Here is a 57671-nt window from a genome sequence, read left to right as displayed (position 1 = left end):
CTTCCAAATATGCCATACGCTATAAGAATACCAATCTTATAGATTTACAACAAGATGTAACCTTATTTACAAGCGACTCTGTAACATTAAATGCCCAACAATTATATTGGGACCAATCTAGTAATTGGATATTTACTGATCAGCCTTATACACTTATTACTGCAGATGGATCTCGTAATGATGGAGATTTATTTGACTCAAACAAAGACTTTACAAATTTTGTATCTTTAAACAACGTAAGTAAACAATACGTAAAAGAAACCACCGAAGACCAATGATGCGTTACGCAAAATTCACAGAATGGATATATGCTATTATAGCAATATTAGCAGGTTATGAAACCTTTTCAAAATGGAATGAAGACAGAAATAGTGCCTATCTGTTCCTGTTTTTTACAGTAGTTAGTATAGGAATGTTTTTCTTTAGAAGACACTTTAGAAAGAAATTTGAAAAAAGGAACCAGCCTTAGATGGAGTCACTTGAAAGTAGCATAGCGGTCATTTGTGTTTCGCTCATTCTTTCTGCTTTTTTCTCAGGTATGGAAATTGCTTACATATCGGCAAATAAAATTCATATCGAATTAGAAAAAAAGCAAAATGACTTTCTTTCTAAAATTCTCGCACGTCTTACTCAAAAACCCTCAAAGTTTATAGCAACCATGCTTCTAGGCAATAATATAGCCTTAGTTGTATATGGGTATTATATGGGAGATGTGCTACAACATTGGTTAGAAAGTGTGCCTTTCGGCGAAAACTTACAATGGCTTTCTACTTTTGTTTCAGAGTTTAGTTTGCTTAGTCAAACGATCATCTCTACCATTGTGATTCTTCTCACAGCAGAATTTTTACCAAAAGTATTTTTTCAAATTTATGCCAATAGACTATTAAAGGTTTTCGCAATCCCTGCATATTTCTTTTATGTTTTATTTAGTTTTTTAAGCTCCTTTGTGATTTGGATTTCTGATATGGTTCTTAAATATCTATTTAAAACGGATGGTGATGAGGTGCAGCTTGCCTTTTCCAAAGTAGAATTAGGGAATTATATTTCAGAACAAATGGAATCTGTATCTAATCATGAAGAAGTAGATACAGAAATTCAGATTTTTCAAAATGCATTAGAGTTTTCAGAAGTAAAATCGAGAGAAGTAATGATTCCGCGTACAGAAATTATTGCTGTTGAGGAAAATATGAGCCCTACAGCTCTTACCTCTCTTTTTATAGAATCGGGACTCTCAAAAATACTAGTCTATAAAAATACTATAGACGATATAATAGGGTATGTACACTCTTTCGCACTGTTTAAAAAGCCTAAAACAATCAGTAGTATCTTAATGCCTGTTGTGTATGTTCCTGAAACAATGCTCGCAAAAGATGTGCTCAATGTACTCACTAAAAAAAGGAAAAGTATTGCTGTGGTTATAGATGAATATGGCGGTACTAGTGGGATGATGACCGTAGAAGATATAATCGAAGAACTTTTTGGAGAGATTCAAGATGAACATGACTCTATAGATTTAAAGGAAGAAATCACTCAAGATGGATTTTATCATTTGTCTGCTCGTTTGGAAGTAGATTATCTAAACGAAACCTATAAATTAAACCTTCCTGAAAGTGAAAACTATGAAACTTTAGGAGGACTTGTGGTGAGTCATACAGAAGAGATTCCTGAAGTAGGAGAGACAATATTGATAGATAACTTACAACTCCATATACTAGAGACTTCCAATACAAAAATCGAGCTTATTGAGATACGACCTCAAGAAGGTTAAATCCTATCACTTTTTTGTTTTTTATTTTATAAGAAAATGGTATTTTCGCCCACTATTGTAGAATAAATTATTGACAGATGGCAATTTTAAATAAGATAAGACAACGATCACTCTTTTTAATCCTAATCATTGCATTAGCACTTTTCTCTTTTGTGCTTGCAGATTTGATTAAAAATGCAGGATCTGATTCATCAAAGCAAAACCGTGTTGCGACAATTAATGGAGAGGATATAGACAGAAAAGAATTTGATCTTAAAGTAGAGCAACAAGTACGTCGTTTAGGCCCGTCGGGTACAACGACAAGAGCGGTGAATGCAGTATGGGACCAAGAAGTAAACCGTATGGTTTTAGAAGGTCAGTATGAAGAGTTAGGTATTCGTGTCGGGAAAGAACGTGTTACGGAGCTTCTTAAAAACGCATTACAGAATGATGCTAGATTTCAAGATGCTGATGGATTCTTTAGCGAGGCTAAAATGCAAGAATTTATAGCGACATTAAGAGATAGTGGAAACCCTGACGATTACAGAGGTTGGGTTAATTATGAAGAGTCACTTGCAAATTCAGAAAAGCAAAGTGTCTATTATAATTTAGTGAAGGCTGGATTAGGCGCTACTCTTAAAGATGGAGAAGTTGCTTACAGATTAGATGGGAATGCTGTAGATATTCAATTTGTACAAATTCCTTACGCAAGTATCTCTGATGATGATATTACAGTATCTGAATCTGAAATTACAAGCTATATAAATGCGCATAAAGACGAGTATCAAACAGATCCTACTCGTAATATTCGTTTTGTGAAATTTGAAGAGAAGGCAACCTTAGATGATGAGAATGTTCTTAAAGAATCTATGATGACGTATCTTAATGATGAGCTTATATCTTATAACAGATCTACACAAATTAATGATACACTTCCAGGATTTAGAGTTGCAGAAGATTTAGCTGAATTCCTTTCAGAAAACTCTGATTTACCATATGTAGATCGTTTCAGATTCAAAAAAGATCTTGCAGGTATTGTAAGAGATACCATTGCTCAATTAGATAAAGGAGCCATTTACGGTCCATATAAAGATGGTCGTTATATGAAACTAGATCGTATTGTTGAGACAAAACAATTACCAGATTCTGTTAAGTCACGTCATATCTTAATAGGATATCAAGGTAGATCTGCTCAAGTAACCCGTACTAAAGAAGAAGCAGAAGCACTTGCAGATAGCTTACTTACCGTTATTAAAGGAAATAAATCTAAATTTTCTGATTTAGCAAAAGATTTTTCTGAAGACCCAGGAAGTAAAGATAAAGGTGGAGAATATGATTTCTCTGAGTATGGAAAATTCGTTCCTGAGTTTAATGATTTCTTATTTGAAGGAGATAAAGGTGATTTAGATGTAGTAGAAACTCAATTTGGATATCACATCATAGAAGTATTAGATCAGAAAGATTTCCAAAAAACATTTAAGATTGCTAGTATCGCAAAAGAAATTGCGCCTTCAGATAAAACAATATCTGATGTATATACAGAAACACAAAAATTTGAAATTGCGGCTGGAAATGGAGATTTCGATGCGATAGCTAAAGAAGGTAATTATACAGTTCGACCTGTAAATAATATCGGGAGAATGGATGAAAACCTTCCTGGGCAGGGACCACAACGTTCTATTGTACAATGGGCTTTTGAAGAAGGTACAGAGAAGGGAGATATCAAGCGTTTCCAAGTAAACGATGGATATATTGTTGCTCAAGTTACTCGTATGGTAGAAGAAGGAGTAAAACGACCTGAAGATGTATCGGCTAGTGTATTACCTATTTTACGTAAGCAAAAGAAAGCAGCTCAAATTAAAGCGAAGATTTCTGGTACTACTTTAGATGCGATTGCGCAAAGCCAAAATCAAGTAGTAAAAACTTCTGGAGCATTAAATATGAACAGCCCTAATATTGCAGGAGCAGGAGACGAGCCTAAAGTAGTTGGAGTTGCTTTTGGTCTTAATGAAGGCGATGTTTCAGAACCTATAGAAGGAGAAAGAGGTGTATATGTTATTAAAGTAACTAAGAAAACAGAAGCCCCAGCCTTAGAAAATTATGGTTCTTATGCTGCACAACAAGCACAGAAAGCTAGAGGAGCTGTTACCACAAAGGTAATTGAAGCGCTAAAAGCCGCTGCAGATATCGAAGATTATAGAGGTACATTCTATTAATAGGATACCCATTAGCATATAAAAAAAGGATCACATTAGTGATCCTTTTTTTGTGGTTTTAAATACGTGTATCTTAAAGTATCATTTCTGAAAATGATAGTATTGTAGTATATCCTTTTTCTCTGAAATAGCTCATTTCTTCGTAAGTACCTATAGCAAGTATAAAATCACCTCCCCAACCTCCTAAACTTTTTATAGCTTTAGGGTACGCTGGAAATAGTTGTTTTTTTACAGTAGGTGTTTGTACTATTTTTGATAATTCAGACTCATGGTCTATGATCAATGCTTCAAAACGAGAAAGTGAATTTTGAGAAGCAATCATTGCTTCTGTAAATAGCGTAAATGTTTTGACTTGTATGGCCCTCTCTTCAGTTTTTATATTTCTATAGTGAGAAATACTCTCCCTGCTATTTTGTTTCTTATTTAAATGTATAAAAAACAATTGATCCTTAAAACTAGGATTAAATATAATAGGTGTTACAGCTGGAGTAGCTTTTTGACGTATGTATGTAATGGGTGTATGTGATGTGGCACATGCAATATCGTAACCACTTCCACCAAAAGTTTTTTCAAGTAACTCATATGGATTTACGTGCGCCCATTGTGCAATATTTGCAATCAAGGTAGATGAAGACCCTAGTCCCCAATTTCTAGGAAATTCTAACGTGCTTATTGCTTTATATCCTTGAGAAGATTTTAAAAAGTCAGGATTTAATGATTGTGCTTCGGTAAGAACCTCATATAATTTTTGGATGATGGGATTGTCCGATTTTATATACTGGGATAGCGGTAAGCTAATTTCTGTTTCAAACCATAAAGTGCCATCGTGTAGGATACTTTGCCAAACCAATTTTGATGTATCTAAAGGTGTAATGGTAAGAGACTGTCCTTTTTTGGTAGGAATCGCAAGTGCTTTAGCCCCATCTAGTACAAGATATTCTGCAGTAAGAAGTAATTTTCCGTGACTATAAAAAGAATGCATTTACGATCGGATTTTTTCTATATAACTCACCACAGCACTATGAGAAACAGGGTTTGTTTTAAAATAAGTGACGGCCTGTTCTTTTTCAGAGATAGAAGCTTCAAACTGGTTTAAAATATTCATAAGGTGCATTTTCATATGCCCTTGTTGTATTCCTGTGGTGGTAAGTGATTTTACAGCAGCAAAATTTTGTGCAAGTCCAGCAACAGCAATAATTTGCATGAGTTGTTTTGCATTAGGATGTTGTAGTAGTTCAAAACACCATTTTACAAGAGGATGCAATTTTGTAAGACCACCTACAGTACCAACTGCTAACGGAATGTCCATCCAGAATCTAAATACGCCATCTATGACGCTTACATGCGTAAGACTTTTATAGATACCATCTTTAGAAGCATAAGCATGTATTCCAGCTTCAATAGCTCTAAAATCATTACCAGTTGCCAGAATTACCGCATCAATACCGTTCATAATCCCTTTATTGTGGGTTACTGCACGATACGGTTCTACTTCTGCAATAGCAATGGCCTGTGCAAATTTTGCAGCAAATTCTTCCCCATCAATTCCTTTTTCGGTAAGATCAGTTACTGGGCAGCTCACTTCAGCTCTAACGATACAATCTGGAACATAATTAGATAAAATGCTCATAATAATACTGAGTTCGCTTTCGCGAAAGCGTATATCAGCATCAAAACCGTTTTTAAAAGTCTGTGCAAATTGCTCTAAGCAACTATTAATAAAATTAGCCCCCATTGCATCTAAGGTTTCAAAAGTGCAGTGTAATTGATAGTAATTAGCTAAGGTTGCTGTTTTATCTATTAAGGTAATGCTTTTAATACCACCCCCTCTTTTCTCCATATTTGCCGTAATAGGTTTGGCATCTTCCAAAAGTGTAGGCTTTATTTCATTAAAAAAAGCTTCTAAGACGCCTACATCACCTGTATACATAAAATGTACCTGACCTATTTTTGTGGTACCTAAAACCGTTGTTTTAAAACCACCGCGAGCTTCCCAAAATTTTGCAGCTTTACTTGCTGCGGCTACAACAGAGCTTTCTTCTATAGCCATTGGGATGGTATAATAGGTGTCATTAATTAAAAAATTAGGAGCGACACCTAGTGGTAAGTAATAATTGGTAATCGTGTTTTCTATAAATTCATCATGTAACTGTTGTAGTTTTTCATCTGAATTCCAATAGGTTTTAAGTAGTTGGCTTGCGGCTTCTTTTCCAGAAAAGTAGGTCTCTGTTAACCAATGAATCTTTTCTTTTTTAGATAGTTTTGAAAAACCTGATATTTTTTTGGTCATTCTATATGGTTTGTAGTCATCACAAAGATAGGTAGAAAGTTGTTAAAGCAGTTTTAGGTATTATTTTTGATGATGATTATTTCTTAACATTTTGATAGTATTTAACACCAAATAGCGGGTTTTCTGGTCTTTTTTTAGTAAAATTGGAAAACCTTTACTAAAATCTTACGATTTTTATGCGAATCACTACCTTTATGATTGCCTTTTTTCTTCTGGCAACCCCCATCATTACGGCTCAAAATAAGTCTATTACCATTGCAGATATATGGAAACCCAATGTCAATACATTTAGAACAGAGCGTTTACAAGCATTACATTCCATGGCAAATGGAAAAGAATATGCAGTACAAAACTTTGATAATAATACTCGTGTAGCATCGGTAGATATCTATAATTATGAAAGTGGAGAAAAAGTACGTACAGCAGTAAGTACAGCCGAAATAGAAGGCCTTGATTATTTTATTGCCTATGAGTTTAGTGCTGATGAGCAAAAAGTGCTGCTTTCTACACAGATTAAGTCCATTTTTAGACGCTCGACATTAGGAGAGTATTATGTCTATGATTTGCTTTCGCGAAAGCTTACAAAAGTATCTGATGATCTTATTCAAGAGCCTACATTTTCTCCAGACGGAACTAAAATTGCGTACGGAAAAAATAATAACCTCTATGTTTTTGATATTGATAGAAATGAAACGAATCAATTTACTTTCGACGGGAAGAAAAATAGCATTATAAACGGAATTACAGACTGGGTGTACGAAGAAGAATTTGGCTTTGTACGTGCTTTTGATTGGAGTGCAGATGGAAAACGTATTGCTTATATACGTTTTGACGAAACCAATGTACCCGAATTCTCTATGGATGTATATGGTGATAAACTCTATCAAACACAAACCGTATTTAAATATCCTAAAGCGGGAGAAGAAAATGCTAAGGTAAGTTTGCATGTTTACAGTTTGGGAGAAGCCTTGACAGGAACCAATGTCGTGCAAACAAAGCAGATCAGTTTTGGAAATATAGATCCCTATTATATTCCGAGAATAGCGTGGTCTAAAGACCCAAACATCCTTTCTATACAAACCCTTAATAGGAATCAAAATGATTTGGTTCTTGTGTTTTATAATGCAAGTACCAATAAAGTCTCACAACCTCTTCGAGATAGAGACCAAGCTTATGTAGATGTAACAGATAATCTTACGTTTTTAGAAGATAATAGCTTTATCTGGACCAGTGAAAAAGATGGCTGGAATCATATTTACCATTACAATAAAGATGGTTCTCTTAAAAAGCAAGTAACCTCTGGTAAATGGGAAGTAACAGAATATTATGGATATGATGCAGCATCCAATCGTATCTTTTATCAAAGTACCGAAAATGGCTCTATAAACAGAGGCATATATGCTATTGATATTAGTGGGAAGAACAAAACACCTTTAGCTGTAGATGCAGGTTCTAATAATGCTGATTTTAGTGCTGATTTTACGTATTTCATAAATACGTTTAGTGATACCACAACACCATGGCGTTATACATTACACAATGCAAAAGATGGTAAACTCATTAAGACGTTAAAAGATAATGAGACCTTAAAAACTTTATATAACAGTTATAAAGTATCTCCTAAAGAATTTTTTACATTGCCTATTAATGGCGAAGATTTAAATGGATATATGATCAAGCCTCTTGATTTTGATCCTACTAAAAAGTATCCACTTTTTATGTATCAATATTCTGGACCAGGATCACAATCGGTAAAAAATTCTTGGAATAGTTCTAATGATATGTGGTTTCAAATGCTAGCGCAAGAAGGATATATTGTAGTATGTATAGATCCAAGAGGAACAGGTCTGAAAGGACGAGATTTTAAAAAAATCACTCAAAAAGAATTAGGAAAGTATGAAGTAATCGATCAGATTGCTGCTGCAGAAAAATTAGGAAAAAGAGAATATATAGATGCTGATAGAATAGGGATATTTGGCTGGAGTTATGGAGGATTTATGGCATCCAATTGTCTTTTTCAAGGAGCCGACACCTTTAAAATGGCCATTGCCGTTGCTCCAGTAACTTCTTGGCGTTTTTATGATACTATCTATACAGAACGGTATATGTTAACTCCTCAGGTAAATCCAGGCGGATATGATCGTAACTCTCCCTTAAGTCATGTAGAAAAATTAAAAGGAGACTTATTACTCGTGCATGGAAGTGCTGATGATAATGTACACGTGCAAAACTCTACACGACTGGTAGAAGCATTGGTGCAGGCAAATAAGCAGTTTACCTATTTTAATTACCCTGATAAGAATCATGGAATTTACGGAGGGAATACCCGTTATCATTTATACACCATGATGACCAATTATATCAAAGAGAAATTATAATCAACTATTATACAACCTAATTATTAATTAATATTAAAATTTATGTCTTCAATTACTAAAGAAGCTCACGAGAAGGAATTATTTGGACATCCAGTAGGGCTTTATGTTTTATTTTTTACAGAGATGTGGGAACGATTCTCATATTATGGGATGAGAGCAATATTAGTACTTTATTTAGTAGCAGAAGCTTCTGCAGAAAATGCTGGTTTAGGGTGGTCTAATGGTGATGCTTTATCCTTATATGGAACATATACAATGCTTGTTTATGTGGCTTCAATTCCTGGAGGTGTAATAGCAGATAAATTATTAGGCCAACGAAAATCTGTCTTACTAGGAGGAGTCTTGTTAGTCGCAGGTCATAGTATATTAGCAATCGAACAAATGTGGGCTTTTTATACAGGATTAGGGCTTATTATATCTGGAGTAGGAATGCTTAAACCTAATATTTCGACTATGGTAGGAGGATTATATAAGCAAGGAGATATACGAAGAGATAAAGGATTTACGATTTTTTACATTGGGATTAATGTAGGAGCATTTCTTTCAAGTTTAATTGTAGGATATGTAGGTGAAGTTTATGGATGGCATTATGGCTTCGGATTAGCAGGTATAGGAATGGCTTTAGGGTTAATTCAATATGTTGCAGGTCAAAAACACTTAAAACATGTAGGTAATTATTTAGGTGCTTCTAAAAATGAAGAAGAGAAAGCCGCTATGAAAAAACCATTAACAAAAATAGAAAAAGATCGAATTGTCGTTCTATTTATATCATTTTTATTAGTTATTGTTTTCTGGGGAGCTTTTGAACAAGCAGGTGGTCTTATGAATATTTATGCAAAAGATAATACTAATAGAATGCTTATGGGATTTGAGGTTCCTGCTTCTTGGTTCCAATCTTTAAATGCAATGTTTATTATTTTCTTAGGAACAACAGTGGCTGCATATTGGGCAAGTAGGAAATTGAAAGGAAAAATTTCTACATCATTATTTAAAATGATAATGGGACTTATCATAATGGGTACAGGTTTCTTTTTTATGTCGGCAGCTTCATCTCAGTATGAAAGTACTGGTTCTTCCGCAATGTTTTGGTTAGTTCTTGCGTACCTATTTCATACAGTAGGTGAGCTTTGTATTTCTCCGGTGGCATTGTCTTATATCACCAAATTAGCACCACTTAAATACGGGTCAATTATGATGGGTGTTTATTTTGCTATGACAGGGTTTGGGAATAAACTAGCTGGATTACTAGGAGAAGCTTCAGAAAAATTGGGTGAGTTTACTATTTTCACTGGTATTGCTGGTTTTTGTGTTGTCTTTGGAATTTTAGTTATGGTTTTCAGAAAGAAATTAGAAAGTCTTACGCACGGAGCAGAAGATAATGAGAGAGATTTAAGAAACGAAGAAGCAGAAGGATTTGAACTAGCTGATAATTAAAATAGAATAGTATGTCAACAAATTCTACAGATCAATTTTTTAAAGATAAAGTTTTAGGACATCCATCAGGTTTATTTGTACTCTTTTTTACAGAAATGTGGGAGCGGTTTTCCTATTATGGAATGCGTGCAATTCTTGTTATATTTTTAACAGGGGTGATAACTGGTGATAATCCTGGTTGGGGATGGTCTACATCGGCAGCCTTATCTTTATTAGGAACATATGCTTTATTTGTATACTTAACTCCTCTTGTGGGAGGCTGGCTTGCAGATAATAAAATAGGCTATCGAATGGCTGTTGTTATTGGTGCTCTATTAATGACTTTAGGACATGCATCTATGGCAATAGAGACACCTACGTTTCTATATATAGGAATAGCTCTTTTAATAGTTGGTAATGGTTTTTTTAAACCTAATATGACCTCTATTATTTCTAAAATGTATGAAGGTCATGATGAGAAAAAAGATGGTGCTTACAACATCTTTTACATGGGAGTGAATGCGGGAGCTTTTATTGGAATTATGCTATGCGGTTGGGTTGGTGAGAAAGTAGGATGGAGTTATGGTTTTGGTTTAGCTGGAATTTTTATGTTTCTAGGGATGTTGCAATTTTATTTTGCACAACCACTTTTTGGAAATATAGGAGATAAACCTACTATAGAGTCAAAATCTGCAGAAAGAGAGAAAGTGATTGCAGATGGAGTTAAACTCAATCATTTTAAAATTATTGATATTGTTTTATTAGCTGTCTTCTTGATATCTGCACTCATTTTTATTATAAATGACCCCTTAAGTAAAATAGGAGATATTCAGACACTTAATTTTACTGTTGCGGGTATTGGAGACTCTCTATTTTTTGCATTATTAGCCGCTATTTCATTTATAATAGTATTGATAGTTCGTATACCAAGATACACGCGTATTGAACGTGATAGGATGATTGCTTTCGCCATTTTTTGTTTGTTTACCGTATTCTTTTGGGCTGCATTTGAACAAGCAGCAGGATCATTACCCTTATATACTAGAGATTTTACAAATCGTATATTAGAAGGAGGATCAGCAACAGTGTTTAAGATTGTAGATTTGGTTGTTACCGTTGTACCATTACTTATCATAACATATGTCTTATTAAGTCTGTTTAAGAAAACTTTCAAGAAAATAGGTTTATCAAATATCATTCTAGGATGTAGTTTTGTTATTGTATGGGCGATTGTTATTTTTAAGTTATATACAGAGTTTCAGTCAAATGAAACTGAAGTTCCAGTAACTTGGTTTGCTATTTTGAATTCGTTATTCATTATTATGTTTGCGCCTCTATTTACAAAATGGTGGGATAGTAGATTTAACCCTCCTGCATCTGTAAAATACTTCCTTGGTTTGTTTCTATTAGGATTAGGTTTCGCTTTCTTAGCGTTTGGTGCTAGAGATGTTGAACCAGGAGCAAAAGGAGCAAGTTTGAGTATGGCTTGGCTTGTATTTGCCTATCTTTTTCATACGCTAGGAGAATTATGTTTATCTCCTATGGGGCTTTCTTATTTAAGTAAATTAATACCAGCTAGAATGATAGCATTAATGTTTGGAGTCTATTATTTAGCAGTAGCGATAGGTAATAAACTAGCACATTATGTAGGTGGAGATATAGAGAGTATAACACAAGAGCGAGGCCTTTCGGGATTCTTTTTAATATTTACCGTTATCCCAATAGGTTTAGGTATTATTTCTTTATTACTACACCCATTACTTAAGAAATTAATGCATGGTGTTAAATAATACACATACGATTAAATACTTTAAAAACGTTCCTTATCTTGGAACGTTTTTTGTTTGTAAGGGATAAGACAACAAATAGACATAGAAAAGTAAATAAGGGTACGCTTTCACGAAAGTGAAGTTTATACTGAGGTTATCGAAGTACGAAAGCGTATATAAGAAGTCTTATAACTCCTTAAAACCTGTTGTTGTGAGACATAAACTTTTTAGAATAAATGAAAAAACTACTATACATATGTGCACTCATTTTTGTGAGTTCGCTATCGGCACAAGAAATTAATTGGATAACTTTTGATGAAGCACTAGCAGCTCAAGCAAAGAATCCTAAGAAAATTATTGTAGATGCCTACACTACTTGGTGTGGCCCTTGTAAATTATTAGATAAAAATACCTTTGGAAATAAAGAAGTAGCCGATTTTATCAATGAGCATTACTATGCTGTAAAATTTAATGCTGAAGGTACAGAAGAGATCCATTATTTGGAAAACACCTATACCAACCCAAGGCATGATCCAAATCGCAGAGGCCGAAATAGCCAGCATGAGTTTGCACAGGCAATGAAAATAAGAGTCTATCCTAGTATTGTATTTTTTGATGAGACAGGAGCATTTATTCAACCGATTGAAGGTTACAAAACTCCACGTCAATTGGAGATATATCTAAAGATGATTGCCAATGATGATTATAAGGACTTGACTACTCAAGAAAAATGGCAAACCTACCAAGAGGAATTTAAATACACATTTAGCAAGTAGTAGGTTTATTCTTTTAGTATAAAATATCCCTTTTCATACGTACTATGAAAAGGGATGTTTCGTTTATGGCAGGTGGCTTTCCAACGTATGATATCACTACGGTAATTAGAACCATCGGCAATGATGGTCACATGAGGGTATACGTTAATGAGACGTTCTAGATGAATATCTGGAGACTGACGTAATAAGATATAATCTGGATGTAGCTTTTTAATTTTGTAAACCCCAATACTATCAATAAGAAGTAATTTTTTTTGGTTAAAATGGTAGTAATCCTGAATAGGTTCTATATGAAAAGTATCTAACCCTAAAGCATTCTGATAATCCACAATACGATTATCTGTATTGAAATTTTTATGAATGATGTTCGTATAAACGACTAAAGAGTCTGACGAATATAGACCAATAAGTGTTTCTTTATTTTTATGGAATATTGTCATATGAGAAGTTTCTTTTTCTGTTTTTTGATAGATATGCATGACAAGAGAGAATGAGAGAATTGAAAAGAAAAGTAATAATCGTTTATATTGATATCTTTTTAGAACATAAATAAGAGATGCAAGTAATAGATACATCAATATCATATAGGTAAAGGATAATGATATGTGGTCAATAACAAATGCTTCTTTAGATGCAACCCATGCAATAAAACCATTGAGAAGGTCTATTATTTTCCCATATGCTATTGCTAAATTATCGGGTAGTAAAGAGAAATAACTGAGACCTATAACGAGTATTCCAAGAGATAATATAATTCCTAGAAAAGGAAGTACGACACTATTTGATACTAAAAACAATCCTGGGAATTGGTGGAAATAAAGTATACTTAATGGTAATACTCCTACTTGAGCGGCTACAGATACGGTAATGATTCCCCATATTTTTTTGATAATATAATAACGTGGTTGATAAAAATTATATAACCAGGGTTGTATCCATAAAATAGCAATGACGGCTAAATAACTTAATTGAAACCCTACTTGATAGATTAAGGAAGGGTCTATTATTAATAAAATGAATGCCGAAAATACTAATGCATCATTAATCCTGCGCTTTCCTCCTAAGCAACTTCCCAATTCTAAAAAGCTGAACATGGTCACTGCTCTTAAAACAGAAGGAGATAGCCCTGTGATAAATGCGAAACACCACAGTAAACTAATACTAATCCCTGATCGTACCCAACGGAGTTTTCTACCTGAAATCACCCTTGTGACAAAACGGAGTAATAATAATATAATACCCACGTGTAAACCTGAGACTGCTAGAATATGCATCATTCCTGCATTTGCGTATTGATTGCTCAAATGAGCGTCAATATCTTGCCGTTTCCCTAATAATAATGCTTGAATGACGGTTAATTGTTCTTGAGTAAAAGGCTGATTTCTTAATTTTCTGATGACGCTTTCGCGAAAGCGTATAGCGAATGTATAGAAGTTTTTTGAAGTATAATTTACTTCTAGTAGTTCATCTTTCTGAATAAAAAACTGTCCATAGATATGTTTCTTTTTTAAGTAAGCACCATAATCAAATTGATATGGATTCTTTATGCTTGGAAGATCTTTTAAAGGAGTTCGTGTATAATACCAACTACCAATCTTAAGAGGTTTTTGAGTACTATCTTTTTGAATGGATAGAAGTACTTTGCCTGTGATTTTGGTACTATCCTGCTTATGTAACTGTATAATATATTTATCTTGATATTGACTTGGTTTTAATTGTTCATGAATAGAAAAAAGATATGTGTGATGAATATTATAGTTATGATGTGTGTAATGAAGTTTATTGTTTAATGGATCTTTAAGCGATCTATTTCCTATACCTAAAATTAAAAAGAACAGAAGTACGACGATTCCAAAGGGTGGTGACCATTTTTTATTTTTATTGGTTAACGCATGAAAGACATTTGCAATACCGTATAAAGTAACTATAAGTATGGCACACCAAAATATGGAAAGATTACTATAGGGATATAAGATACTGCCTACCATAAAGAATATAGTAGCTTTCGCTAGAAGTGTATTGTATGATTTCAATGAATGTTTATAAGAAGAAAGAAAATGGGACTGATAGATATTTATATTCTTTAGTATTTAGAAATGCTGCTTTCAAAACGATAACCTAAGGCATAGGAGGACTGGCGCATAGGGAGAACCGATGCCTTAGTGCGCATGTTATCGTTTATGAGAAGCAGCTCCCCTAACTAACACATAAGAGGGAGAAGAGAATACCATATTCTAGGTGTATGCGCACTTTAAGAATAAGATGTAATATCCCTTCTCCTTTGTTGTAAAGAAGTTGTAAGTATAGGACTTAGTGCCTATTAGGATTTATATTTTTTAGTCATACTCATTCAGTCCATAGAGAACCTCTTTCATTTTACTTCCATTAATCTCTACGGGTTTGTATGCGGTATTGAATTTTTCTATAGCCACTGCAATACTTTCTTTAAGCTTTTTATATTCTACAGGTATTTGACTAGCACACTGTGTTTCGTTTTCGTAACTGTTTAACATAATTCCAAACTTCTCATAAAACTTTGCTCCTTGATCTATAAAAGCATTGTATTGTGTGATAAATTGTAACAATCTATCTATAGGAAACTCTAGATTGATTTGCATTTTATGTGCTTTGTAGCGCTTGCTATCGTCTGCCAAAGCTGTATTAAGTGCTTCTAGATAGGTGTCTAAATGGTCTCGCACATTATCCCAATCATCCGAATTACGACATTCTTTTAAGGAGATTCTATACTTTATAGGTTTTGTGAAATCAATAAAAAGTTGTTGGAGTTCACCCATAATATTTTCATTGCTTTTTTGAAGAAAAACTGTTTCAAAATAGATGGTGTTTAAATCATTATGCATTCGTAGTGTAAAATCTAATATGCACTCCACATCCTTTAAGCTTTCTTCTTTTTGAGTTCTAGAAGTGGCTTCATTATTGAATAATGAGATAAATGAATGTGCTACAGAGGCATAAATATTATTCCCCAGAATATTGGTTAAGTTAAACCCTTTCTTCTTATCTGCTTTAACACCTATGGTTTCCTTAATATTTTTAAATTCAGGATAATTGTTGGGATTTGCTATTTTATTTATTTCGCGAAAGGTACTCACAGAAGCAAAATGATGATCTAAGGCAAGTGTTTTTTCATAGAGTATTTTAATAATTTGGAGTCCTTTGATATATCTGATTTTACTTAGGTCAGAAAGTTCGCTTAACTCAAGGCGTTCTCTCTCTTCTTTCAGTTGATCCTTTTCTAATAACCAATATAGTTTTTGATCAGTAGTGATACTCTCTTTGATTCCTTGGGTTGCTTCTGATAGTGCTACGGAAATCAACGTATACTTTTCTTGATACTGCGCTTTGGTATTTTCTAGTTCTATATATAGTTGTTCTATATGTGCTTCTATAGAAATTTCATTGATGTTTCCAGCGTCATTTATTGCATGGGAAATATGAATCCCGCATAGCGATAAGATAATGGTGATGTATATAATAAGTTTCATGTTTTTTTAATTTTTTCCTTATTCCTGTTTCTCCCAGAAGAAGAAAAGCTTTAGGGTATTCGTTTTTCCGTCATTCCGAATTTATTTCGGAATCTTATTTACGTTATTAATTCTCTATTTTTTTGTGATGCTGAAACAAGTTCAGCATGACGTTATTTGTTTTGCCCTCATTCCCGTTTCTCCCAGAGGGAGAAAGGCTATTTTGTCATTCATCTTTTGAGTTTACATTGGTGTCTGCTCGTACGATGGTGATGTCTATATAGTTGTCTGTAATAACAGTTGGGTAGGTCTTTGCTTCTAGAGCAGTAAGCTGTTTAGATTTTGTCTTTGATGTAAGGGCAATAATATCTTCGGGTAATGGCAAAGCTTCTTCCATGATAAACTGTAAAGAGCTTTTATTTTCTGATGTGATAGGTGTTCCTAAAATTTGATCGAGTTCTTCTTGTGAAAGTTGGTCTCTATAGACACGTAAAATCGTTGCGCCCTCTTTGATTGTGATAAAAGAGATGTTGTTATTAACAACTGTTGTTTTATTATCTGAAACTGGAGGTGATTCAATCGTGCAGATGCCTCCTGTTCGTAAACAGCCTGTATATTTCCCAAAAGTAGCTTTGTGCTCTTGAGATAAGGCAATAGTTGATGTGCACACTAGGAGTAGTGTGGTGAATATTGGTTTCATAAAATGATTTTGAAATTCCTCTTATATTGAATTATAAGAATAATTTGATCGTAAAGATTCCTTTAATCGGCTATAACGGTTGTTTTTGTAAAATGATCTTGTAACGTAAAACGGTTATTAAACAAATACAATAGAATAGCGATAGGCAAAATGAGTATGCTCACTATTTTAAGAACAGTTCTAGTCATTAAATTAATAATAGATGGTTTTCTATTATCGGGAAAAATAACTTGATTTCTAAAAAGTATTTTACCTAACGTTTTACCCTGATTTAAAAAGTCAAATACAAAAAAATAGATAAGATAAAATACTATTGAAAAACCATAGGTGGTTTTTATACTCACTCCTATAAATAGATACTCTTTAGGCTGAAATATATTGGATAGTATAGATTGTAATGCACTTGTGATGATACTTACAATAATCATGTCTATAATAAATGCTAAGATTCTTTTTGTTTGTATTTGACTCATAATAAAATTTGTTTGTTAAACTACTTTTTGGATATACGATTATTTAAAAAAGAAAGCTCCTATTATCATTGAAATTACTAAAAAAGCCAAAAGGATATACTTAGCATTACCTCCAGTAACTATATCTTTCTTTATAAGAAAAATATAATTGATTACAGATATAACTACAATCCCTATTAGAATAGATAACTTATACGTATTATTCAAGTTACTTTGATAGATTAAGAAATAATAAATTGCTAATAGTACAAAAGGTACTATTTTTAAAGGGTTTCGATTATTTTTCATATACTTATAAGTTGTCTGTGCTTGCAATAATTAAAATCAATATGTTTTATTTTTTTGATTTTAATTATTGCAAACGTAATTTTCATTATTGATTTGCACAAGTTTCTGCCTCAGCATTACAATTATCAGATGCTGCAGCTTGACCAATTGTCACAGCAGCATGGCATATTACACCTGCAATAACTGTTATATCTAGAGTTGCACAGCCTAAATGTGCTACTACAGCACCTGCTGCAGCTTGCGCTAGACAGTTTCTTCTTATTCTTTCGCAAGCACTCATTCTTTGAGCAACACTAGTTTTATTAATAACTTTTTCACTTATTTTTTTTAATTCGGTCTTATCCATGTTAACCAAATCATATTTCTTTTGTAAAGATTTAATCTGGGTATTATAGTTTTTGATATAATCCAAATATGCATTGCCATTCTCAAAACCAAAGCTTTTAGATAGAAAATCTAACTCGGATTTACTTAAATTATCTTTCTTGACCAGATTTTTTACTTGTTCAGAAAACTTAGCTCTCTGTAAAATTGAAATACTATTTTCTAGCAATTGAGAAAATTGTGTATCTGATTCTAAATTTGTAGTGTTGATTTGAGCATTACTTTTCATGCTAATCAGGAAAAAGGATAAAATTGTAAAAGTCAATAATGTTTTAATATTTTTCATACTACTAAAATTTTACTGTTATTTTAAATACTACCTACTCATTCGCTTTTCGGTAACCGCGGCTTGGTTTTGAGTGAGAGCATCCCACATTTGGTAAACCACTACCTGTTTTGTAAAACTTTAGTATATTTGTTTTATAAACAGGCATTAGCTTGTTTTTCTGACAAACGATGAGAGCTTCTACCTAGTAGAGGCTTTCTCTTTTAGAAAGCTGATCTGTAGTTTTTTAACAAAATTTAACAGATTTTACTTACTTCTGTGTATATTGCTATCCTATCATATAAAATTGCTATTACTTTTTAATTAAGTTGTTTTTTTAAAACCCAATCTGATCTATTACGCACCAAACGAAAATTTTTAAATGTCACACATTGGGTTTGTTAATTTCAACAATTCAAAAGTGTGAAGTTTTTGGAGGGTTTACAAATGGAGTAGGTCTTGATTTATCAATTAGGGGCTTATTTTTATAAATTAAATGACTTTAAATATTTAGTTTTAAGCGAACGAACGAACACCCGAATACACAGATTGTTGTAATGCTTTTAAAAATAAAACTCTTCTTATTTATTTGTTTATTGTTTACTTCGGTAGATATACATTCTCAATTTAAAAATAGCACTCAAGAAATAAGATCCTTTAGAAATATCAAAACAGATTATAAGAATCATTTCCAGGATTCATCTACAGCAATAAAGTTTGCAGATGAATATTTGCAAAAAGCAATTGTTTTAAAAGACTCGTTAAGAATAGCTAATGGTTATAGATTAAAAATAAATCTAGACCCAGAAGGTTCGAAAACATTAAACTTCTATGATTCTATAATTAAGATAACAAAAGATCTGAAGAATGAAAAGTTTCCTACTCTAGCTTTTTTTGAAAGAGGAAATTATAATTTCAAGAAACGTAAGTTTCGAAAAGCCTTAGACGATTATTTAGATGCATTAGGGTATAATAATAGCCCTAATAAAGATAATATGTCATTTTTGCTTAATCAAAATATATCAATTCTAAAATTGAGAATCGATGAAAATAAAGATGCATTAAATTTAATAAGAGAATGTTATGATTACAGTCTTAATAAAAACTATAATGAGATAAGTAAGGAAACTCATTTAGGTGTTTTGTTTAATTTATCTGAAGCTTATAGGAAAAATAATTATTTAGATTCTGCAAAGACAAAAATTAAAATGGGTAAAAAACAATCTAAAAATATTAAAAATGAATTATTTTATAATTTATTTTTAACATTAGAAGGAATAGTAAATACTCAAGATGGGAATTATAGTGAAGGTGCAAATAAATTAATTTTAACTCAAGAGTTTCTTTCTAAAAAAGGTTTGATAGATGAATTAGCTGTTAATTCATATTATTTAGGTATGGCATATCTTGGTTTAGATTTAGAAGAGAAAGCAGTTTCTTATTATAAAGTTGTTGATAGCATTTATGGAGTAACAAATTTCATACAACCAGAAACAACAGAAAGCTACTCTTATTTAATAGATTGGAGTCGGAAAAATAAGAATTTAGATAAACAATTATATTACATAAATAGATTAATGGAAATAGACAGTAGTACTTTCTTAGACTACAAGCATTTTAATGAAAAATTAAATACAGAATTTGACATCCCTTTACTCCTTAATTCTAAACAATTATTAATAGAAGATTTAAAAAAAATAAAACGGACATCATATTATTTCAATATATTCCTGACAGGACTTACTCTTTTTTTGATATTTATAGTTTTTTTTCAATTTTACAGAAGGAGAATTTTTATGAAGCGCTATGAGGAAATAATAAAAAAGGATAATAAAGTAAATAATAAGAGTGATAAAAAGAAGATTCTTAAAGATGTTTCTTCTGAAATAGAAAGCAAAATTTTAAATAGAATAAAAAAATTTGAAGAAAATGAAGAGTATACTGATAGTACTATAACACTTTCAACTTTATCAAAAAAACTGAAAACTAATAGTACATATCTTTCAGCTATCATTAATAATAATATGGATTGTAATTTTTCATCTTATTTAAAAAATATTAGAATTGAATATGCTTTTCAAAAAATAAAAACAGATCGTCGCTTTAGAGAATATACCATTAAAGCAATTGCACTTGAGTCAGGTTTTAAAAGTGGAGAATCTTTTTCTAAGGAATTTTATAAGACACATGGTATATATCCTTCTTTCTTTATTAAACAAATAAAAAAAGAACTTAAATAATTATTATACTAGTCTTATTTTATAAATCAAGACTAGTAGTTGTGTCCTACCATTATTTAGATTTTAAAGAATTCGTGTATAATTGTCTCAATGAATTTTAAAACTATTAAAAATGAAAAAAAGAAGAAAAAAATTATTTTTTGAAAAATTTGAGATTGCAAGCCTTAATAATATATCGAAAAAATATATAATAGGAGGAAATGATGGTACAAATGTAACATGGACTGTGGCTACTAACTCTTCTGATTTATGTGATCCAGATGATCCAGACGGAAATGATCCTGAAGGTAATAATTAAAAAGTTTAAATTTACAAATTCTCTCTCCATTTGCTTGAGAGAGAATTTGTTATAATTAATTATTAAATTATAGAATGAAATATTTTTTGTCTACTCTAGTTTTTATTGGATTAATTTTAGCGAAGTTTTTATCTGTTGATTTTTCTAAAAAAGAAAATTTAAATCAAGAAATTAAGATTCCTTGGTATTATTTCGATGTTAATGATGATTCTATACCAGGAATTAGTCTTAAGAAAGCTAAAAACTATGTTCAAAATAAAAACAGTAATAATGTCATTATTGCTATTATAGACACAGAAATAGACATTGAAAATGATCAGCTAAAAAAACATATTTGGTATAATTCTAGTGAGATTTTGGGTAATAATATTGACGATGATAATAATGGCTATATAGATGATATTCATGGGTGGAACTTTTTAGGTAATATTCATTCTGAGAATTTATCTAAGGTTAATTATGAATATGTGAGAATAGTTAGGTTTTATGATGAAAAATTTAAAGGAAAAGATGAGCGGGATATTTCTGCAGATGAAATAAATAATTTTAAGATTTATAAAAATTCATTAAATAAATTGAACTTAGAGTTAAAGCGTTCTAAAAGATTATCTACTAATACTTCTAACATAATAAAAAAATATACTAGAGCTCTTGTTTCGTTAGATTCTCTGTCAAATTTATCAGAAACTGAATTAACAGAAAAAAGATTAGATTGTTTGAAAAATATATATCCTTCTCTTTTAAAAAAAATAGAGCTTGTTTCTAGATGGAAAAAAAGAGGTAGAAACTTAAAGAGCTTTAATGAATTTAAAAAATTACAAGAAGATAATATTAATATATATTTAAATGTAAATTATGATGATAGATACCCTCTCAAAGATAATCCTGATGATATTTTAGATACAAAATATGGAAACAATCATATGCTTGATAATATAGATCAATTTTATCATGGAACTCAAGTAGCTGGAGTAGTAAGTGAGGTGATTAATGAAAATGAAAATATAAAGATAATGTCACTTTGTATTGCAGTAAACGGAGATGAACAAGATAAAGATATAGCATTAGCTATTCGTTATGCGGTTGATAATGGAGCAAAAGTAATTAATTATAGTTCAGGGAAATACTATTCTTTACATCAGGAATGGGTAAAAGAAGCTTTATTATATGCATTTGAAAAAGATGTTGTAGTTGTTTTCGCAGCGGGCAATTCTAATTTAAATATAGATTTAAAAAACTTTGAAGTTTATCCTAAAGATTATAATGATAAAGGTATAGAGTTTGTAAATAATGTGTTGAGAATTAGTTCTTCTAGTAACAATTTGAATGGAGGTCTAATATCTGCATTTAGTAATTATGGAAAACAAAACATAGACATATTTGCCCCAGGAGATTCTATACAAACATTACTTCCTTATAATAAAACTAAATGGGATCGAGGGACTTCTTTATCTAGTCCACTGGTATCAGGAGTAGCAGCTCTTATCCGTTCGTACTATCCATCTCTTACAGCATCAGAAGTGAAACAAATTCTTATGGATTCATCTGTAAAATATGATATTTTAGTAGATGTCCCTACAAGAGAAAATCCAGATCAACAATTGCCATTTAGTGAACTCTCAAAATCTGGTGGTATTGTGAATGCCTATAATGCTATGCTTATGGCGGAAGAATATGTGAAGAATAAAAAGTGAAGCTGCCTAATTAAAATTATATGCTTTTAGTACTCAGGTTTGAGGAGAGCTAAGATTAACAATTTGAACAATAGTTTTATATGAAAATAGGTGTAATTCTTGTGTTTTTTTTAATTGTAAGTTCTTCCCAAGCACAGCAGAAAAAATCTATTATAACATGGGATAAGATTAAAAAAGAAATATCCCTATTAGAGCAGCGAGAAAAAAAATGGTATCATCAAGATATTATTAAAGATTCAGTCCCTGGGACAAGCCTTTTTAGAACTTATGACGAATTATTAAAGCATAAAAAAAGTGAAGAAGTAATCGTCGCAGTATTAGACATGAGTGTGGATATCCATCATAAATACCTCAAATCCAATATTTGGATAAACCCCAATGAAATAGCAAATAATAATATAGATGATGATGGTAACGGATATGTAGATGATTTGAATGGGTGGAATTTTTTAGGAAATCAGAGAGGTGAAAATCTAACCTATGAACAATTTGAATTTGTACGAATTATTAAGATGTTAGATAATAGTAAAACTCCTCTTACAAAGGCCGATAGTTTATTATTAACAAAAGTAAAAACAGTATATAAATCTTATTTGAAGGAAGCCAATGATAACTTGATAAATACTAATATGGTAATTGAGAGTAGGACTAATGCAGAGATATTTTTAAAAAATATTTTTGGTAATCGAGAGTATACGATCAAAGATATAGACAGTTTAAAAAAATCATTTCCTAATGATACATTGTTACAAACGCATGCCCGTAGAATGAGTAATTTCATAACATATGGTTTTACTCCTGAAAGGAATGAAGAAAGAAAGAATGATATACTAAATTCTATAAAATTTATGCTTAATAAAGATTATCCAGAGAGAATAATTATTGGAGATTTTGAACAGACTAAACTTTATAGTAATTATGGAAATAATAATGTAGATACTCATTTTTCTTTTTTAAGTCACGGAACGTTAACTTCAGGGTTTTTAACTACAAAATATATAGACAAAGACAGTGTTAATATTTTTAAAAATATTAAGATAATGCCTTTGAGAGTTTCTGCTTATGGGAGCGAACATGATAAAGATATAGCTCTTGCTATACGTTATGCTGTTGATCATGGAGCAAGAGTAATTAATATGAGCTTTGGAAAACGGTTTTCAATGAATAAGGAATGGGTAGATGATGCAATTAAATATGCTGAGAATAAAGATGTTCTAATAGTTAAATCTGCAGGTAACGATCAATTTAATACAGATATACTTGAAAATACAAAATACCCTAATGATTATAACAATGGTATAGAATTTAGTGATAATTATATTACCGTTGGAGGAACATCATATGGTCTTAATGAAAAGCTTCTATATAATAGATCTAATTACGGAAAAGAAACAGTAGATATTTTTGCTCCAGGATATGGACTTATTGGATTGCGTCCTAATGATAATGTAGCAACAAATTTAAAAGGAACATCATTCTCTGCTTCAATAGTATCAGGAGTAGCAGCCCTTATTCGTTCGTACTATCCATCTCTTACGGCTGCAGAAGTAAAGCAAATTCTTATGGATTCATCTGTAAAATATGATATTCTAGTAGATGTCCCTACTAAAGAGAATCCAGATCAACAATTGCCATTTAGTGAACTCTCAAAATCTGGTGGTATTGTAAATGCCTATAATGCGATGCTTATGGCTGAAGAATATATAAGAAAAAAGAAGAAGTAATGGTAGAGTCGATAGCTTGCTTTAGGGTATTATATATAATAGATTAGATGTTTTATTTATTACTCAATAAGTGAGATACACTTGTACAACACTTTTTAATTCATATAATTTCCTTTCTGTTTCTTGATCTAAGTTTTCAACTATAAGAGGATGAATGTCAACCTCTCCAAGGCCTTTCGAAGTTACTCTGTGTGGAGATAAACCATTACTTATCAAGTAATCTCTTACAACATTCGCTCTTCTAGCTGATAATTGCTGATTATACGCTGCCCCTCCTTTGACATAAGAATATCCATTCACTTCTAAGTTAAAGTTCCTCTTATTAGCATTTAAAAATTTTAAAATTAGTAAAAGTTGTTCAGCTTGCTCTTGTCGTAAATTAGACCTATCATAATCAAAATAAATGGATTGTACATGAATTGCATTTTCTTTATTAAGGCCTTTAAGATAGGTAAGTTGATCATTTATAATTTCTATAGTTCTCTTCTTTTGAGAAATAATGCTTTTTTCTCTGATTTTTAACGTAGCATTATAATCTTTAATAGCATCAATTAATTTCAGATTGTTAGCTTCATGATATTCAATTTCTTCTTTTTGTTTTTCAATTTGAGATAATATGCTATTATTTCTTTTTTGAAGACTATCGATACTTTTTTCAGCAATTTGAATACTATCATTTAAAATAGAATTCATTTTTTTGTTTTCAGCGTTCTCTTTTTCTTTTTCAGCAATCTTTAATTGGCTTTTAATGATATCTTTTTTATAGGTGGGCTCAATAACATTATTGAAAACACCCAATATGGCTATCCCACCTACTAATCCAGCAATAATAGTTTTTACAAAACTTGATTTTTTATAAAACGGCCTTTCTAATTGTTCTCTATCAAACTCGATCTTTCTTGTTTCCGCTTTTGATTGTTCTATCTCAGCGATTAACTTTTCAAGTTCTGCTTGTTTTATTTTATTTTCATAATCCATGGTACCCTTAATTAGATAGTATGTTGTCTAATTTTTTGATTATATCTTGGTTTTTTAGGCGTTCTTCTAAAGAAAGAATAGCAAAGTCTGATAAATATCTTCCCAAAGGTAAAATAGGGGTGATGGTATCATTTTTAATATAAATATCTGTTTTCTTAGATGTAACTAAATATTCTTTTTCATAGGTTTTAATAAGTTCGTTAGGATGTGCAAAAGTGGCGCTGAGTATGGTATTTATAGGGGCTTGTAATTGCGAACTATACTTGATCGTATCCTTTTCCTTCTCTTTTTTCTTTTCCTTCTCCTTCATCTTTTTCTCGTCATGAGAATCCTCTTCTTTGTCTTCATGTGGATTATTTGCGATAATTAAAACCCTAACATCAAACCTATCTTTATATTCAGGATAATGAGTGCTTACTACTTTTTTAAAGGTATTGACGAGAATATGGGTTGAATAGGAACCTATATTGTCATAATAACCAGCATCAGCAAATTGCCCGATGTTAGTCACTCTCCCTGCCGGGCTTACATATGGAAACCGGGCGTTCAATAACATTGCTGTAGAGATCTTTATAGAGGTGTTGTCGTAATTTTTATTATCACTATAGGCATCTTTATAATCGGCAAGAAAATCTTTAGTGATGTCTGGAACAAATTTTCTATCATCAATAATAACATTACTAATCGTAGAATGATTTCCACTTTGTAAATGTGTAGTGTTTACCAATAATAGGGGGGGCGTGATTCCTAATTTCTTTTTATTAGTTGATAATGATAAAAAACTACTACTCAAGAGTAATTTATTTGTAGTTTTATTTTCATGAAACACTTCTTCATAGGTAGTTTCCCATTCATTTTCTAAAATCTTTGCGCGATCATCTCTCAAAGAGATACCAGAAAGACTTGATAGCATGTCTCTTCCTAAAAAAGAAGCGACAGAGGAGGATAAAAAATTCTTCTGATAGAAATCACTGGCTTTATAAGTGAATTGTTTATCATTTGAAATAAAATTAATGGTGTCTTTATTTAAAAGATTTTGATAGGCAGTTGTATAAAAAATGCTATTACCTACATTACCACCAGAAGCTCCTGTTAAAGATAAGAGGTGTTTTTCAAAATAATCTTTATCCTTTTCATATAAATAACTGTTCACTAATAATGACCATAAGCCTGCTCTTGAACCCCCTCCCTCGGCAGCTACAAAGATGACAGGGAATTTCTTAATGGAATCTGTATACTGTATGCGATCTTCAATCCATGAAGCCATATATTTTTCAAGTTGAGGTCGGTTTTTAAGATTGTAATTTGCTTGATCATATGCGACATTGCTTACCTCATAATGCTTAAAATTATCATTGCTGGCAATAATTCCTGACCAAATAAAAATGAATATTGTAAGGAGCGTAACGAGGGGTGTTTTTATTACTTTTCCTAAATATCTAATTAACGTAAGGATGCTAAAAATACCAATAAAAGAAATTAGGACAATACTTAATGGATTAAAGCCATGTGATAATTTTGGGCTAATTAGAAAAGTAATATAGGCTATAAAAGCAATCATTGTGCATAATGCAATAGCATATCCCCCCACTTTTTCTTTAAACAATAGGATAGGTTTTGAGTAAGAAACGGAGACTACAAAAAAGAATAATGCAAATAATAATAAAGCTACAAAAAGCATAACAACATCTCCATCTGAATCTCCTTTATTGAAAAAGCCAAACCCCATGATAACGACGAGGCATATGATTGCGATTGTTATGGGAGCATAGTTAGCCCATTTTTTGTCTTTAAATAAACCGGTAAACCATCGGGTAAAATGTAAATTAAGCGTTAATACTAAAAGAATACTTAAAATGATAAATAGGTACTTATAAAAACTATTTTTTGTGTCATCTCCTGATACACTAAAGCCAATATTATTAACAGAAAAAGCAGTTAATAAAATAAGGAATGTGCCTAACACTTTTGGTAATACTCTTCTGATATATAATTTTTGATCCTCCCTTTCTTTACTTCTATAGGTCTCAATACTTTCGTTTTTAATGATAGCATTCTCAATGTCATCTCTAGGTAGTAAAGAATTAGAATTACCATAGAAATAATCATTGACATTGCTTATTAAAAAAGCTAAAACGGCTAGTGATGAAAAAAATAAAATCATTTCCCCAAGATGATTTTTAGTAGGTTGATTAAGAACTAATAATAAATCTCTTGTTTGAGGGAAAAACCATAATAAGATTAATAGTAAAAATATAATAACTATAGAAATCATGTGATTACTAGATTCTCTTATGATATACGTTATCCACTGCCCTAAATCTTCAATGAACTTAGATAGTTTACCCATGACTTTGAATTTTTATGTTTATGATAAAATAATTATAATAAATATATTGATTTTCAGTAAACTAGATTGTTGTTGTTTGTAACCGAATTAATGTAAGGTAGATTAAGGATGTACTAATGTAATAAATATGAGAAAGTGTTCATTACGGGAAACCATAATACAGCATTGAAAACGTTTCATCAATCCAAAAACAGCTATAGAGGTGGAAATATAAAAGGAAGTCTTTGTGTTTTTTGAATACTATCTCGATCAAATACGATAATACTTCCAGTTCCATCAAAAAGTAAACGATCTAAAGTGTCACGAATAGTGATGGGAGATCGGCTTCTAAAAATAGTGCGATAGGAAATAGCTTCTCTAGAAAATGAGGGTTGTACTAGAAACCGTTTGGTCGTTCCATTGTTTTTAATATAATCTGTTTCAAATAAAGAAAGACTATCAATAGTTTCCTCACTAGCTTCATCATAACGGGTATTAAATAATGAAAGACTATCCCCAAAATAAAGCCTGTTTACATAAAAAAAGCCCGCATGTCCATCCTCACCCGATGCAATATAAGTAGCTGCTGCACTAGGCGCATTTTCAGTTGTAAACTGATTTTCATTTGAAAAAATAATGAGATCATATGATGAATTGTTGGTAATTGATGGCCCTTGTTCTAATGTCATCTCTTTGGGATAAGATCCAAACTGCTTATCTAATGGAACTCCTCGTTTATAAGGCGGACCTACATATTGATATTCCTTAATGTCAGAGCGATCAAAATCGGTGAGATATGCTGGAAATTTATCCGAACGCCTATGGTTTGCAGGATACTCTTTGGAGGTCATTTTTACAGGAGGTTCTATCAAAACATACTTTACAAATAGGAAAGCAAATAAAGTGAGACTAAGAAGAAACATAAAAACACAACCGCAACCTCGTAAGGTCTCTCTCTTCTTTTCTTTTTCAATAAGGTTATTAGATCGAGTGCCAATAGCATCAAAAAAATCGTCTAATGCACTAAAAAATGCAACAATCCCTGGTTCACCTGCCTTTTTTAGAGAATTGCTTAGGACCATGTTTTGAACGGTCTTTTCTTTTTGAATCAAATGTTGATCTCCCAGAAAAATAAGAATAGGCTTTATGGCTTCCAATTCTTTATACACATTCATCACTCCCCCTTTTACGCGTGTTTCAATAAGCATCAACATATCTGAAGCTTTTGATTTTAATAATAAGGTGATGGTTTCTGGAAGATACCGGTTGAATTTTGCAATGTGAGCTAATCTCGCATATTGATTTTTTGCAGTGGCTTCTCCTATCGCATTTTCAAGTTCTGTGTGTAAAATGTGATCAAAAAAGCGCTGCATATCCATTTTTTGATATGCTTCAAGTTGCATCCTTTCCGATGTATTGAAACGAGGCTTTTCTAAAAAGATAGCTTGTGCTAAATTAGGATTAGCTATCAGAAAATCAAGCCCTGAAGCATGTTCTTGTAATGCTTTTATAAAATTTAATAAGGCCTCCGACCCCGAGGTACTATCCAGTTTGTTTTCCAATCGCAACTCTTTCTCAATGCGATTCATCTCGGTCTCTGTTAGATCGGAAAAGCGTTTGGGATCACGGGTTTTGGAAGTGCGTAAAAAATCGTAAAAATTCATTCAGTAGTGTTATGATCAGAAGAAAGCTCTAAGGTGTCAGTAGCATCTAAATAAAAAGAACCCAGTGAATCACGTACAGTTAATGTTCCTTTAAAATAAAACTCTTTTCTTACCAGTTTTCTTGCGTTTCTGTTTATTTCCATAAATCTAAATTTAAGTGCAAGATTATCGCTGTTTTGCTGAATGATTAGTTTGGGCCTTTTCCCTATATATAATCGTGTCCCTAAAAATGAAGACCATCTTATAGAGTCTCCCGCACGAATATATTTGGAGGTGGGTTTTAAGATAGTCATTGATCGGTTCCAACTTGTTGAGAAAACAATCATATCACTCGTTGTTGTATTTACGATAAAAGCATTTGCCAGTACCGAAGGTATCTTTCCAGATAAAAAATCGTTTCCTAATTTATCCGAATTTGTCTCAGGACGTTTTATATCATAAATAGTGGTGAATTTATCATATCGGAACGTAGCTAATTCTTTAGGGAGATCCCAAGTTGTACTTTCAATTGCTTTTAATTCGGGCTTTTTTACCTTAGAAGACTTGTAGGTTGCCGTAAAAATCCAAATCACGATACCAAAAAAAGCAAACATCAAAACGATAAAACCCATGGCACAATTGCATCCTCTTAGTAATTCCCCTCTTTTCTCACGTTCAAATTCTGTTTTGGGAGTTGTATCAAATAAGGCATCAAAATAATTATTGATCCAGTTTAAAGTACTTCCTCCTGTCTCATCATCTGCAAGTGTTACCTGAATGCCTACCACACGCATTTTTGTCCATCTAGCCTTTAAGGGTTCATCGCCAAGATAAATGACCATAGATTTTAGGTCATGAATATCTTGACTAGCACTTTCTAATCTAGCATCTAGTTTGCTCTGTATATAATCAAGCCTTGCATGAATACGCTTTATGATATCAAGTACAACAGCATCAGGTAAAAACCTATGAAATTTTACGAGCTCAAAAAGCCGTGTAAATTTGTTTGTTTGAAATTCTGAACCTACCGTTTCTAAAAGTTCAGATAAAAGACATGATGTAAAGAATTGCTTTATGTGTGAGTGATCATAATCATACACCTGCATGCGTGCAGATGTATTTAATTTTTTAGGCTTTTTAAAAAGGACATGTGTAATGTTCGGGTTGCCCACTAAAAAATCTAAGCCCGCTGGATGGTTGTGTATCGCTTCAATAAAGTGTAAAAGTACTTCCTTTTCGGGATCTTGAGATAATTTGGATTCTAAACGCAACTGCTTCTCAACACGGTTTGCTTCTGCAGTTGTTAATGCTGTAAATGGCTTATTAGCCATTGATTTTGAAATAGATAAATAATCCTTAAAATCCACTTCACTAATCTAATCAAAATCTTAAAACCATTTCTATTTCAATAGTATAAATCAATGAAAAATTATCTTCCAGATTGTATATTAGCAGTATGAAGTATATTAATGTTGGAATCGATCTTGGCACAACAAATAGCGCTATTGCTACCTATGAAAATGGGAAGGTGATTATTCATAAAAATCCGCTTAATCTAAAAGAGACGTTACCGAGTGCTGTTGCCATGCGTAAAGACAAATATATTGTAGGTGATAAAGCCCTATCATTATTACAAACTCGACCGGGTATAGTTCAGATGAATTTTAAACGATTAATGGGGGCAAATGCAAGGAGTTTACAAAAGCAAATTGACCCTGTACGGTTATCACAAGCAGTAATAGAAGAATTATTACGCTTTCGCGAAAGCGGAACCAGTAGTGCTGTCGTCACGATTCCAGCGTCCTTTGATACGATCCAGAGTAATGCCACCAAAGAAGCTGCTCGTCGAGCAGGTTTAGAAGAAGTAGTGCTATTACAGGAACCTATTGCTGCCTGTCTTGCCTATGCAAATGCCGAAGGCACCGAATTTGCCAAAGAAGATAAATGGCTGGTATATGACTACGGAGGAGGTACTTTTGATGTTGCATTAGTGCAAATGCGTAATGGGATTCTTGACGTCATTGATCACGAAGGTGATAATTATATGGGAGGAAAAGATATAGATCAAGATATTGTACGTGATCTGATTTGTAAGCCCATTGAAAATGAAACTGGGAAAGAAAAGTTATATGAACAATTAATTCATCAAGAAGATGCTGCCGGAATGAGTTCTTTTATTTCTTATGCAGAAGAGGCCAAAAAGATATTATCCCTACAGAATGAATACACCTTTGAGGTATATAGTGAGCAACTGGATATTGATACAGATGTGACCATTACAAAAGCCGAAATTGATCAAATTATGATGATCCATTTTAATCGAAGTTATCATTTAATAGAGAAACTACTCGACAAGAATAATCTATCTTTTGAAGGCATTAATCGTATTGTATTAGTAGGAGGAACAACTTATATCCCATTAATTAGGAAACAACTCAAGGAAAAATCTCAAACTATAGTAGATACCACAATGGACCCTACAACGGCTATTGTATTAGGTGCTGCTTACTATGCAGGATCTGTAGAAACCAAATTAGAAGAAGCAACTCCAGATCAAATAGAAACGGTAAAGAAAAATGAACGTGTCGATTTACAACTCGTTTATGAAACGCAAAGTAATGACGAAGAAGAATTAATCTTAGGGAAGACCGATTCTAAAAAAGCAAAATTCTACCAAATCACTAACGTAGATGGGTTTGACTCTGGATTGAAAGAATTTTCTAATAAGTTTAGTGCGTTTGTACCCTTGGAGAAAAAGATGCAAAATCTATTTAAAGTCCAACTATTTGATAAGAGACAACAGACTATTGGAAGCATACAAGAAGTTAAAATATCACAAGGATTGTATCGTATCAATGGTCAGCCACTTCCAGCAGATATTAGTATCGAACTAGATGGAGATGGTGGAGAAACCTTGCTAGAATCCATTTTTACAAAAAATAAGATTCTACCTTTAAAACGAAGTATCTATAAAAAAGCTTCAAAAAGTATCTTAAAAAATAGTGGTGATAAATTAATCATAAACATATTAGAAGGAGCCTCTGGAAATTCTGCTGCGAGTAATCTTACGATAGGATATATCGAGATTAGAAGTGATAAAATGAGTCAGGATTTGGTGAAAGGATTAGATATTCAACTCGATTTTCAAATCTCAGAATCTCGCGATTTAACTATTAATATTAGTATTCCTTCCATTGGGTATTCGGATTTTCAAGTGTTTAACCCCTCTAAGAATCCAATTAATTACGATAAGATAATTGCTGAGATTCAATCGTATATAAACCGAATTAATCAAGAAAAATACGAGGAAGAAAATACTGATAATAGAGAGTCGGTGATACGAGAATTACATAGTATTCAAAATGAATTAGTCACTTTGTACGGCGTTGCTATAGAAAATCAAAATGATATTCAAACAGATATTCTTTACAGAATAGATGATGATAAACGCACTTTGGTACAACGGTTTGACCGCTTGTTAAATCATCGCAATATACTTGAAGAATTAGAAAATCTCAAGGCCGCAAAAACTCATTATCTTCAGAATGCTGCATTTGCAGATGAGAATCAAAAAGTACAGTTTGAAGACTTCCTTAGCAAAGAGCATGAGCTAATTAATAGTAACAATAAAAACCTTATCAAATCCAAAGCCGCCGAGTTAGAGCAGCTTGCAAATGATGCTTTTAATAATAATCCAAAACGCTATCAGGATATTTTCTTTGCCTTGCTTTTAAAAGTTAGAGGTGATAAAATTAAAGACAAGAAACGTTGGGATGAACTGTCAATGAAAGGAAGAGAAGTTTCAAAAGAGGGTAATTATATAGAATTAAAATATATTGTTTCTGAAATGGCTGCTATATGTGAACTTCCTAAGCGTTCTGCATCCGATTCCGGACCAGAAATAAGTAAAAAATCTTTGGGAATTGAATAGTTGTTTTATATCACTCTTCGTACTTCTACAAATGCACGTTTCCAGTATTTTTCATCTAGAGATGAGGTGAGTACGCCTCTGGAAGTGGTGGAATGGATGAAATAAATCTCTCCTCCTTTTACAGCAGTCACTAAGCCTACGTGGTTGATATTACGGCTGTTTTTATTGGTTCTAAAAAACACCAAATCTCCCGCTTTAGCACTGCTTTTAGAAATTGGTTTCCCCTTTTTTGCCATATCACGAGATACGCGTGGCAAGACAATATTTTCTTTTTGAAACGCAACATATACCAGTCCTGAACAATCCATTCCTTTGGATGTGGTACCTCCAAATTTATACTTAGTTCCACTAAATGCCTGAGCATGTAACACCACACGTTCGGTTTTAGGAATTGTACGGTTTTTGGAGACTGCTTTTTTAGAACCTCCGCAAGAGGTGAGTAAAGCTGCTGTAAAAAGGAAAAGGAATAGTTTTTTCATAAAGTAGGTGTTGTTAAATAATTTGGGTAAAACAAATATAGTTTTTTAAAGAGAATAGAAAAAAGAGTATAGAATATTGACTTCAAATAGCGGGTTATACTATTTAAATCTTTTTTAAGAAGAAACAGATAGTGTGATTTTCCGAAAGGATATAGTACCAAAATCCTCAACTACCGACTGCCGACTTCTTACTATTTTCCACAATCAATTTTGCAGTTTTCGAGCTTGCTCCACGACCTCCTAATTTTTGTTCCAGATCATAGTAATCTGCAAATATTTGTCCGCGTTGATAGTCATCTAATATTTGAGTTAATGCTGCTTTTAATGTTTTAGTGGTAAAGTCATTTTGGATCAATTCTGTCACGACTTCTTTATTCATAATTAAATTCACCAAAGAAATATAGTCAAGTTTAATAATTCGTTTGGCAATTTCATAAGAGATTCGACTTCCTTTATAACATACTACTTGCGGAACTTTAAACAGGGCTGCTTCTAACGTAGCCGTACCTGAAGTAACGAGGGCAGCATTGGCAAAACTTAGTACGTCATAGGTTTTGTTCATGATTAAGCGTACATGTGCGTCTTTAAGAAATGGTTCATAGAAAGAAGCCTCTTGACTTGGTGCACCAGCAATCACAAATTGGTATTCAGGATACGCATCTACGACACTTAACATCACACTGAGCATGGCATTAATTTCTTGCTTACGACTTCCAGGTAGTAAAGCAATCATCGGGCGCTCATCTAAGTCATGCTCTTTGGCAAATACTTCTGGGTCTGCTTGGGTACGTCCCGAAATAGCATCTATAAGCGGGTGCCCTACAAATTGTACAGGATATTGGTATTTGGTATAAAAACTTTCTACAAAAGGTAAGATCACATACATATGATCTATGGTTGCTTTAATTGTTTTGACACGACCAGCACGGGAGGCCCATACCTGCGGACTAATATAATAATGTGTGTTATATCCTTGAGCTTTGGCCCATTTGGCAATACGTAAGTTAAAACCAGAATTATCAATAAATACAATCACATCAGGATGAAATGCAGCAATATCTTTTTTACAAGCGCTTATAAAACCTAAAATGGTAAAGAGATTTTTTAGAATTTCTATAAATCCCATAAAAGCGCGTTCCTTATAATGTGTCACAAGTGTACCACCTGCTTCTTGCATGAGATCACCACCCCAAAAACGAATATCTGCTTCTGGATCTTCATGATATAAAGCCTTCATAAGATTTGATCCGTGCAAATCTCCACTAGCTTCTCCTACAAGTATGTAATATTTCAAATTATAAGAATTTAAGTGCCATTATTAAGATAGCAATAATTACAGTAATCGTGAGTACGCCACGTGCTTTATGATCTTGTTTCTTTTTTATAAATAGAAAAAAGACAGCTAGATTTAAAACGGCTCCAAGGGTTACAATCTTACCAAAATATCCCTCATCCAACGATTTTTTAATGGTTACATCAAAGGTGTTATCAGAAAATGCCAGGATATAAAGATATACTCCTATAACGTTGGCAATGAGTCCAATAATAGCTCCTGAGATGATGTCTTTTTTCATAGGTAAGGGTTCGATTATTTATACAAAAGTAACAATCCTTTTTGAGGTGTGGTGGTATACGCTTTCGCGAAAGCGTATAAAGTTTGTTTTTTCACATCATTTTAAGCTTAAAGATCCCAACTATTGAGTTCTTGAATAGCATGGTGTGCTGTGAGATCAAATTGTGTTGGGACAATACTTACGTATCCGTGTGCAAGTGCCCACTCATCGGTGTCTTCGCCTTTATCTTCATTAATGAACTCGCCTGAAAGCCAATAATAATCGCGACCATAAGGGTTGGTACGCTTGTCAAAATCTTCTACCCACATAGCTTTGGCTTGACGGCATATTTTTGTGCCCTTAATTTCCTCAAATGGAAGTTTAGGAATGTTTACATTAAGAACTACACCTTTGGGGAGTCCGCTTTCTAAAACTTTTTCTGTAATAGATTTTACAAAAGGCTTGCAAGCTTCAAAATTTGCATCTGCACTATAGTCTAATAAAGAAAAACCAATAGCGGGAATGCCTTCTACACCTGCTTCTACAGCAGCACTCATTGTACCACTATATATGACATTGATAGATGAGTTACTTCCATGATTGATACCGCTTACACAAATATCTGGCTTTCTATCCAGTATTTGTTGATTGGCTAGTTTTACACAATCGGCTGGGGTGCCAGAGCAGCTATATTCTTGATGCGTTGCCTCTGGATCAAAAACAAAAGGGTCACAGTATAACGTGTCATTTATAGTAATGGCATGTCCCATGGCACTTTGAGGTTTGTCTGGGGCAACAACTATAATATCTCCTATAGTACGCATGACTTCTATAAGTGTACGTATGCCTTTTGCAGTAATTCCATCATCATTTGTGATAAGAATAAGTGGTTTTTTTGCCATGAATAGGTAAAGTTGGATTCTATGCGCGAAAATACGTAAATTGCTTTTCTTTAATGCCTAAATAAGGTTTAACAAAATATTACAAGGTTTATTTATATTCTGGCACAATTTTTAATGTAAATTGGTAGTTAAAAAATGCAAATACATAATTTTATGAGAAGTAATTTAAAGTTAATAGCTCTTGCCCTGCTATTTTCGGTGGCGAGTTGTAGTTTTACTACAAAAGAAATAGATGATGATCCAGATAAAGATAAATTACTATTAGATCTAATATCTTATGTGATTGAGCGTGGTCATTTTGACCCAAAAGCAATGGATGATTCATTTTCAGAATCTGTTTTTGAAGATTATATAGATGCATTGGATCCTTATAGACGATTTTTTCACAAAAAAGATATAGAAGAGTTTGCTGCTTATAAGGACAAAATAGATGATATGGTAAAAGAAAAGGATCTCACATTCTTTGATCTTACCTATACACGTTTTGAAGAACGCTTTAAAGAAGCTGCAGAAGCACAACGTGCCATTTTAGAAAAACCATTTGACTTCTCTAAAAATGAATCTATAGATACAGAGTATGAAAAATTACCGTATCCAAAAAACAAAAAAGAAGTAAAAGAGCGTTGGAGATTACAACTAAAGTTAAGTGCTTTAAGTACGTATTACGATCTTAAAGATACTCAAGACAAGCAACTAGCTGAAGGGGAAGAACTGGAAGAAGTGCTTACAGACGTTCAATTAGAAGAAAAGGCAAGAGAAGAAGTTGCCGATGGTACGTCAAACTTTTTTGACCTTACCGAAGAGCTTGAACGTAAAGATTACTTTGCATACTTCCTGAATGCAATTGTAGAAGAGTTTGATCCACATACCAATTACTTTGCGCCTGTACAGAAAGATAGATTTGACCAACGTATGAGTGGTCAGTTTGAAGGAATTGGAGCACGTCTTCAAAAGAGAAATGGAGCAGTGCATGTAACCGATATTATTTCTGGAGGACCAGCTTGGAGACAAGAAGAATTACAAGCAGGGGATATTATCTTAAAAGTAGCTCAGGATGGTGATGAGCAAGCAACAAGTATTCAAGGAATGCGCCTTGATGATGCTATTCAACTTATTAAAGGGCCAAAAGACACTAAGGTAACGCTTAACGTAAAGCGTAAAATAGATGGTAGTATTAAAGATATTGTTATTACCAGAGATGTTGTATTGCTAGAAGAAACGTATGCACGCTCTGCTGCGGTTACAAAGGATGGTCGTAATTATGGAGTTATTAATTTACCAAGCTTCTACTTTGATACAGAAAATGCAGGCGGACGTAATGCCGCTACAGATATAAAACAAGAAATTATACGTCTTAAAAAACAAGGCATGGAAGGTCTTGTGATAGATTTACGTAATAATGGAGGTGGGTCTCTAAAGGCTGTTGTAGATATGGCAGGTCTATTTATAAAAGAAGGACCTGTAGTACAAGTAAAATCTAGCGATGATACTCCAGATATTCTTAATGATGAAGACAAAGGGATCTTATGGGATGGACCTCTTGTTATTCTTGTAAATGAAAACTCAGCTTCTGCAAGTGAAATCCTAGCAGCAGCAATGCAAGATTACAAAAGAGCTATTATAATAGGAGGGAAGCAAACCTTTGGAAAAGGAACCGTACAACGTTTCTTCCCATTAAATAGATGGTTACGATCTAATGATTATGGAGATATAGGATCTCTTAAAGTAACTATTCAGAAGTTTTACCGTGTAAATGGTGGATCAACTCAGTTGGAAGGAGTTAAAAGTGATGTTGTTGTTCCAGATGTATATAGCTATATAGATATAGGAGAGCGCGATCAAGAAAACCCACTACCTTGGGATCGAATCAGAGCGGCTACCTATGATGCATGGGACGGATACATCGATTATGAAAAAACAATACAAAATAGTGTTGCACGTATTTCAAAAAGTGAACAACTTAAACTTATAAATGAGTATGCAAAATGGCTTAAGGAACGTCGCGAAGATACAGAGTGGGACTTAAGTTATGAAGGGTATAAAAATAGAATCGTACAAAGCGAAGAATTAGGAAAACGTTTTGATGCTATAGATGATTATACGTCTAATTTGACTTATAATTCATTGCCTTATGAATTAAAGCTTTTTGAAAAAGATACCGTACTAAAAGATAAAAGAGAACGTTGGCATAAAAGTCTTGCAAGTGATGTCTATGTAGAAGAGGCACTTAATGTATTACAAGACTTAAAAATCAATAATATTAGAAAGAGTAAAATTGCTGCGATAAAAGATTAATCTATGTCGCAAACCGCAAATTCACTTACAAGCTTAGCGCTCCAAAAGTTTAAGAAAAACTTTTGGGGCGTTTTGAGTTTATGCTACATTGTACTTTGTGGGATCATTGCATTATTTGCCTATGTATTTGCACCTGATAATAGTCAAAATGCAAATCAGATGCATCTTTCTATACATTCAAGAGGACCAGGATTTACAGTTTCGATGCTTACTATTCCTTCAGCGGTAGAGGAGACTTCCTTTAACGTGTCTTCTCTATTTTTTGGAAAGCAAAATAATGATACAGAAATCCCTATCACATCCTATACGATAGAAAATGACGCGATTATTTATACACCGTATGTAGGAGATGATATAGAAGGGATTTCTAAACGCTTGCAAATGGAAGAAGGGGTAGATGTATACGCTTTCGCGAAAGCGCATATCGCCTCACAAAAATTTTTACTAGGCACCGATAAATACGGAAGAGACTTATTAAGTAGAATGTTTGTGGGGGCGCGTATTTCTTTTTCTATAGGATTTGTAGCTGTTTTTATTTCACTTCTTATAGGGGTGTTTATGGGAGCATTATCAGGGTATTTTGGAGGGAAAGTAGATGCTGCTATTATGTGGATTATTAATGTGACGTGGTCTATTCCTACTTTATTATTAGTTATTGCAATTACATTGGCCTTAGGGAAAGGGTTTTGGCAAGTATTTATAGCGGTTGGACTCACTATGTGGGTTGAGGTAGCTCGTGTAGTAAGAGGGCAGGTAATGGGTGTTAAGCAAATGCAATATGTTACAGCTGCAAAAGCGCTTGGGTATACGCATGGGCGTATTATTATAAGACATATATTACCTAATATCATGGCACCTCTTATTGTAATATCTGCGGCTAATTTTGCGGGTGCTATTCTGATAGAGAGTGGTCTTAGTTTTTTAGGTATTGGGGCGCAACCTCCTATGCCTAGTTGGGGAGCAATGATTAAAGATCATTATAGCTATATTATTTTAGGAAAACCATATCTGGCTGTTATTCCTGGGGTAGCGATTATGTTATTAGTTATGGCTTTTATGTTGGTAGGAAATGCGCTAAGAGATGCTTTAGATGTAAAGAGTTAACTTGAGATTCAAACAAAATATAATATATAAATAAAGGCAAGATTTAAATGTAAATCTTGCCTTATATACGTGCTTTTTAAAACGTATTTTAATTACCGAATCCAGTAAGGCATTCGTGTACTTCTTGAGTTCCTAAGCAACATCCATTAAAAACAGGAAAGCCTCCACAGTTTGTACATTCTGCTGGAGTGTAAACAGGACATCTTACAGCATCTTTTCCTCCTTTAACTTCTTTTTGTTCTTTACTGTTTAGTTTTTGAACTCCTTGTAAATTTGAAATTTTCTTAAGCATAATAATAAAATTAATAGTTGATGGTTATGAATATTTATAGACATTCATAGTGTGTGTCTGTATTTTAACTAATGATATAGACGAGTATTCTATATGTGTTAAATAGGTGTTCTTATGATGGGTGTTAGCATACTGTTTGTTGACAGTTGTCAAAACAATCTCCTAACTCAATTCTATTTCTAGAAACAAGAACACAATGGTCATAACAGGCTATACAGGCATTACCTCCTGTGATACTTTTTTGTGTAGAAGCCGTTAGTACTTCTCCTACTTTTTTTATGTTTTTAAGCATCTTTCTACCTATTAAGCACAACTTCTTGTGTCATATACACAAACTCCAAAGTTGATAATACATGCATATATACAAAATGGATTACCTGGAATTTGACAATCTGAATCAGAAGTACAGGTAGTAATCATACCCCCAGTTACTGATTGTTGTTCAGCTTTATTTAACTCTTTAACTCCATTTGCTTTTAAAATGTTTTTTAACATAAGATTCTTTTTTAAGATTAATGTTTTTAAGCGTAAACAATACATAAGTATCATTTATAAGCTATATTTTCATTTGTATAGGGGTGATTAATCAGTACACATTCCGTCCATACAACATCCTCTTCCATCTGGACTGTTTGGGTTATTATAGCATGGGCACCCTTCACTTTCTGGTGTACAAAGGAAGATGTTACATCCTATTGATCCTCCGTTAATAGATTTTTGTTGCTCTACATTTAGTTGCGTTCCTAGTTTTACTAATTTTTTCATGGTTAAAATAAATTTTGAATTTTAATGATAACCTTGATCCATTAAAGACACTCAAGGCATATGTCTATCCTTGCAAGAATATTTTTAAGTATTTTTTTAGTAATTTGATAGTCAGATTGTTATTGGGGTTGGGTTTTTACTTAAAAATACTTAAAAATGTATTTAAATTATTGATAATCTGAATTTTAACACTAAAAAACGCCAAGATTTAACGTATTGGTAATAAAACCATAAAAAAATAGGATAATAAAACGGCTTGTTTCAAAAAAAATAATGCCATCAATAGTATGTTGATGGCATTATTTTAAAATGATTTGAAAGCGCATGTTTATAGATACGCTCATCAATGAATTAAGAGTATTTCTTTTATTGTTTTATAATTTTTTCAGTGATATAAGTATTATCACTTGTTAAGATTTTAATAAAGTATATTCCCTTTTTGAGTTTGGAAATCGTAATGGTATTTAAGTTTCCTTCATCTTTCCATACAAGATGCCCATGGGTATTAAATATTTCTATAGTTTTTATTTCCTGTTTTTGGTCTAGTAATTCTATAAATAGATCTTCTTTTGTAGGGTTAGGATATATGAATACTTGATTCTCATCCGTGTTTTCATATCTAGATGGAATGTTTGTATCGTTTTCACCTACATTAGCAGTATCTACACAAGTAATTTTTATATCATCTATAGCGATGTAACCATCATTAACAGGATTGTTTAGGTCTGGATATAATGGAAATTGTAATGTTAAGGTTGTAGCTGTTGTTGTTGGTCCTGTTGTGAAGGTCATCGTTCTTTGATGCCAGTAATTATCTTCATTGGTATAATACGTATCAGGTCCATCCCATTCTTGACCATCAAAAGAGACTTTGGTTTTGTAGTATAAATTTGCTGTTTGTCTACCAGGGGCATGTGTACGCAATGGTAAATCATAAAATTCTATTTGATACGTTGTATTGGGTTCTAAGTTTTCTATTTGTGTATAGACACCAGAGAAGTTAGGATCTGTATGCTTAGAATTATTCCAATATGCCATCACACTTTCATGTCCAGAGGGTGGTGTTTTTATGCGATGTGGTTTCATCCATAGATTTGTATTAGTGCCTTGGTTTACTAATATGTCACAGTTATAGTCATCATAAAAGTCTTCTGTTAGTAATACATGATAGGCTGCATAATAGATAGTTGCTTTCCAAGGGAAGGGAGTGTTCCAAGCAGGATTGAAGTGTCCAAAAGGAAAGGCAGTACATAGGTCACCATCGGCATAGGTAACATCTGCTGAGTCAAAATTACCATACACATCTACTTCGCAAATTTCGATGCAAGAGACCTGTACATTTATGTTATCAATAAAGTTATTGGTGCTTGCAGGAGGTAATGTTATGGTGTCTATAAGCCCATTAGCTTCTGTATAATGTAATCCAGTTGTCTCACCCATAGTACGTCGTAACTGATATGTTTCTGTGGAGGTAATAGTGCCGATTGTTAATTCAGAACCATTACCTATTGGTGAGATAGTATCTGAAGTAATTAGGTCAGTATCATTTGATGTAAGTTGAATATCATCATTTGTATAAAAAACGCCATCTTCTCCCGCTAGCCACCAAGAGAAGTTCATACCTCTAACGGTGTATAAATTGGTGCCAATAGTGGTTAATTCATTGAGAGAACAATCTACTTCAACTTCTGTTTCTATATCTTCAATAGTATCTTCAATAAGTTCTAAGTGATCAAATAAAATAAAACCAGAGTTTCTTGCAGAAACAAAAGTACCTTCATATTCTTGATCAGCAACAAACGAATATACATGTTGCGAAATTTGATCGGAAGTTGAGGTGAAATTTGTTACTGACTGTGCTAGATAACTTGGAGAATTTTCTTGAGGAGGAGCATCTGGATAATAGGTGTCTTGATCTATATCTTCAAAAAAACCAATGCGATATCTTCTTTTTGCTTCATTATCTTCATCCAGTCCTTTACTAAAATGACTTACTATGTAACGTTTATCAGGTTGTAAATTAGAAGTTAATTTTGTCATTACCCCTTTTGTTCCTTCTAAAGCAAAAACACCATTATTGTTAACGATATCATCAGTAATAGCAGGAATGTGAGCGACTACATCTGCAAGAGTATAGATGTCAAAAAAGTATCTAGCATTATGATTTACTGGATACCATCCAGGCATGAAATCATAAGGAACTCTTATACCACTTGAAAAAGTATTATTGAAAACTAGAGGATGCGATGGTAATTCATAATCAGTAATGAATTCAGAATTACATATTAAATTGAAATCTGTGCTTTCCGGAGTACAATTAAAATTCACCAAATGATCTGAGCAAGGAAGTATTTTAAATGTGACTAAGGCTGGATTACTTAATCTACCCGTCGTATTTTCTACAAGCTGATAACGTATCTTATATTCCCTTCCAAGTAGCATTTGATCTGTATAATTTATTGTAATACTATTTGTGTTATTCTGTACTTCCATCTGAACATTATCTGCTATCGTAATATGACCAGGTTTTAATAGATTAATTACCTCAGTATTTACAATGCTATAATTAGAAGTAATGATATCATTTTGTATAATATCTATTTCATAAGAAGGACCTTCACATTCATTAAATGTAAAGTAACTATCCTCTAGACAAGGATCATCTATTGCATAAGCCATATTGATAGTACTTGCAGGAAAGTTAATATCCCTGTTTGGGTTTATTGTTGCATTGTCAGTAATTAAGAATTCAGATCCATAGGTTGTTGTTGTTTGATATCCTAATTCATTAAGTATACTTACCTCGTCATGATGTAATCGTTTATATTCTAGATGTGAATAAGAAGGAGACATGATATAACTTACACCATTTGTACAATTGTTGGTGTCATTTATGTGTGATGGTTGTACAAAATTACCATCACTATCCATACTGTGTAACGGAAATGTATGACTTGTTGTTTGAATTGTATTTGTAGGACATGGATCTTGGAATGCTACACTAGGGTTAATTCCAGCTGAAATATCCCAGTCATACGGAGTAGAAGTATCTATAAAGGGAGTCGTATTATTATAAAGTAAAGTGTCAAATGGTGATATAAAATTACTAGAGGTAGTTCCATTACCATTCTGATCTAAAAATGAGATAAATCCCATGGCATGTAGTATTTCATGCTGGATAATACCATAAAGATCATATAGCTCTCCAGATAGATTAGTTCCATCTACATCCATGATCCCATCATTATTTAGATCTTCTACAAAATGATCTACATAAAAATTATTTAGTAAATTTTGATTTATTTGAATGATACCGTCATCGGAAGTACTTGTGTTGTATGTTGTTCCTAAATTTATTTTATTCCATACATCTCCTCTAATAATAGTACCTCTTCGTGTACTGCCAGGATATAAAGCTGTACCAGTTGCTAATGGTTGATCTTCTATTGCAATCGTGCCTTCATCTGAAAAATCTACCACTTTAATTCTAAAATTTACTTGAGGAAAATTACCATCACAATTTTTTTGAAAGACCAATAGTTGTTCGAGGTCTTCAAAAACCTGATCTATAATTAATCTAAAGGAACTAGGAGTGTTGTCATAAAAAGTATTAAAATGCCCTCCAGACGAAACTCTTCTTTGAGTTGTGATATTATCTTTGGCATTAAGAATTTCAGTACAATAATAATTTCCAAAACGGTCCATAACAGACATTTCTTTACTATGATCTTTATTCTCATTATAATGTGACGAGTTTTGACAATGTAAGTAAGGCTGTCTTTTATATGTAAACTCTTTACAGGTATGGGTGTGACTATTTGTTTGAGCGAATGTGTTTCCCAAAATAAACAAACAGAAAAAAAGTAATGTAGATGCTCTTTTCATAATTAGTTGTTTTATAATTTTTTAGTAGACATAGTAACTTACCTGAGCTACAAGAAATCTAGTACAGTTATTACATAAAAGCTGATCTTGATAAAAGGTTACATGCGCTATTTGATACTCTGAATAGTTTGTATCTCCATAATCTTTAGCCACACAAGCAAAGTATTGCTTTATTTGATTGGATATTGCTGGAGTAATGTCATCAGACAAGTATTCATACGTTCCGAAAAAATTAGGACTATCTTCAATACTAAAAGTCACTGAGCATACTTCTACAGGTTGTGGGGCTCCCGTACATGTACTAAACTCATCATTACAGAAAAAAACACTTTTCAATTCATCAACAACATCATTCGTATCATCACTATAAGGTACATTTACAGTAATATCAGCCAAAGAAAAAACATCTGGACATACTATGATTTCTGCAGGTGTTACGGGCGTTGTTTCTGTATAACAAAAATTAACATGCCCAGTCGTAGTGCCTCTTCTGTTTAGAGTTTGATCTGTTGTCGTTTCTCCTAGTTCAAATACTTCAGTTTCAGTTTCTGGTGAGCAAGCCGTAAAAAATAGAATAGCTAAAATAGAAGTGACAATAAGTTTGATTATATGTTTCATAATATTATGTTTTGTATGTGTTTTTAATTGATGAGAATTAAGAGAATTCTGTAGAAGAGTATTGTTTTGAGATGGTAATTAGGTATTCTAAGTGATATAGAAACTAAGGGAATACTTTTTTTAGAATTCCCTTAGTTTAGAGTGATTAATCTCTACAACAAACGCAATGTCCCATGGTTGGGTGTGGGTGATATCCTTGAGCACATGTTTCACCAGCTGCAATTAAATACGGAGCAACGCAAATTACTTTTCCAAAACCTTGCATGCCTCCCAAAGTTTCTTTTAGTTGTTCTTGACTAAGTGTATTTCCTAAATTTGAAATGTTTTTTAACATAATTAAGTATTTATAAAATTAGAATTACTGTGAACATTTAGAGACACTCACAGAGTATGTCTATTCTTCGCGAGAAAATATTATTTAGATCGATGAGATAAAGCATCGTTCGTCCTGTAGCTTTCTGATATAGAAGAGCTGTCAAACGTTTAAAATGAAGATGTATACGCTTTCGCGAAAGCGTATAAAAGCATCCAATAAAAATTTATATTGATTTTTTGTTCATTTACTTTGAAGTAAAAAAGTTACATTTTGATTACTTTTTCAGTAAAAGAGTTCTTGTTTACGGTATGTACTTTAATGAGGTATATTCCCTTTTTAAAGGCCGAGATATTCAAACTATTATTTTCTAAAGCAGTTACTTCAGAAATTAGATGACCATGGATATTATAAATCTCAACAGAAGCTATTTTATCATTTTGACTTACTAATTGTAACTGTACTATATCTCGAGTTGGATTTGGATATAGAATTAGTTCACTTTCAAGTTCAGACGATGTATTTCTAGAGGTTTCAGAAGAGGAAGCACTAGTTGAAACATTAGATGGGACACAGATGTCATTAATAGTTGTATCTGTATTTAAAATGACATACCCATTGGCTCCTGGTTTTAAAGATGTCCCCTCTGTAAGCTCAATACTATTTCTTGCTGTAAAATCTACAGTAGTATTTTCTTCAAATTGAACATTCTCTATAAGAAGATCATTGTTGAATTTGTCAAGATTAAAATCATAACGATGAAATCTATGGTTTTTAATAACGGCTAGTCCATCATACTTTTGCATTTCATCTACAAACTCAACAGCGTTTCCTGTTTCTAACTTTCCTGAACCTATGAGTCCATAAAATGGAGCATTAAGATGTGTGTTTTCTATATCTTTAGCAGTAAGTTTTAGGATGTTTTCCACTTCCTTAGGAGTCAAACACTCATTAACCATAAACATGAGAGCAACGGTTCCTGTTACATAGGGAGCAGCTGGAGATGTTGCGTTTCCATATTTACCTTCAAGAAGATAATTAAGTTGTCCATCATTATTATGATCTACTGGGCAATTGTATATATGAGTAGCATACAAATGCACTTGGTATCCAGGCGCTAAAATATCAATTTGGTCATTTAATGTTAATATGCCACTTCCATTTGGATTCCAATAATTAGTATACACACCTTGAGGTTCGTTAATACCATCATCAAGTACTAATTGTGACACAGAATCTTCAATACGCCATAAATATGATTGATTTGTGGTTCCTGGGATTGCGGTTACCTCATGCGGATTATCCATATCATACCAGTGATTTACGCCACTTACAGATATCACATTATCAAAAGAAGCGGGATAGTTGTATAAAGGGAAATAACCGTTTGCATTAAAGTTAAGATTATTACCTCCTGAGGCTACTAGAACTACTCCATAATCTTCAACAATTTCATTTATAGATTCTTGTATGTCTTGACGGTGTTGGGAGCTCTGAATATATTGATCTGGTGGTAAAGATGAAGTGCCTCCCCAACTCATATTAATTACCTTGACACCACTTTGTGCCAAAGTCAAGAGATGTCCGTACGAAAATGCATTGGCAGCTAGTATATCACAATCATAGCATACACCCACTGTTCCATATCCATTGTCTCCTTGTGCAGCGGCTATTGCTCCTACACCTGTACCATGGGTAGAAAACCCATTATCGCAATCGGGAGTAAGATTTCCATAACTATAACCATTGGGTAAGAAAGATACTTTTCCTGCTAAATCTGGATCTTGATCGTCTACTTTGGCATCAGATAATCCAATTGTAATTGTGTTGTTTAATGAATTTGTAATTCCCCATGCTTTAGGAGCACCAATATACTCTAGTTCCTTACGATCAAAAGTACTTAGATCAAATGGTATACGTACAGGACTTACTACATAGTCATTAGGGAAGTAAGGATTATTGTTTAGTTCCATTTTTTCATCAGTAAGATCTTCTATAACTCTATATTTAGTGGGATATGCTTTCATAAGTTCGCTCACTAAATCTTGTGAAGATGTTTCTAAAAAGAATGCATTTCTTAGATTAATTCTTCTAGAGGTAGGATAGACTTGCTCAAAATTATGGATATCATATTTGGCAAAAAAAGCTTCCTCTTCTTTATCATCTCCTATATATGTAAATTTTTCACCTTCTTTTACGAATTTCGGTGCTACGTCTTCAGAGGCAAATTTCACATAATACCTTTTTACAGTATTCTCTTGTTGAGTATACCCTAAAAAGCTCATCATCATAAGTATGAAGACACTTATTTTTATTTTATCTTTTAGTAAAATCATAATACATGTTTTTTTGATTATTGAAATGCATTATTATTTACTTCGTTAAAGTAGAAACCTCTGCTTTTAAAGCTTCTATTTCTTTTTGTTGTTCAATGAGATAAAGTGTAAGCTCTTCTATTTTCTCTAATAATTTAGCATTCATAGCTCCTAATTCAATACCATTTTCAAGAACTTCTGCTTCTGATGGTACATTAGGTAAGTGACCATTTTGCTGGATGAAATTTTCAACTTCATCTAAAGATTTTAATTCGTAATCATCTTTAAAAACATAATCTGCCCAAGTTGTATATACCTTAACAGAGTGAGCTCTTACTTTTCCATTTACAGAAAGTCGATATGTATCATCTCCATCTACAAAAGAAGAGGTGCCTATTCCCATATTTCCGTTAGGGAATAAGACGTTATCTATAGCTATTCCTGTTCCTCTATTAATAACAAATGCTTCATTTACTGCAGAGAAATCATCGGCTTCACTAAAGATTTTAAAGCTTCCATTTATGGCAGATACAGCCCAAAGTCTTTTGTCAACTGGACTAGATGAGGAATTAAGAAATAATTGCGAAGAAAAACCACCTTCAAGCCATGCATTTACAAAAAATGGGATGGTATTGGTGTCTCCAACAATTAATTGATTTGTTTTTGTAATTCCGTTTACTTCCAGTTCTTGAGTTGGTGTAGTCGTGTTTATTCCTACATTTCCATTTTGAGGAATTTCATTTTGTGCTGTTGTTATACCAGCGATAAATAATACGATTAGTAATGTTAGTTTTTTCATGAGTTTAAAGATTTAATGAATTATTGTTTTATAATTTTTTCAGTGATATAGGTATTGTCACTTGTTAAGATTTTAATGAAGTATATTCCCTTTTTGAGTTTGGAAATCGTAATGGTATTTAAGTTTCCTTCATCTTTCCATACAAGATGCCCATGGGTATTAAATATTTCTATAGTTTTTATTTCCTGTTTTTGGTCTAGTAATTCTATAAATAGATTTTCTTTAGTAGGGTTAGGATATATGTACACTTGATTCTCATCCGTGTTTTCATATCTAGATGGAATGTTTGTATCGTTTTCACCTACATTAGCAGTATCTACACAAGTGATTTTTATATCATCTATAGCGATGTAACCATCATTAACAGGATTGTTTAGGTCTGGATATAATGGAAATTGTAATGTTAAGGTTGTAGCTGTTGTTGTTGGTCCTGTTGTGAAGGTCATCGTTCTTTGATGCCAGTAATTATCTTCATTGGTATAATAGGTATCAGGTCCATCCCATTCTTGACCATCAAAAGAGACTTTGGTTTTGTAGTATAAATTTGCTGTTTGTCTACCAGGGGCATGTGTACGCAATGGTAAATCATAAAATTCTATTTGATACGTTGTATTGGGTTCTAAGTTTTCTATTTGTGTGTATACACCCGATAGGTTTGTATCTGTATGCTTAGAATTATTCCAATATGCCATCACACTCTCATGTCCAGAGGGTGGTGTTTTTATGCGATGTGGTTTCATCCATAGATTTGTATTAGTGCCTTGGTTTACTAATATGTCACAGTTATAATTATCGTAAAAGTCTTCTGTTAGTAATACATGATAGGCAGCATAATAGATAGTTGCTTTCCAAGGAAAAGGTGTATTCCAAGCAGGATTGAAGTGTCCAAAAGGGAAGGCGGTACATAGATCACCATCGGCATAGGTAACATCAGCTGAGTCAAAATTACCATACACATCTACTTGGCATTCTGAAGTAGTTATGCTTGGAATCCATTCTTGAGAAATTACTTCCCAACCTTTAGTAATAGTTAAGGCTTGTGAAGCAGCTAAGTCAAAAGGAAGTTCTTGTTCAAATATGATTCGTCCAGTACGATTTTCTATATAACATAATATATGATTAGTTTCATCTTGTGATTCGAATGTCCAAAAATGTTTTATGTATTCAGGATGTACATCGGTACTTAGACCTGTTGTGGTTCTAAAAAAGCTAGTAGATGAATTTACAAACGTATGTATAGTTCCAGTATCATCGGTTAACGTGAATTCAAAATCTTCCCATGGCGTTTCTGAACGTAACTCTTGTTTTATAGAAAAGTAAATATTGGTTTCAAGTTCTGTATGACCATCAACTAATTCAGGTGAAACAGAATATGAAGTGCCTGAAATATTATTATGTGAGACTTCATGTGTCCAAAAAGTAGTATCATCACCTTCCAAATATACGATCTCTCCATCAAGTCCAGGTGTGCCCGTAGGGTCAGCATCTACATAGTATTTATCTATTGGATTCCCATCTAAAGTAGCATTTATTTCTATAACTCTATTTTGTTTAGGGTCTACTTTAAAGCTAATTACTTCTCCATTTTTTCTTTTTCCAGAGGTGTTTAATACTAAATTTGAAAGTGTCGTATTTGATCTTTTATTATTTGTATTCCCATTAGTATAATATGGGTTAAATCGAACAAGATCATCTGTAACGCGAATCGTAAATTCTCCATCTACATAAGCACCATTTGCCCAGTCTGTAGTATAGAATAGATGTCCAAAATCATTAATTGTAAATGTTGGAACAATAATGCTTGCAACCTTATTTGCTAAGGTATGCTGATTAGAGAATGAGACTCTAGCTCCAATAGCATTAATATCTGATCCATCAAATGCATATGGTAAACCACCTGTTTTATTAAGTTTATAAACGGCTAGTTCATCACCTGTTGGAATGTCTGCCATTCCATTATTTTTATGATCAGGAGCAAAGTATGGACGAATAAGTTTACCTAAACCTATAGCATTTCTGAATTTGAAATTTCTAAATTCTACCTTTGCACCATCTCTTAATACTCCATTATTAAAGCTTCTAGAAAAAAGAGAAGTACCATCTACGTGAGCAAACTCACAATCTTCAAAAATAACAGTGCTTTCTTCCGTAAATTCATTAGAGTAAGTTTCATTAATGCTATTATCAAACCTAGGAAGACGATTGGTGTTCTCTGCATTATTTAGATAATGTAAAGTTCCATTAGGGACATAAGGGAATAAATGCTCACCTCCATAATTTGTTCCAAATGTTGTGTTGTTAAATTGAACTAAAACATCATCCTTTAAAAAACGAATTAAGTTTCCGTCATAGTGGTCATTGGTACTAATAAAATCAGAATTAAAGACATCTACGACTTGAAATTCAAGACGGTTTCCGCCATGGCTTACTAAACTGTTTACGTAGATATACTCACCATCTATTTCGGTATCTGTTAGTTCTAATGCTCCAAAAATTAATCGCGCTTTTACATCGCTGTTCACAATCTTTAAAGTTCCTCGTGTAGCATTAGCAACCTCTTGATTATTATTACTTGATCCGAAGTTTTGAAATTGTAATCCAGTACCTTGAATGTTAGAATTGTAAATTTCAGAAAAAGCAGGTGTAATAGTAGAGTCCACTTCTCCTAGACTAGGATTATTTGCGTCTATTAAATATTGATTTCCAGTTGCGTAATATCTCCAGTGTCCGTACTCACTGGTAATATTTGTGATTCTAAATGCGACATCTGGATGCACATAATTTGGGTGACCAAATGTTTTTACTTGATTTGAAGAAAGATTCAAGTTAGGGTCATCATCATGAAATTGAATAGTAATCGTTGCATTTGCTGTATTTGCAAGTGGTGTGTTGGATATGTCTAAATCATGTCCATTTAGGATAGTAGCCATGGTGGCTGGGTCTAAATTAAACTGATAGAAAGTAGTACCATCTATACTCACACCCATTGTTCGAGAAGGAGCTACATAATCGTACCAAGAAAAATCTGTACTAGGATGATTAGGTTTTAGAACCCCAGCTTCAATTTTAAAGTTGTCAAACTGCCAGCGTCCTCCATCAGCTTCAGTATAGATACTTTCAGAAGTAAAACTTCTTCCATTTTCACCTACATAATGTCCACTATAGTTTACTTTAAGATTTGTGATCGTAATTTGAGAGCCTCCTCCAAATTGATAAATACCTCCATTTTTAGTTCTAATCTCTGCATTTGGATCGTCATTAAGAATAAAGATTTCTTGGTAATTAGAAGTGCCTTCAATACCACCAAGCAATCCGTTAAAATAAAAATTCCAGAAAGGATCTGTACCTGTATCGATATCCCCAGCTAAAGGTGTTGTGTTTTTTAACTCAATAGTTCGTACGGAGTTTCCAGCGCCATTTCCTGAGAGTAAGGTTGTTGTAAAAAATGAACATTGTCCTCCCCATCGCGTTGTCGCTTCATCTGGTGGAATACAAGAGACCTCTACTTTTATATCATGATTGCTTACTTGACTCGCAAATAGGGCAAATGTATACTCCCAGTCTATCGTCTCAGAGCATAGTTTAATACGTGCATTGTTTGTGTTTCTGATAGTTACAGACTGATTATCTGGAAATAGTAAGCCCTTATTGGTCACCTCTGTGTAGTCATCGTGATAAAAAGGATTTACTCCTATAATTCCGTTTTGATTCAGTGTGATGTCTCCGCCATTTGTTATAAGGGTTTGTAATGCATCATAATTATTAGTGTATACATATGCTCTTGTATCTATGTCTTGATTAGGAGCAATACCATTAATACTTGCAGATGTTCCATCTGTAGATACACTTATTATTTGAGCGGTTACTGTGACAATACGTCCAGGAGTTGTAAAAGGAATCTCGGCAGTCGTACTAGGATTATGATGTCCTTTTTTAATAGCTATTAATTTTCCAATATCTGCAGCTGTAAATAAGTGCCCATTTGTAGCATTTATTTGATTTGAACCGGGGGTTACCGATACATCCATGTAACGTAAATCTGCTACAATCCCTGTAAAAGAGGAGCTAAGCGTATTACGAGATGTTGCTTGTGTAGATATGCTAAAAACGCATAGAATAAATAGTATTATTTTATTCATAGTATTGAAATTTTTGATTGTTTGTTTATTGATGTATGAATGAATCTGTTCTTTTTATAAGAAGAATTGGTGGCTTGGTACGCTTTCGCGAAAGCGTACTCAGAAAGCAAAGCATTACGTGAAATACATGCAATTGAAGTATTGATAATTACTTTGGTATTATGCCATACGATACATTGTATTAATGATATCTTGTAGATCAGGCCTATAAGCGTAAACCCTAAACTTGCAAATAGACCTGCTCTCAAATTAGACCCACTTTTATTTAATTTGTAAACAAGAATATTTACAATAGGAAGGATGTCTAAATACAATGGATATTGTTTTTTTTGAAACACAAGAATATCCTTGTCAATGGCAAACTCATTGATGTTAGATATTGATTGTAATCGATATGTAATAGGGTAGTACAAGAAGATTCTTTATGTGTTTCTCCTTGTTGTTCCTGAAGTTTGTTATTTGTTACCCAAGAAAAATATTTTTTTTCTTTTTATGTATAAAATAAAGATGATGAGCATGATACCTATTAAAATAAGTATGTAATTGCTTATGGGGCTTGAAGAATAAAGTGTAGCATCTGCCTCACCTATAAGAATACATGGAGCCCAATAATAGGGTGATTGTTTTGAAAGATCACTTGTATTTATATAATCAAGCTTTGCTAGATGTAATGCATCAGATTTAGAAGCTCCTTCTTTTATATATGAATAAAATGAATCCATAATTTCTGCAGTCATCTTATCATTAGTTTCCCATAAACTAGATACTACAGTATTTGCGCCAGCATAGAAAAAACCTCTTGCTAAACTCATGACACCCTCTCCAGAAAATATATCACCTACACTTGTATTACAGGCGCTAAGTACAACCAACTCTGCATTATTTTGATAAGAGTATAATTCATGGGCTTGTAATTTTGTATCACTAAATGCAATCCAAGGATTTGAAGAGGCATCTGCATGTGTGGCTAAATGAATTATTTTGCTTGTATTTGATCTCGTAAGAAAGTTTTCTTTTGTCGCATCTTTTTCAATAAATGTGATTCCATCTATTCTACTTTTTATAGCACTTATCTCGATATTACTCTTTGTTAATGCAGGTAAATTATCATAAGAAAAAGTAATAGGAGCAAAGCCCGTAAATTCATTAGTATTTGTTCTTTGAATAGCCTCATTGCTTTTTGAAAATGACACCGAATACGAATAGTTTATTTGATTTGATTTAATAAAATAGTCAGTTGGATCATTAGAAACCAAGAGTGATTCAAAAGGAACGTATTGTAATTCTCCATCAGGAATGATAAGTAGTTCTTTGTTTTGAATAGCTTCTTTTATCGTTTTGGAAGGGATTAAATTATTAAATAATGCTTGCGCAGAAGCTTGATAATTTTTCTGATCATTGGTGGTTTGAAACGGTTTTGATATAGAAGTTCTGTATTGGGATATGTGTTTTTTAAGTGCATCTACAGTTTTGACTTCAAAAATATCCGTAAGGGTAGCATCTATATACATTCCATACACAGATTCTTTCTGATCTTCTTGATTTATTCCCCATATATATGAGATAATAGCATTATGATCATTTAGATTTGACTTTACTTCATTAATTGTTGTAAGGTGATCTTTTAATGTGCTTTTTGAATACCAAGGAAAGTTTGTGTCAATAGAATCGGTTAAGTCTTGGTATGCTATTTTAAGGTTAAAGAGGGTTTCTTGTTTTTCTTTTTGGAGTGTTATATTTTCTGTTTGAGTAATGGTCGTTTCTAAATGTAAGATCTCTTTTTTTAAGTCTCTTTCTCGTTTTTGGATAGCATCAGGGAGCTGCTTGTTTTTGACTTTTGTGGTGATTCCAGAAGTGAGAATAAGGGCTTTGTTTTTTTCAATAAAATAAAAAGCAGTGTCTAGTTGATTAAGTAGTTTACATATTCCAACACCTTGTGTGTATAAGGAAGAACCTTTGTCTCTCCAATGTAATTGAGATCTTTCATCACTACTCTCTTCTAGGATATGATCAATTAAGGTATCTGCCATTAATATGTTTTCTAGCGCGAGTGATAGATAGTCTGTGTCTTTATGTACTTGATAAAGTTGCTCTAGTACATATGCTTTTTCTACAAAAGCAGTAAATACATAGTTTTTGTTTTTTGTTTGCTCTAATGCAGTACCCGAGAGCATCGTTGTCTTAGTATTTTTTATACCTGTACTTATGGTAAGAGACGCTTGTATGGCTGTTAGGGCATTGTCAAGATCTGTTCTATATCTATAGTACTGACTTAGATGATGATTTGATATTGCAGCATTTTCAGGACAGCTTTTTAGTGTTTTTTGGATGTAGTAATACACACTATCTTTTTTTGCGATATTATAAAGATCAGATAAGTTAGCATATATGGTGCATTTTTTATCAAGAATATGTGCTCTTTTAAGTAGTGCTAGGTTCTTAAAATGATAGTCTCTAGCTTTTTCAAAATCAAGCGTTTCTGTTCGAGTATAATAATCTGCATACCTTGTGTATATATCAGATTTTCTAGATGGTTTTATGGTGATAAAACCATCTGATTCAAGTGCAAGCATACGATCTAATATCTGTTTGCTTTTTAGCCTCGCTTTAGAACCTTGATTGGAATATACTAAATAAAGATTATTGTAATTGTTAATTAGTTTTGAATAATCTTGTCGTTCCTCTAAAATAGAAATACCCTTTTTAAAATAATCTTCGGCTTTGTAATAATCACCTATCACATTATAATAAAGACCTAATCGAGAATACGACTGGGCTATCCTAGCTTGGTCAATTCCTGCTTCAATAATATCAAGATAGAGTTTATTACTCTTTTCATACTCTTTAGTTACACTATAGAAAAAACCTAATCGAAAACGAAACGTAGCGTAGATAGAATCTTTGACTTTTGAAGCTGGATATTTCTCTAATGCTAGTTCTCCATATTTGATAGCTTCTTCGAGATGGGATTTGTAGATTTTACTAGAAAAGTGGGAAGCAATATTACTATAGTCTTCAAAGTTTTTTGAAGACTCACATAGTGTCAGTAAACTATCTACTTTTGTTTTGAAAGTATACCCTTGATCAGTATATAGCTTGTTGTAGTTTTCAAAATAATTTTGGCTTTGCGCATTGTTTATATAAAACAATACACAAAGCCAAACACATATAATCTGTAATAATTTCAATCTTTATTTTTGAATTTTAAGAATTACTCAAAGAATGTTATATAATATCTATTGCAGATAAATGTAGGGATTTTTAATTATTAGAATTAAGAGCTTGACTGATTTTATTAAAATTCACAAGCTCTAAAATGATAAGCCGAATGTGTATATGACTGTCTTAAGTCAGGATCTGTTGGGGGTAATAAAACAGGTTCTTTAGCACACCCGGGATTTCCTCTGATTGTCCACACTTCAATATTTGGATTAGACTCACAGGTCTCTATAGCAATCATGATACCACAATAAGGAGCACGTATAGCATGTTTTTCTGGTTTTGATAATCCAGGTTCATACTCTACAGAAATATATCCTACACAATATCCATCTGTATCTAGATTGTTATCAATACATGGCGTATTATGATTAGGTTGAACACCAAATTGTTTTGCAGTAGTGAATTCTTGTTCTATAGAATTCTCTGTAGAATCGGTACTACAACCAATTATTAAAATAAAAGCTGATAGTAGACATGTAAGTTTTAAAATACTTTTTTTCATAAAAATAAAGTTTAGGATTATTGTTATAGGGTATAGTTCCATAATCCTATTATTTGTTACCCAGGAATTGAAAAATTTATTAATCAGGTAGAATCAAATCAACATTTGGAGGTTGACATTCACTAGCGATTACAGCTTGTCTTAAGTCTGGATCTACTGGAGGGACAACACCAGGCTGACAGTTTATAGGTAAGGGGCCACTAGTGTAACATGGGCCTCTCATCGTCCAGATTTCACCTAGATTTCGCCCAGTACAAGGCTCTATAGAAATGATGTCCCCACAATAAGGTGCGCGTATAGCCTGTTTTTCAGCCCTAGATAATCCAGGTTCAAATTCTACAAAAACTGTAGCCACAGTATATCCTTCTGTATCTAAATCAGGGTTTGCACATTGTAAGGGTTGAATGCCAAATGTGTTTGCGGTGATTAGTTCTTGTTCTAAAGTGTCATCTCTTTCAGAACTACAACCAATTGTTAAAATAAAAGCAAATAATAGTAAAGCGAATTTTAAAATACTATTTTTCATAAAAAATAAAGTTTAGGGTTAATAATTAATAGTACCATCTTGTTACATAATTCTATTATTTGTTACCCATAAATATAAAAGTTTATTTTTGTTTACCTAATCATTTCTAACGAATGCTCGATAATACAGAGGCCCTCAATGCTTTACTTGAAAATGACGCTAAAGTAATAAGCGTTATGTATTCAAAAATCTTACCTAAAGTACAGAAGTTTGTGATACAAAATAAAGGTCAACAAGTAGATGCAGAAGATATTTTTCAAAAAGCATTGCTTCAAATAGCAGTGCGTTATCGTAGAGAACCTTTTCAAATTAAGAGTAGTTTTGAGGCATATGTATTTACAGCTTGTAAAAATTTATGGCGTAGAGAATTAAATAAAAATAAAATTAGGGTAACAGATGATGCCATTTTGGAACTCCATCATGAAGAACGTGATATGGCACTAGCTACTTTTGAGCAAGAACGCTGGGAATTGTTTACAGAAAAACTAGAAGCTATATCAGAAAATTGTAAAAAAATACTCAAACTGTTTTTTGGAAAGGTTTCCTATGAACGTATCGTTAAGGTAATGGGCTATAGCTCAGAAACTGTTGCAAGACAACGAGTGTTTAAATGCAAAACAAAGTTAACACAAGCCATTACTAGCGATCACCGTTATAATTCCCTTAAAGAATTATGAATCCAGAAGAAGAAAATACATACATAGAAGACTATCTATTGGGTCATTTATCCAAGACAGAAGAAGCATCTTTTGAAAAACGAATGTCTGAAGATATACGCTTTCGCGAAAGCGTACTCATTCAAAAACAACTCTTTGATGCATTACCAGAAAATAATTGGAGTTCTGCAGAAAATGTAGCTGAAAAAAGAATTCAAGAATATGAAGCGCTGTATAGAGATAAAGAAACACTACAACTCAAAGAAACACTTAAAAATGTAAATC

The 57671-nt window shown here is 32.8% G+C and carries 47 protein-coding genes (2 of these 47 cut by a window edge); 17 read left to right on the top strand and 30 right to left on the bottom strand.

The annotated features are described in order from the left end of the window. From lptC to CHB80_RS22835, 4 genes are all read left to right on the top strand, one after another. Positions 1–278 carry the 3' end of an LPS export ABC transporter periplasmic protein LptC gene (gene lptC, locus CHB80_RS22850; RefSeq protein ID WP_089373847.1) on the top strand. 295 nt of this gene lie to the left of the window's left edge, so 278 of the gene's 573 nt are visible here — the last part of the coding sequence; the start codon falls outside the window, past its left edge; it ends in the stop codon at positions 276–278. Next, positions 275–469: a hypothetical protein gene (locus tag CHB80_RS22845; protein ID WP_089373846.1), complete on the top strand. Its 195-nt coding sequence runs from the start codon at positions 275–277 to the stop codon at positions 467–469. The genes lptC and CHB80_RS22845 overlap by 4 nt, the downstream gene beginning before the upstream one ends. After that, complete coding sequence (locus CHB80_RS22840) at positions 470–1768, top strand: hemolysin family protein (protein ID WP_089373845.1); 1299 nt, start codon at positions 470–472, stop codon at positions 1766–1768. 77 nt (positions 1769–1845) lie between these two features. After that, positions 1846–3963, top strand: coding sequence for a peptidylprolyl isomerase (locus CHB80_RS22835; RefSeq protein ID WP_089373844.1), 2118 nt, complete (start codon positions 1846–1848; stop codon positions 3961–3963). 73 nt (positions 3964–4036) lie between these two features. Here CHB80_RS22835 and CHB80_RS22830 read toward each other — a convergent pair whose 3' ends face one another. Continuing rightward, entirely contained in the window at positions 4037–4945 is a 909-nt protein-coding gene (locus CHB80_RS22830; protein WP_089373843.1) for a GYDIA family GHMP kinase, read from the bottom strand. Beyond that, entirely contained in the window at positions 4946–6253 is a 1308-nt protein-coding gene (locus tag CHB80_RS22825; RefSeq protein ID WP_089373842.1) for a hydroxymethylglutaryl-CoA reductase, degradative, read from the bottom strand. A 176-nt stretch (positions 6254–6429) separates the two neighbouring features. Between CHB80_RS22825 and CHB80_RS22820 the strand changes: the two genes are divergently transcribed. The 4 genes from CHB80_RS22820 (at position 6430) to CHB80_RS22805 (ending at position 12589) form a co-directional block, all read left to right on the top strand. Further along, positions 6430–8631 (top strand): S9 family peptidase, encoded by a 2202-nt coding sequence (locus CHB80_RS22820; RefSeq protein ID WP_089373841.1) that lies wholly within the window; start codon positions 6430–6432, stop codon positions 8629–8631. Positions 8632–8673: 42 nt separating this feature from the next. Beyond that, positions 8674–10065 (top strand): peptide MFS transporter, encoded by a 1392-nt coding sequence (locus tag CHB80_RS22815; protein ID WP_089373840.1) that lies wholly within the window; start codon positions 8674–8676, stop codon positions 10063–10065. Positions 10066–10076: 11 nt separating this feature from the next. Then, complete coding sequence (locus tag CHB80_RS22810; RefSeq protein ID WP_089373839.1) at positions 10077–11834, top strand: peptide MFS transporter; 1758 nt, start codon at positions 10077–10079, stop codon at positions 11832–11834. A gap of 215 nt (positions 11835–12049) precedes the next feature. After that, the gene (locus CHB80_RS22805) at positions 12050–12589 is read left to right on the top strand and encodes a thioredoxin family protein (protein ID WP_089373838.1); all 540 of its coding nucleotides are present in this window, start codon (positions 12050–12052) and stop codon (positions 12587–12589) included. Positions 12590–12594: 5 nt separating this feature from the next. On the opposite strand, the gene CHB80_RS22800 is transcribed toward CHB80_RS22805, so the two are convergent. The 6 genes from CHB80_RS22800 to CHB80_RS22775 all read right to left on the bottom strand — a co-directional run bounded on the left by CHB80_RS22800 (position 12595) and on the right by CHB80_RS22775 (position 18205). Continuing rightward, on the bottom strand, positions 12595–14622 hold the full coding sequence (locus CHB80_RS22800) for a ComEC/Rec2 family competence protein (protein ID WP_143337230.1): 2028 nt from the start codon (positions 14620–14622) through the stop codon (positions 12595–12597). Positions 14623–14925: 303 nt separating this feature from the next. Next, complete coding sequence (locus tag CHB80_RS22795; RefSeq protein WP_089373836.1) at positions 14926–16095, bottom strand: hypothetical protein; 1170 nt, start codon at positions 16093–16095, stop codon at positions 14926–14928. A gap of 205 nt (positions 16096–16300) precedes the next feature. Next, positions 16301–16774, bottom strand: coding sequence for a hypothetical protein (locus CHB80_RS22790; RefSeq protein WP_089373835.1), 474 nt, complete (start codon positions 16772–16774; stop codon positions 16301–16303). 62 nt (positions 16775–16836) lie between these two features. After that, positions 16837–17247 (bottom strand): RDD family protein, encoded by a 411-nt coding sequence (locus tag CHB80_RS22785; protein ID WP_089373834.1) that lies wholly within the window; start codon positions 17245–17247, stop codon positions 16837–16839. A gap of 39 nt (positions 17248–17286) precedes the next feature. Then, positions 17287–17535 carry a hypothetical protein gene (locus CHB80_RS22780; protein ID WP_089373833.1) on the bottom strand — a complete coding sequence of 83 codons (249 nt, stop codon included), beginning with the start codon at positions 17533–17535 and terminating at the stop codon, positions 17287–17289. Positions 17536–17620: 85 nt separating this feature from the next. Then, positions 17621–18205 carry a hypothetical protein gene (locus CHB80_RS22775; protein WP_089373832.1) on the bottom strand — a complete coding sequence of 195 codons (585 nt, stop codon included), beginning with the start codon at positions 18203–18205 and terminating at the stop codon, positions 17621–17623. Between the two features lie 536 nt (positions 18206–18741). On the opposite strand from CHB80_RS22775, the gene CHB80_RS22770 reads away from it, so the two are divergent. The 4 genes from CHB80_RS22770 to CHB80_RS22755 all read left to right on the top strand — a co-directional run bounded on the left by CHB80_RS22770 (position 18742) and on the right by CHB80_RS22755 (position 24140). Next, on the top strand, positions 18742–20424 hold the full coding sequence (locus tag CHB80_RS22770; RefSeq protein WP_089373831.1) for a helix-turn-helix domain-containing protein: 1683 nt from the start codon (positions 18742–18744) through the stop codon (positions 20422–20424). A gap of 112 nt (positions 20425–20536) precedes the next feature. Continuing rightward, a complete protein-coding gene (locus CHB80_RS22765) occupies positions 20537–20722 on the top strand; it encodes a hypothetical protein (protein ID WP_089373830.1) in 186 nt (61 codons plus the stop codon). A 74-nt stretch (positions 20723–20796) separates the two neighbouring features. Next, positions 20797–22416, top strand: a complete 1620-nt coding sequence (locus tag CHB80_RS22760; protein WP_089373829.1) for a S8 family serine peptidase — start codon at positions 20797–20799, stop codon at positions 22414–22416. 80 nt (positions 22417–22496) lie between these two features. Then, the gene (locus CHB80_RS22755) at positions 22497–24140 is read left to right on the top strand and encodes a S8 family serine peptidase (RefSeq protein ID WP_089373828.1); all 1644 of its coding nucleotides are present in this window, start codon (positions 22497–22499) and stop codon (positions 24138–24140) included. A 63-nt stretch (positions 24141–24203) separates the two neighbouring features. Here CHB80_RS22755 and CHB80_RS22750 read toward each other — a convergent pair whose 3' ends face one another. The 4 genes from CHB80_RS22750 to CHB80_RS22735 form a co-directional block, all read right to left on the bottom strand. Then, positions 24204–25118, bottom strand: a complete 915-nt coding sequence (locus CHB80_RS22750) for an OmpA family protein (RefSeq protein ID WP_089373827.1) — start codon at positions 25116–25118, stop codon at positions 24204–24206. Positions 25119–25125: 7 nt separating this feature from the next. Then, a complete protein-coding gene (locus CHB80_RS22745) occupies positions 25126–27468 on the bottom strand; it encodes a hypothetical protein (RefSeq protein ID WP_089373826.1) in 2343 nt (780 codons plus the stop codon). 194 nt (positions 27469–27662) lie between these two features. After that, positions 27663–29111 carry a hypothetical protein gene (locus CHB80_RS22740; protein ID WP_089373825.1) on the bottom strand — a complete coding sequence of 483 codons (1449 nt, stop codon included), beginning with the start codon at positions 29109–29111 and terminating at the stop codon, positions 27663–27665. Then, positions 29108–30421, bottom strand: coding sequence for a hypothetical protein (locus CHB80_RS22735; RefSeq protein WP_089373824.1), 1314 nt, complete (start codon positions 30419–30421; stop codon positions 29108–29110). Before CHB80_RS22735 ends, CHB80_RS22740 begins: the two co-directional genes overlap by 4 nt. Before the next feature lie 125 nt (positions 30422–30546). Here CHB80_RS22735 and CHB80_RS22730 point away from each other — a divergent pair, with 125 nt between their 5' ends. Further along, positions 30547–33021, top strand: a complete 2475-nt coding sequence (locus CHB80_RS22730) for an Hsp70 family protein (protein WP_089373823.1) — start codon at positions 30547–30549, stop codon at positions 33019–33021. A gap of 5 nt (positions 33022–33026) precedes the next feature. Here CHB80_RS22730 and CHB80_RS22725 read toward each other — a convergent pair whose 3' ends face one another. The 4 genes from CHB80_RS22725 to surE all read right to left on the bottom strand — a co-directional run bounded on the left by CHB80_RS22725 (position 33027) and on the right by surE (position 35955). Continuing rightward, positions 33027–33500, bottom strand: a complete 474-nt coding sequence (locus tag CHB80_RS22725) for a C40 family peptidase (protein WP_089373822.1) — start codon at positions 33498–33500, stop codon at positions 33027–33029. 166 nt (positions 33501–33666) lie between these two features. After that, positions 33667–34794 carry a lipid-A-disaccharide synthase gene (gene lpxB / locus CHB80_RS22720; RefSeq protein WP_089373821.1) on the bottom strand — a complete coding sequence of 376 codons (1128 nt, stop codon included), beginning with the start codon at positions 34792–34794 and terminating at the stop codon, positions 33667–33669. 1 nt (position 34795) lies between these two features. Continuing rightward, positions 34796–35074, bottom strand: a complete 279-nt coding sequence (locus tag CHB80_RS22715) for a hypothetical protein (protein ID WP_089373820.1) — start codon at positions 35072–35074, stop codon at positions 34796–34798. Positions 35075–35181: 107 nt separating this feature from the next. Then, positions 35182–35955 carry a 5'/3'-nucleotidase SurE gene (gene surE, locus CHB80_RS22710; RefSeq protein ID WP_089373819.1) on the bottom strand — a complete coding sequence of 258 codons (774 nt, stop codon included), beginning with the start codon at positions 35953–35955 and terminating at the stop codon, positions 35182–35184. A 153-nt stretch (positions 35956–36108) separates the two neighbouring features. Here surE and CHB80_RS22705 point away from each other — a divergent pair, with 153 nt between their 5' ends. Both CHB80_RS22705 and CHB80_RS22700 read left to right on the top strand, forming a co-directional pair. Further along, a complete protein-coding gene (locus tag CHB80_RS22705) occupies positions 36109–38250 on the top strand; it encodes a carboxy terminal-processing peptidase (RefSeq protein ID WP_089373818.1) in 2142 nt (713 codons plus the stop codon). A 3-nt stretch (positions 38251–38253) separates the two neighbouring features. Then, positions 38254–39354, top strand: a complete 1101-nt coding sequence (locus CHB80_RS22700; protein ID WP_089373817.1) for an ABC transporter permease — start codon at positions 38254–38256, stop codon at positions 39352–39354. Between the two features lie 88 nt (positions 39355–39442). Here the strand turns inward: CHB80_RS22700 and CHB80_RS22695 are convergent, their stop codons facing one another. The 14 genes from CHB80_RS22695 to CHB80_RS22635 form a co-directional block, all read right to left on the bottom strand. Further along, the gene (locus CHB80_RS22695; RefSeq protein WP_089373816.1) at positions 39443–39646 is read right to left on the bottom strand and encodes a hypothetical protein; all 204 of its coding nucleotides are present in this window, start codon (positions 39644–39646) and stop codon (positions 39443–39445) included. 124 nt (positions 39647–39770) lie between these two features. Then, complete coding sequence (locus CHB80_RS24795; RefSeq protein ID WP_179218254.1) at positions 39771–39938, bottom strand: hypothetical protein; 168 nt, start codon at positions 39936–39938, stop codon at positions 39771–39773. 11 nt (positions 39939–39949) lie between these two features. After that, complete coding sequence (locus tag CHB80_RS22690; RefSeq protein ID WP_179218253.1) at positions 39950–40141, bottom strand: hypothetical protein; 192 nt, start codon at positions 40139–40141, stop codon at positions 39950–39952. Between the two features lie 87 nt (positions 40142–40228). Further along, positions 40229–40411: a hypothetical protein gene (locus CHB80_RS22685; RefSeq protein WP_089373814.1), complete on the bottom strand. Its 183-nt coding sequence runs from the start codon at positions 40409–40411 to the stop codon at positions 40229–40231. 366 nt (positions 40412–40777) lie between these two features. Next, positions 40778–44296, bottom strand: a complete 3519-nt coding sequence (locus CHB80_RS22680) for a T9SS type A sorting domain-containing protein (RefSeq protein ID WP_089373813.1) — start codon at positions 44294–44296, stop codon at positions 40778–40780. A gap of 21 nt (positions 44297–44317) precedes the next feature. Beyond that, positions 44318–44914, bottom strand: a complete 597-nt coding sequence (locus tag CHB80_RS22675; RefSeq protein ID WP_089373812.1) for a hypothetical protein — start codon at positions 44912–44914, stop codon at positions 44318–44320. A 145-nt stretch (positions 44915–45059) separates the two neighbouring features. Beyond that, positions 45060–45248 (bottom strand): hypothetical protein, encoded by a 189-nt coding sequence (locus CHB80_RS22670; protein WP_089373811.1) that lies wholly within the window; start codon positions 45246–45248, stop codon positions 45060–45062. Positions 45249–45493: 245 nt separating this feature from the next. Then, complete coding sequence (locus CHB80_RS22665; RefSeq protein ID WP_089373810.1) at positions 45494–47563, bottom strand: S8 family peptidase; 2070 nt, start codon at positions 47561–47563, stop codon at positions 45494–45496. A 37-nt stretch (positions 47564–47600) separates the two neighbouring features. Next, positions 47601–48341: a hypothetical protein gene (locus tag CHB80_RS22660; protein ID WP_089373809.1), complete on the bottom strand. Its 741-nt coding sequence runs from the start codon at positions 48339–48341 to the stop codon at positions 47601–47603. 20 nt (positions 48342–48361) lie between these two features. Next, complete coding sequence (locus CHB80_RS22655; RefSeq protein ID WP_089373808.1) at positions 48362–52480, bottom strand: T9SS type A sorting domain-containing protein; 4119 nt, start codon at positions 52478–52480, stop codon at positions 48362–48364. Beyond that, entirely contained in the window at positions 52477–52893 is a 417-nt protein-coding gene (locus CHB80_RS22650) for a hypothetical protein (protein WP_089373807.1), read from the bottom strand. The genes CHB80_RS22655 and CHB80_RS22650 overlap by 4 nt, the downstream gene beginning before the upstream one ends. Positions 52894–52935: 42 nt before the next feature. Next, positions 52936–55668 (bottom strand): CHAT domain-containing protein, encoded by a 2733-nt coding sequence (locus CHB80_RS22645; protein WP_089373806.1) that lies wholly within the window; start codon positions 55666–55668, stop codon positions 52936–52938. A gap of 107 nt (positions 55669–55775) precedes the next feature. Continuing rightward, complete coding sequence (locus tag CHB80_RS22640; protein ID WP_143337228.1) at positions 55776–56204, bottom strand: hypothetical protein; 429 nt, start codon at positions 56202–56204, stop codon at positions 55776–55778. A 79-nt stretch (positions 56205–56283) separates the two neighbouring features. Then, positions 56284–56730, bottom strand: coding sequence for a hypothetical protein (locus CHB80_RS22635; protein WP_089373804.1), 447 nt, complete (start codon positions 56728–56730; stop codon positions 56284–56286). Positions 56731–56906: 176 nt separating this feature from the next. Between CHB80_RS22635 and CHB80_RS22630 the strand changes: the two genes are divergently transcribed. Both CHB80_RS22630 and CHB80_RS22625 read left to right on the top strand, forming a co-directional pair. Beyond that, positions 56907–57407 carry an RNA polymerase sigma factor gene (locus CHB80_RS22630; RefSeq protein ID WP_229746955.1) on the top strand — a complete coding sequence of 167 codons (501 nt, stop codon included), beginning with the start codon at positions 56907–56909 and terminating at the stop codon, positions 57405–57407. Next, positions 57404–57671, top strand: partial view of a tetratricopeptide repeat protein gene (locus tag CHB80_RS22625; RefSeq protein WP_089373802.1) — the beginning only. It continues 533 nt past the right edge of the window; 268 of the gene's 801 nt are visible here — the first part of the coding sequence; the start codon lies at positions 57404–57406; its stop codon lies beyond the right edge, outside the window. The genes CHB80_RS22630 and CHB80_RS22625 overlap by 4 nt, the downstream gene beginning before the upstream one ends.

This window comes from Dokdonia pacifica, from assembly GCF_900188275.1.
In the GTDB taxonomy this organism is placed as follows: domain Bacteria; phylum Bacteroidota; class Bacteroidia; order Flavobacteriales; family Flavobacteriaceae; genus Dokdonia; species Dokdonia pacifica.
The sequence above is the reverse complement of the archived record's forward strand: the minus strand, read 5'-3'. Positions and strand labels throughout refer to the sequence as shown.

What these genes read in the sequence shown, in the direction of transcription:
- CHB80_RS22845 (WP_089373846.1), top strand. Translation starts at nt 275, where the DNA reads ATGATGCGTTACGCAAAATTCACAGAATGGATATATGCTATTATAGCA.
- CHB80_RS22840 (WP_089373845.1), top strand. Translation starts at nt 470, where the DNA reads ATGGAGTCACTTGAAAGTAGCATAGCGGTCATTTGTGTTTCGCTCATT.
- CHB80_RS22835 (WP_089373844.1), top strand. Translation starts at nt 1,846, where the DNA reads ATGGCAATTTTAAATAAGATAAGACAACGATCACTCTTTTTAATCCTA.
- CHB80_RS22830 (WP_089373843.1), bottom strand. Translation starts at nt 4,945, where the DNA reads ATGCATTCTTTTTATAGTCACGGAAAATTACTTCTTACTGCAGAATAT.
- CHB80_RS22825 (WP_089373842.1), bottom strand. Translation starts at nt 6,253, where the DNA reads ATGACCAAAAAAATATCAGGTTTTTCAAAACTATCTAAAAAAGAAAAG.
- CHB80_RS22820 (WP_089373841.1), top strand. Translation starts at nt 6,430, where the DNA reads ATGCGAATCACTACCTTTATGATTGCCTTTTTTCTTCTGGCAACCCCC.
- CHB80_RS22815 (WP_089373840.1), top strand. Translation starts at nt 8,674, where the DNA reads ATGTCTTCAATTACTAAAGAAGCTCACGAGAAGGAATTATTTGGACAT.
- CHB80_RS22810 (WP_089373839.1), top strand. Translation starts at nt 10,077, where the DNA reads ATGTCAACAAATTCTACAGATCAATTTTTTAAAGATAAAGTTTTAGGA.
- CHB80_RS22805 (WP_089373838.1), top strand. Translation starts at nt 12,050, where the DNA reads ATGAAAAAACTACTATACATATGTGCACTCATTTTTGTGAGTTCGCTA.
- CHB80_RS22795 (WP_089373836.1), bottom strand. Translation starts at nt 16,095, where the DNA reads ATGAAACTTATTATATACATCACCATTATCTTATCGCTATGCGGGATT.
- CHB80_RS22790 (WP_089373835.1), bottom strand. Translation starts at nt 16,774, where the DNA reads ATGAAACCAATATTCACCACACTACTCCTAGTGTGCACATCAACTATT.
- CHB80_RS22785 (WP_089373834.1), bottom strand. Translation starts at nt 17,247, where the DNA reads ATGAGTCAAATACAAACAAAAAGAATCTTAGCATTTATTATAGACATG.
- CHB80_RS22780 (WP_089373833.1), bottom strand. Translation starts at nt 17,535, where the DNA reads ATGAAAAATAATCGAAACCCTTTAAAAATAGTACCTTTTGTACTATTA.
- CHB80_RS22775 (WP_089373832.1), bottom strand. Translation starts at nt 18,205, where the DNA reads ATGAAAAATATTAAAACATTATTGACTTTTACAATTTTATCCTTTTTC.
- CHB80_RS22770 (WP_089373831.1), top strand. Translation starts at nt 18,742, where the DNA reads ATGCTTTTAAAAATAAAACTCTTCTTATTTATTTGTTTATTGTTTACT.
- CHB80_RS22765 (WP_089373830.1), top strand. Translation starts at nt 20,537, where the DNA reads ATGAAAAAAAGAAGAAAAAAATTATTTTTTGAAAAATTTGAGATTGCA.
- CHB80_RS22760 (WP_089373829.1), top strand. Translation starts at nt 20,797, where the DNA reads ATGAAATATTTTTTGTCTACTCTAGTTTTTATTGGATTAATTTTAGCG.
- CHB80_RS22755 (WP_089373828.1), top strand. Translation starts at nt 22,497, where the DNA reads ATGAAAATAGGTGTAATTCTTGTGTTTTTTTTAATTGTAAGTTCTTCC.
- CHB80_RS22750 (WP_089373827.1), bottom strand. Translation starts at nt 25,118, where the DNA reads ATGGATTATGAAAATAAAATAAAACAAGCAGAACTTGAAAAGTTAATC.
- CHB80_RS22745 (WP_089373826.1), bottom strand. Translation starts at nt 27,468, where the DNA reads ATGGGTAAACTATCTAAGTTCATTGAAGATTTAGGGCAGTGGATAACG.
- CHB80_RS22740 (WP_089373825.1), bottom strand. Translation starts at nt 29,111, where the DNA reads ATGAATTTTTACGATTTTTTACGCACTTCCAAAACCCGTGATCCCAAA.
- CHB80_RS22735 (WP_089373824.1), bottom strand. Translation starts at nt 30,421, where the DNA reads ATGGCTAATAAGCCATTTACAGCATTAACAACTGCAGAAGCAAACCGT.
- CHB80_RS22730 (WP_089373823.1), top strand. Translation starts at nt 30,547, where the DNA reads ATGAAGTATATTAATGTTGGAATCGATCTTGGCACAACAAATAGCGCT.
- CHB80_RS22725 (WP_089373822.1), bottom strand. Translation starts at nt 33,500, where the DNA reads ATGAAAAAACTATTCCTTTTCCTTTTTACAGCAGCTTTACTCACCTCT.
- CHB80_RS22715 (WP_089373820.1), bottom strand. Translation starts at nt 35,074, where the DNA reads ATGAAAAAAGACATCATCTCAGGAGCTATTATTGGACTCATTGCCAAC.
- surE (WP_089373819.1), bottom strand. Translation starts at nt 35,955, where the DNA reads ATGGCAAAAAAACCACTTATTCTTATCACAAATGATGATGGAATTACT.
- CHB80_RS22705 (WP_089373818.1), top strand. Translation starts at nt 36,109, where the DNA reads ATGAGAAGTAATTTAAAGTTAATAGCTCTTGCCCTGCTATTTTCGGTG.
- CHB80_RS22700 (WP_089373817.1), top strand. Translation starts at nt 38,254, where the DNA reads ATGTCGCAAACCGCAAATTCACTTACAAGCTTAGCGCTCCAAAAGTTT.
- CHB80_RS22695 (WP_089373816.1), bottom strand. Translation starts at nt 39,646, where the DNA reads ATGCTTAAGAAAATTTCAAATTTACAAGGAGTTCAAAAACTAAACAGT.
- CHB80_RS24795 (WP_179218254.1), bottom strand. Translation starts at nt 39,938, where the DNA reads ATGCTTAAAAACATAAAAAAAGTAGGAGAAGTACTAACGGCTTCTACA.
- CHB80_RS22690 (WP_179218253.1), bottom strand. Translation starts at nt 40,141, where the DNA reads ATGTTAAAAAACATTTTAAAAGCAAATGGAGTTAAAGAGTTAAATAAA.
- CHB80_RS22685 (WP_089373814.1), bottom strand. Translation starts at nt 40,411, where the DNA reads ATGAAAAAATTAGTAAAACTAGGAACGCAACTAAATGTAGAGCAACAA.
- CHB80_RS22680 (WP_089373813.1), bottom strand. Translation starts at nt 44,296, where the DNA reads ATGAAAAGAGCATCTACATTACTTTTTTTCTGTTTGTTTATTTTGGGA.
- CHB80_RS22675 (WP_089373812.1), bottom strand. Translation starts at nt 44,914, where the DNA reads ATGAAACATATAATCAAACTTATTGTCACTTCTATTTTAGCTATTCTA.
- CHB80_RS22670 (WP_089373811.1), bottom strand. Translation starts at nt 45,248, where the DNA reads ATGTTAAAAAACATTTCAAATTTAGGAAATACACTTAGTCAAGAACAA.
- CHB80_RS22665 (WP_089373810.1), bottom strand. Translation starts at nt 47,563, where the DNA reads ATGATTTTACTAAAAGATAAAATAAAAATAAGTGTCTTCATACTTATG.
- CHB80_RS22660 (WP_089373809.1), bottom strand. Translation starts at nt 48,341, where the DNA reads ATGAAAAAACTAACATTACTAATCGTATTATTTATCGCTGGTATAACA.
- CHB80_RS22655 (WP_089373808.1), bottom strand. Translation starts at nt 52,480, where the DNA reads ATGAATAAAATAATACTATTTATTCTATGCGTTTTTAGCATATCTACA.
- CHB80_RS22640 (WP_143337228.1), bottom strand. Translation starts at nt 56,204, where the DNA reads ATGAAAAAAAGTATTTTAAAACTTACATGTCTACTATCAGCTTTTATT.
- CHB80_RS22635 (WP_089373804.1), bottom strand. Translation starts at nt 56,730, where the DNA reads ATGAAAAATAGTATTTTAAAATTCGCTTTACTATTATTTGCTTTTATT.
- CHB80_RS22630 (WP_229746955.1), top strand. Translation starts at nt 56,907, where the DNA reads ATGTATTCAAAAATCTTACCTAAAGTACAGAAGTTTGTGATACAAAAT.